Annotated in this window: 57 protein-coding genes and 1 pseudogene (1 of these 58 cut by a window edge); 18 read left to right on the top strand and 40 right to left on the bottom strand. The window is 69.2% G+C overall.

The window, feature by feature from the left end:
• Positions 1-652: primosomal protein N' family DNA-binding protein (locus ADBZ9K_RS02255; RefSeq protein ID WP_526618217.1), on the bottom strand; the 652-nt coding region annotated here is incomplete at its 3' end.
• A gap of 34 nt (positions 653-686) precedes the next feature.
• Positions 687-1,388 (bottom strand): lysoplasmalogenase family protein, encoded by a 702-nt coding sequence (locus ADBZ9K_RS02250; protein WP_526618237.1) that lies wholly within the window; start codon positions 1,386-1,388, stop codon positions 687-689.
• On the opposite strand from ADBZ9K_RS02250, the gene ADBZ9K_RS02245 reads away from it, so the two are divergent.
• Both ADBZ9K_RS02245 and ADBZ9K_RS02240 read left to right on the top strand, forming a co-directional pair.
• Positions 1,387-2,361, top strand: a complete 975-nt coding sequence (locus ADBZ9K_RS02245) for an alpha/beta hydrolase (protein ID WP_526618216.1) — start codon at positions 1,387-1,389, stop codon at positions 2,359-2,361. The genes ADBZ9K_RS02250 and ADBZ9K_RS02245 overlap by 2 nt on opposite strands.
• 95 nt (positions 2,362-2,456) lie before the next feature.
• Positions 2,457-2,852: a hemophore-related protein gene (locus ADBZ9K_RS02240; protein ID WP_526618214.1), complete on the top strand. Its 396-nt coding sequence runs from the start codon at positions 2,457-2,459 to the stop codon at positions 2,850-2,852.
• Between the two features lie 7 nt (positions 2,853-2,859).
• On the opposite strand, the gene ADBZ9K_RS02235 is transcribed toward ADBZ9K_RS02240, so the two are convergent.
• The gene (locus tag ADBZ9K_RS02235) at positions 2,860-3,897 is read right to left on the bottom strand and encodes a helix-turn-helix transcriptional regulator (protein ID WP_526618212.1); all 1,038 of its coding nucleotides are present in this window, start codon (positions 3,895-3,897) and stop codon (positions 2,860-2,862) included.
• Positions 3,898-4,011: 114 nt separating this feature from the next.
• On the opposite strand from ADBZ9K_RS02235, the gene ADBZ9K_RS02230 reads away from it, so the two are divergent.
• Positions 4,012-5,397 (top strand): cytochrome P450, encoded by a 1,386-nt coding sequence (locus ADBZ9K_RS02230; RefSeq protein ID WP_526618210.1) that lies wholly within the window; start codon positions 4,012-4,014, stop codon positions 5,395-5,397.
• Positions 5,394-6,872, top strand: a complete 1,479-nt coding sequence (locus ADBZ9K_RS02225; RefSeq protein WP_526618209.1) for a flavin-containing monooxygenase — start codon at positions 5,394-5,396, stop codon at positions 6,870-6,872. Before ADBZ9K_RS02230 ends, ADBZ9K_RS02225 begins: the two co-directional genes overlap by 4 nt.
• Positions 6,873-6,955: 83 nt before the next feature.
• Here the strand turns inward: ADBZ9K_RS02225 and metK are convergent, their stop codons facing one another.
• The 5 genes from metK to mihF form a co-directional block, all read right to left on the bottom strand.
• A complete protein-coding gene (gene metK / locus ADBZ9K_RS02220) occupies positions 6,956-8,158 on the bottom strand; it encodes a methionine adenosyltransferase (RefSeq protein WP_526618208.1) in 1,203 nt (400 codons plus the stop codon).
• A gap of 120 nt (positions 8,159-8,278) precedes the next feature.
• Complete coding sequence (gene coaBC / locus ADBZ9K_RS02215; RefSeq protein WP_526618207.1) at positions 8,279-9,526, bottom strand: bifunctional phosphopantothenoylcysteine decarboxylase/phosphopantothenate--cysteine ligase CoaBC; 1,248 nt, start codon at positions 9,524-9,526, stop codon at positions 8,279-8,281.
• 18 nt (positions 9,527-9,544) lie between these two features.
• Entirely contained in the window at positions 9,545-9,847 is a 303-nt protein-coding gene (rpoZ, locus tag ADBZ9K_RS02210) for a DNA-directed RNA polymerase subunit omega (RefSeq protein WP_135421296.1), read from the bottom strand.
• A gap of 78 nt (positions 9,848-9,925) precedes the next feature.
• Positions 9,926-10,546, bottom strand: coding sequence for a guanylate kinase (gene gmk / locus ADBZ9K_RS02205; RefSeq protein ID WP_526618206.1), 621 nt, complete (start codon positions 10,544-10,546; stop codon positions 9,926-9,928).
• An 8-nt stretch (positions 10,547-10,554) separates the two neighbouring features.
• Positions 10,555-10,875, bottom strand: coding sequence for an integration host factor, actinobacterial type (gene mihF, locus ADBZ9K_RS02200; protein WP_005146193.1), 321 nt, complete (start codon positions 10,873-10,875; stop codon positions 10,555-10,557).
• A 461-nt stretch (positions 10,876-11,336) separates the two neighbouring features.
• Between mihF and ADBZ9K_RS02195 the strand changes: the two genes are divergently transcribed.
• Together ADBZ9K_RS02195 and ctaD are read left to right on the top strand one after the other, a co-directional pair.
• Positions 11,337-11,759 carry a hypothetical protein gene (locus tag ADBZ9K_RS02195; protein ID WP_526618205.1) on the top strand — a complete coding sequence of 141 codons (423 nt, stop codon included), beginning with the start codon at positions 11,337-11,339 and terminating at the stop codon, positions 11,757-11,759.
• Between the two features lie 137 nt (positions 11,760-11,896).
• Positions 11,897-13,618 carry an aa3-type cytochrome oxidase subunit I gene (ctaD, locus tag ADBZ9K_RS02190; RefSeq protein WP_526618203.1) on the top strand — a complete coding sequence of 574 codons (1,722 nt, stop codon included), beginning with the start codon at positions 11,897-11,899 and terminating at the stop codon, positions 13,616-13,618.
• Here the strand turns inward: ctaD and pyrF are convergent.
• From pyrF to pyrR, 7 genes are all read right to left on the bottom strand, one after another.
• Positions 13,615-14,469, bottom strand: coding sequence for an orotidine-5'-phosphate decarboxylase (gene pyrF / locus ADBZ9K_RS02185; RefSeq protein ID WP_526618202.1), 855 nt, complete (start codon positions 14,467-14,469; stop codon positions 13,615-13,617). The genes ctaD and pyrF overlap by 4 nt on opposite strands.
• Positions 14,462-17,803, bottom strand: coding sequence for a carbamoyl-phosphate synthase large subunit (carB, locus tag ADBZ9K_RS02180; RefSeq protein ID WP_526618201.1), 3,342 nt, complete (start codon positions 17,801-17,803; stop codon positions 14,462-14,464). Before carB ends, pyrF begins: the two co-directional genes overlap by 8 nt.
• A gap of 85 nt (positions 17,804-17,888) precedes the next feature.
• Positions 17,889-19,010, bottom strand: a complete 1,122-nt coding sequence (carA, locus tag ADBZ9K_RS02175) for a glutamine-hydrolyzing carbamoyl-phosphate synthase small subunit (RefSeq protein ID WP_526618199.1) — start codon at positions 19,008-19,010, stop codon at positions 17,889-17,891.
• A complete protein-coding gene (locus ADBZ9K_RS02170; protein ID WP_526618198.1) occupies positions 19,007-19,534 on the bottom strand; it encodes a PH-like domain-containing protein in 528 nt (175 codons plus the stop codon). Before ADBZ9K_RS02170 ends, carA begins: the two co-directional genes overlap by 4 nt.
• A complete protein-coding gene (locus ADBZ9K_RS02165; protein WP_526618196.1) occupies positions 19,531-20,835 on the bottom strand; it encodes a dihydroorotase in 1,305 nt (434 codons plus the stop codon). Before ADBZ9K_RS02165 ends, ADBZ9K_RS02170 begins: the two co-directional genes overlap by 4 nt.
• The gene (locus tag ADBZ9K_RS02160; protein WP_526618194.1) at positions 20,832-21,785 is read right to left on the bottom strand and encodes an aspartate carbamoyltransferase catalytic subunit; all 954 of its coding nucleotides are present in this window, start codon (positions 21,783-21,785) and stop codon (positions 20,832-20,834) included. The genes ADBZ9K_RS02165 and ADBZ9K_RS02160 overlap by 4 nt, the downstream gene beginning before the upstream one ends.
• The gene (gene pyrR, locus ADBZ9K_RS02155) at positions 21,782-22,348 is read right to left on the bottom strand and encodes a bifunctional pyr operon transcriptional regulator/uracil phosphoribosyltransferase PyrR (protein WP_526618193.1); all 567 of its coding nucleotides are present in this window, start codon (positions 22,346-22,348) and stop codon (positions 21,782-21,784) included. Before pyrR ends, ADBZ9K_RS02160 begins: the two co-directional genes overlap by 4 nt.
• Before the next feature lie 122 nt (positions 22,349-22,470).
• Between pyrR and ADBZ9K_RS02150 the strand changes: the two genes are divergently transcribed.
• Positions 22,471-23,673, top strand: a complete 1,203-nt coding sequence (locus ADBZ9K_RS02150) for a serine hydrolase domain-containing protein (protein ID WP_526618191.1) — start codon at positions 22,471-22,473, stop codon at positions 23,671-23,673.
• 1 nt (position 23,674) lies between these two features.
• Here the strand turns inward: ADBZ9K_RS02150 and ADBZ9K_RS02145 are convergent, their stop codons facing one another.
• From ADBZ9K_RS02145 to ADBZ9K_RS02110, 8 genes are read right to left on the bottom strand one after another with little or no spacing between them, the layout of a single operon-like run.
• The gene (locus ADBZ9K_RS02145) at positions 23,675-24,418 is read right to left on the bottom strand and encodes an inositol monophosphatase family protein (protein WP_526618189.1); all 744 of its coding nucleotides are present in this window, start codon (positions 24,416-24,418) and stop codon (positions 23,675-23,677) included.
• Positions 24,418-25,497, bottom strand: a complete 1,080-nt coding sequence (locus ADBZ9K_RS02140; protein ID WP_526618187.1) for an ABC transporter ATP-binding protein — start codon at positions 25,495-25,497, stop codon at positions 24,418-24,420. The genes ADBZ9K_RS02145 and ADBZ9K_RS02140 overlap by 1 nt, the downstream gene beginning before the upstream one ends.
• Before the next feature lie 27 nt (positions 25,498-25,524).
• On the bottom strand, positions 25,525-26,340 hold the full coding sequence (locus ADBZ9K_RS02135) for a carbohydrate ABC transporter permease (RefSeq protein ID WP_526618185.1): 816 nt from the start codon (positions 26,338-26,340) through the stop codon (positions 25,525-25,527).
• Positions 26,337-27,191, bottom strand: coding sequence for a carbohydrate ABC transporter permease (locus ADBZ9K_RS02130; protein ID WP_526618183.1), 855 nt, complete (start codon positions 27,189-27,191; stop codon positions 26,337-26,339). The genes ADBZ9K_RS02135 and ADBZ9K_RS02130 overlap by 4 nt, the downstream gene beginning before the upstream one ends.
• A 45-nt stretch (positions 27,192-27,236) precedes the next feature.
• Positions 27,237-28,553 (bottom strand): ABC transporter substrate-binding protein, encoded by a 1,317-nt coding sequence (locus tag ADBZ9K_RS02125; RefSeq protein WP_526618181.1) that lies wholly within the window; start codon positions 28,551-28,553, stop codon positions 27,237-27,239.
• A 27-nt stretch (positions 28,554-28,580) separates the two neighbouring features.
• Positions 28,581-29,354 carry an SDR family NAD(P)-dependent oxidoreductase gene (locus tag ADBZ9K_RS02120; protein ID WP_526618180.1) on the bottom strand — a complete coding sequence of 258 codons (774 nt, stop codon included), beginning with the start codon at positions 29,352-29,354 and terminating at the stop codon, positions 28,581-28,583.
• Positions 29,351-30,835, bottom strand: a complete 1,485-nt coding sequence (locus ADBZ9K_RS02115) for an FGGY-family carbohydrate kinase (protein WP_526618178.1) — start codon at positions 30,833-30,835, stop codon at positions 29,351-29,353. The genes ADBZ9K_RS02120 and ADBZ9K_RS02115 overlap by 4 nt, the downstream gene beginning before the upstream one ends.
• The gene (locus ADBZ9K_RS02110; RefSeq protein WP_526618176.1) at positions 30,832-31,641 is read right to left on the bottom strand and encodes a DeoR/GlpR family DNA-binding transcription regulator; all 810 of its coding nucleotides are present in this window, start codon (positions 31,639-31,641) and stop codon (positions 30,832-30,834) included. Before ADBZ9K_RS02110 ends, ADBZ9K_RS02115 begins: the two co-directional genes overlap by 4 nt.
• A 165-nt stretch (positions 31,642-31,806) precedes the next feature.
• Here ADBZ9K_RS02110 and ADBZ9K_RS02105 point away from each other — a divergent pair, with 165 nt between their 5' ends.
• Positions 31,807-32,613, top strand: a complete 807-nt coding sequence (locus ADBZ9K_RS02105; protein WP_526618175.1) for a BtpA/SgcQ family protein — start codon at positions 31,807-31,809, stop codon at positions 32,611-32,613.
• 27 nt (positions 32,614-32,640) lie between these two features.
• Here the strand turns inward: ADBZ9K_RS02105 and nusB are convergent, their stop codons facing one another.
• The 3 genes from nusB to ADBZ9K_RS02090 are packed head-to-tail and all read right to left on the bottom strand — an operon-like array spanning position 32,641 to position 34,827.
• Positions 32,641-33,120 carry a transcription antitermination factor NusB gene (gene nusB / locus ADBZ9K_RS02100; protein WP_526618173.1) on the bottom strand — a complete coding sequence of 160 codons (480 nt, stop codon included), beginning with the start codon at positions 33,118-33,120 and terminating at the stop codon, positions 32,641-32,643.
• A gap of 1 nt (position 33,121) precedes the next feature.
• Complete coding sequence (gene efp, locus ADBZ9K_RS02095) at positions 33,122-33,685, bottom strand: elongation factor P (protein ID WP_526618171.1); 564 nt, start codon at positions 33,683-33,685, stop codon at positions 33,122-33,124.
• A gap of 14 nt (positions 33,686-33,699) precedes the next feature.
• Positions 33,700-34,827 carry a M24 family metallopeptidase gene (locus ADBZ9K_RS02090; protein ID WP_526618169.1) on the bottom strand — a complete coding sequence of 376 codons (1,128 nt, stop codon included), beginning with the start codon at positions 34,825-34,827 and terminating at the stop codon, positions 33,700-33,702.
• A 33-nt stretch (positions 34,828-34,860) separates the two neighbouring features.
• Between ADBZ9K_RS02090 and ADBZ9K_RS02085 the strand changes: the two genes are divergently transcribed.
• Entirely contained in the window at positions 34,861-35,490 is a 630-nt protein-coding gene (locus ADBZ9K_RS02085; protein WP_526618167.1) for a B-4DMT family transporter, read from the top strand.
• Between the two features lie 4 nt (positions 35,491-35,494).
• On the opposite strand, the gene ADBZ9K_RS02080 is transcribed toward ADBZ9K_RS02085, so the two are convergent.
• Genes ADBZ9K_RS02080 through aroC form a run of 5 tightly spaced genes read right to left on the bottom strand, consistent with a single transcriptional unit; the run spans position 35,495 to position 39,808 of the window.
• Complete coding sequence (locus tag ADBZ9K_RS02080; protein ID WP_526618165.1) at positions 35,495-36,373, bottom strand: MBL fold metallo-hydrolase; 879 nt, start codon at positions 36,371-36,373, stop codon at positions 35,495-35,497.
• Between the two features lie 7 nt (positions 36,374-36,380).
• Complete coding sequence (aroQ, locus tag ADBZ9K_RS02075) at positions 36,381-36,827, bottom strand: type II 3-dehydroquinate dehydratase (RefSeq protein ID WP_526618163.1); 447 nt, start codon at positions 36,825-36,827, stop codon at positions 36,381-36,383.
• The gene (gene aroB / locus ADBZ9K_RS02070; RefSeq protein WP_526618161.1) at positions 36,824-37,921 is read right to left on the bottom strand and encodes a 3-dehydroquinate synthase; all 1,098 of its coding nucleotides are present in this window, start codon (positions 37,919-37,921) and stop codon (positions 36,824-36,826) included. Before aroB ends, aroQ begins: the two co-directional genes overlap by 4 nt.
• Positions 37,918-38,589: a shikimate kinase gene (locus ADBZ9K_RS02065; protein ID WP_526618159.1), complete on the bottom strand. Its 672-nt coding sequence runs from the start codon at positions 38,587-38,589 to the stop codon at positions 37,918-37,920. Before ADBZ9K_RS02065 ends, aroB begins: the two co-directional genes overlap by 4 nt.
• A gap of 4 nt (positions 38,590-38,593) precedes the next feature.
• Positions 38,594-39,808: a chorismate synthase gene (gene aroC / locus ADBZ9K_RS02060; protein WP_526618157.1), complete on the bottom strand. Its 1,215-nt coding sequence runs from the start codon at positions 39,806-39,808 to the stop codon at positions 38,594-38,596.
• A gap of 127 nt (positions 39,809-39,935) precedes the next feature.
• Between aroC and ADBZ9K_RS02055 the strand changes: the two are divergent.
• From ADBZ9K_RS02055 to ADBZ9K_RS02030, 6 genes and pseudogenes are all read left to right on the top strand, one after another.
• Positions 39,936-40,938: pseudogene (locus tag ADBZ9K_RS02055) on the top strand (AAA family ATPase).
• A complete protein-coding gene (locus ADBZ9K_RS02050) occupies positions 40,938-41,801 on the top strand; it encodes a DUF58 domain-containing protein (RefSeq protein WP_526618156.1) in 864 nt (287 codons plus the stop codon). Before ADBZ9K_RS02055 ends, ADBZ9K_RS02050 begins: the two are co-directional and overlap by 1 nt.
• Complete coding sequence (locus ADBZ9K_RS02045; protein ID WP_526618155.1) at positions 41,791-42,264, top strand: hypothetical protein; 474 nt, start codon at positions 41,791-41,793, stop codon at positions 42,262-42,264. The genes ADBZ9K_RS02050 and ADBZ9K_RS02045 overlap by 11 nt, the downstream gene beginning before the upstream one ends.
• Positions 42,255-43,259, top strand: coding sequence for a hypothetical protein (locus tag ADBZ9K_RS02040; RefSeq protein ID WP_526618153.1), 1,005 nt, complete (start codon positions 42,255-42,257; stop codon positions 43,257-43,259). Before ADBZ9K_RS02045 ends, ADBZ9K_RS02040 begins: the two co-directional genes overlap by 10 nt.
• Positions 43,256-44,317 (top strand): VWA domain-containing protein, encoded by a 1,062-nt coding sequence (locus ADBZ9K_RS02035; RefSeq protein ID WP_526618152.1) that lies wholly within the window; start codon positions 43,256-43,258, stop codon positions 44,315-44,317. The genes ADBZ9K_RS02040 and ADBZ9K_RS02035 overlap by 4 nt, the downstream gene beginning before the upstream one ends.
• Positions 44,314-45,150 (top strand): hypothetical protein, encoded by an 837-nt coding sequence (locus tag ADBZ9K_RS02030; protein ID WP_526618151.1) that lies wholly within the window; start codon positions 44,314-44,316, stop codon positions 45,148-45,150. The genes ADBZ9K_RS02035 and ADBZ9K_RS02030 overlap by 4 nt, the downstream gene beginning before the upstream one ends.
• Before the next feature lie 12 nt (positions 45,151-45,162).
• Here ADBZ9K_RS02030 and ADBZ9K_RS02025 read toward each other — a convergent pair whose 3' ends face one another.
• From ADBZ9K_RS02025 to ADBZ9K_RS01995, 7 genes are all read right to left on the bottom strand, one after another.
• Positions 45,163-45,582 (bottom strand): prepilin peptidase, encoded by a 420-nt coding sequence (locus ADBZ9K_RS02025; RefSeq protein WP_526618236.1) that lies wholly within the window; start codon positions 45,580-45,582, stop codon positions 45,163-45,165.
• A gap of 18 nt (positions 45,583-45,600) precedes the next feature.
• Positions 45,601-46,404: a shikimate dehydrogenase gene (locus tag ADBZ9K_RS02020; RefSeq protein ID WP_526618150.1), complete on the bottom strand. Its 804-nt coding sequence runs from the start codon at positions 46,402-46,404 to the stop codon at positions 45,601-45,603.
• The gene (locus tag ADBZ9K_RS02015; RefSeq protein ID WP_526618149.1) at positions 46,401-47,639 is read right to left on the bottom strand and encodes an endolytic transglycosylase MltG; all 1,239 of its coding nucleotides are present in this window, start codon (positions 47,637-47,639) and stop codon (positions 46,401-46,403) included. The genes ADBZ9K_RS02020 and ADBZ9K_RS02015 overlap by 4 nt, the downstream gene beginning before the upstream one ends.
• Positions 47,632-48,138, bottom strand: coding sequence for a Holliday junction resolvase RuvX (gene ruvX / locus ADBZ9K_RS02010; RefSeq protein ID WP_526618148.1), 507 nt, complete (start codon positions 48,136-48,138; stop codon positions 47,632-47,634). Before ruvX ends, ADBZ9K_RS02015 begins: the two co-directional genes overlap by 8 nt.
• A gap of 5 nt (positions 48,139-48,143) precedes the next feature.
• Positions 48,144-50,852 (bottom strand): alanine--tRNA ligase, encoded by a 2,709-nt coding sequence (alaS, locus tag ADBZ9K_RS02005; RefSeq protein WP_526618147.1) that lies wholly within the window; start codon positions 50,850-50,852, stop codon positions 48,144-48,146.
• Positions 50,853-50,949: 97 nt separating this feature from the next.
• A complete protein-coding gene (locus tag ADBZ9K_RS02000; protein WP_526618235.1) occupies positions 50,950-51,339 on the bottom strand; it encodes a secondary thiamine-phosphate synthase enzyme YjbQ in 390 nt (129 codons plus the stop codon).
• Positions 51,340-51,361: 22 nt separating this feature from the next.
• On the bottom strand, positions 51,362-51,781 hold the full coding sequence (locus ADBZ9K_RS01995) for a hypothetical protein (RefSeq protein WP_526618146.1): 420 nt from the start codon (positions 51,779-51,781) through the stop codon (positions 51,362-51,364).
• 107 nt (positions 51,782-51,888) lie between these two features.
• Between ADBZ9K_RS01995 and ADBZ9K_RS01990 the strand changes: the two genes are divergently transcribed.
• Positions 51,889-52,521: a hypothetical protein gene (locus ADBZ9K_RS01990; RefSeq protein ID WP_526618144.1), complete on the top strand. Its 633-nt coding sequence runs from the start codon at positions 51,889-51,891 to the stop codon at positions 52,519-52,521.
• Positions 52,522-52,608: 87 nt separating this feature from the next.
• Positions 52,609-52,899 (top strand): GlsB/YeaQ/YmgE family stress response membrane protein, encoded by a 291-nt coding sequence (locus ADBZ9K_RS01985; RefSeq protein ID WP_526618142.1) that lies wholly within the window; start codon positions 52,609-52,611, stop codon positions 52,897-52,899.
• Position 52,900: 1 nt separating this feature from the next.
• On the opposite strand, the gene ADBZ9K_RS01980 is transcribed toward ADBZ9K_RS01985, so the two are convergent.
• Entirely contained in the window at positions 52,901-54,238 is a 1,338-nt protein-coding gene (locus tag ADBZ9K_RS01980) for a replication-associated recombination protein A (RefSeq protein WP_526618141.1), read from the bottom strand.
• A gap of 34 nt (positions 54,239-54,272) precedes the next feature.
• On the opposite strand from ADBZ9K_RS01980, the gene ADBZ9K_RS01975 reads away from it, so the two are divergent.
• Entirely contained in the window at positions 54,273-55,142 is an 870-nt protein-coding gene (locus ADBZ9K_RS01975; protein ID WP_526618140.1) for an EamA family transporter, read from the top strand.
• Here ADBZ9K_RS01975 and ADBZ9K_RS01970 read toward each other — a convergent pair.
• Positions 55,119-55,281, bottom strand: the final stretch of a protein-coding gene (locus ADBZ9K_RS01970; protein ID WP_526618139.1) for a TetR/AcrR family transcriptional regulator. Its footprint extends 419 nt past the window's final position; 163 of the gene's 582 nt are visible here — the last part of the coding sequence; the start codon falls outside the window, past its right edge; its stop codon occupies positions 55,119-55,121. The genes ADBZ9K_RS01975 and ADBZ9K_RS01970 overlap by 24 nt on opposite strands.

Below are 55,281 nucleotides of genomic sequence, written 5' to 3'. Positions count from 1 at the left end.
GGGCGACGACAGCGGCCTGGTCGACCCGCGCGGTCGTCGCCTGCCAGAGCGCGTCGATGTCGCGCTGGTCGGGAACGACAGCCAGCACCCCGTATCCGCCGCTGACGGCGGCTGCAGCGGCCTCGGCGACCCGGTCGCACCACTGTTCACCGGGCAGCGCCTGCCACACCGCCCGGGCGGCCCGGCCGTCGCGCAGTGCACAGAGGAACTGTTCGCCGCCGCCGTAGCGCGCCCAGCCGGCCGGGTCGACCGGATCGACGACGGGCAGCAGCGGCGGGTCGGCCTGAGCCTTTTCGGCCCGGGCGTGCCGTGGTGGGATGGCCAGCCGCAGCACGTCGGGGCGGGTGCCGGCGTAGCGGGCGGCCACCGCGTCGACCAGCCGGCGCACCTCCGGGGTCAACACCGGCTCTGCCGAGATCACCCGGTCCAGCCAGCCCAGCTGGCCGACGTGGTCGGTGTCGGAGCGTCGTTCGAGCACGAACGCGTCGACCAGCCGGCCGTGGAAACGTACCCGCACCCGCACGCCGGGTTGCGCGTCGTCGGATTGCTCCGCGGACACCAGATAGTCGAATTCACGGTCCAGGTGCGGCACCGACAGCATCGGCAGCACCCGCGCGACGGGTTCGTGCTCGGCGGCGCGCCGGATCGGCATCGTCGAAGACTATCGGCGGCGCCGACAGAAACTCTCAGTCGCCAGCTCGGCGGCCGAAGAAGAAGCCGGCCGTGATCAACACCTGCGCGGTGGCATACACCCACCAGATCGGCACTTCCAACGCCGCGGAATCCAGGATGAAACGCCCGATCCCGATCATGCCGTCGGATATCGCGAACACCACGGCACCCAGCGCTGTCCACGGGGTGGGCAGCTCCGCCAGCAGCGCTGCGCAGACCATCGCGGCCAACACCGCCATATAAACCGCTACGGGCACGGTGAGCCCGTCGGCGACCAACCGCGGCCAGAACCAGACCAGCAAGGAGATGCACGCGGCGATCATGGCCGCCGCGGCCAGCAGGCGCGGGCCGCCCCGACCCCGAAGCGGCAGCAGGGCGCCCAGATAACAGAGGTGGGCCAGCAGAAACGACCCCAGGCCCAGCACGAAGGACGGCGGCCACCACGGCATCGCCAGGAAGAAGTCGCCACCGCCCGAGAGCAGCAGCGCCGCCACCAGCCAGCGCCGCTCCCGAACGACCGGGTGCCACAGCGCCGCCACCGCCAATAGCACCGCCATCAGCGCTTTGACGGCGGGCTGCCCCGGGAACCGGCCGGTCAGTTCGGCGCCGTCGGGTAGCTGCAGCGCGGTAACGACCAGGAAGATGCCGTAGCCGACGGCGGCGGCCACGCCGGCCAGCCACCAGCTTGTCGGGGTGCGGAAGTACGGTGAGCTGATGCCCAGTTTGGACAGACCGTCAGTGGACGCCACCCTGCAGAAGGTACTGGACGCGGTGCCGTTCCAGTTGTCGGTGGATGGCGGAATCGACGAGGCGCGCCGCCGGCTGCGGGAGCTGCCGCGCCGGCCGGTCCATCCCGATCTACGGGTGGAGGACCACCACATCGACGGACCGGCCGGCCCGATCCCGGTCCGGGTCTACTGGCCTGACGCCGCGGAAAACCCCCCTGAGTCAATTCCCGGGTCGCTACGCTCCGGCCCTCCGGTCACCATGTATTTCCACGGCGGCGGCTTCGCCGTCGGCGACCTGGACACCCACGACGGGACGGCGCGGGAGCACGCCGTGGCCGCCTCCAGCGTGGTCGTCTCGGTGGCCTACCGGCTGGCTCCCGAGCACCCTTACCCCGCCGCCGTCGACGACGTGTGGACGGCCACTCGGTGGGTGGCCGACAACGCCGACCGGTTCGGGGCGGACGCCTCGCGGCTGGCGGTGGCCGGTGACTCGGCGGGCGGCACGCTCGCCGCGGTGGTCACCCAGCTGGCCCGGGAGGCCGGCGGCCCGCGGATCGCGTTCCAGCTGCTGTGGTACCCGTCGACGATGTGGGACACCTCGTTGCCGTCGTTCGCCGAGAACGCCGACGCCCCGGTGCTCGACAACGCCGCCATCGCGGCCTTCACCCGCTGGTATGCCGGCCATCTCGATCTCAGCGACCCGCCGCCGGGGCTGGCGCCGGGCCGCGCCGCCGACCTGACCGGGCTGCCGCCGGCCTACATCGCCGTCGCCGGTCATGACCCGCTACGCGACGACGGCGCCCGCTACGCCGAGCTGCTGGCCGCCGCCGGTGTAACGGTGGACCTACACAACGCCGACACACTGGTGCATGGCTACCTCGGTTACGCCGGGGTGGTTCCGGCCGCCACCGAAGCGGCCGCGCGCGGGCTGGCCGCCCTGCGCACCGCCCTGCACGACTGAACGGCGGGAATGACGCGGCTAGCAGCAACCTTGTCGGGACCGTCCGGACAGGCGACAATGGCAACAGACGTCACAATCGGGAGGGATTTTACCCCATGAACACTGCTGAAAGTGCCGGACGCCGGCGAAAGCTCGGCATCGGCCTCGGCACTCTGGTCGGCGGGATGGCGCTGGCCGTCATCGCCGCCCCGTCGGCTATCGCGGCGCCGGACTGCAGCCAGCCCACGGTCGACAGCGCCGTCGCGACGGCACAGGGCCAGATTCAGGGCTACCTGAACACGCACCCGGACGGTCAGAAGGTGCTCATGACCGCCGCGTTGCAGCCGCGCGCGCAGGCCGCTGCCACCCTCCAGGCCTACGCCCAGACCAACCCGCAGGAGTACCAGGAGTTCACCGCGATCCTGGCCCCCCTCGGCACACTGCAGAAGCAGTGCGGCGTTCAGGTCATCCCGCCGCAATACCAGTGGGCGTTCGACCAGTTCGTCGGCTGATCCGCGATCACGGCCCCGCCCAGCGCGCCGCATAAGCGCTGGGCGTGGTGCCGTACCAGCGTCGGAACGCGTGGCAGAACGTCGAGGTGTCGCTATAGCCCAGGCGTCTCGACACCTGCTCCACGGTTAGGCCGACGGTGGTCAGCAGGTCGACCGCCAACGTCGACCGGGTTTCGTTGAGCAGATCCCGAAACGACGTGCCCTCCTCGGCAAGCTGGCGGCGCAGCGTGCGCGGGTGCATGTCCAGTTCGGCCGCGACGGCGGGCAGTGACGGGAAGGCTCCGCTGTCGCGGAACAGCTTCGAGCGCACCACCGCGGTGATACCCCTGCGCTGCTCGTTGCGTTGCATCAGCGCCTCGCACTGGGCCAGGCACAACGCCAGAGTGTGCGGGTCGGCCTGCGGCAACGGCTCGTCGAGCATGGCGCGCGGGAAGTGCAACCGGGTGTGGGCGCGGCCGAACGCGACGTTGGGAATCGGCACCAGCGCAAGCAGCGGCGCCAGCGCCTGCTCATCGGTGGCCAGCTCGGCCTCGACATCTCCGCCGTAGCGGGCCACCACCGGATAGGCGAACCCGCTAATGGTCGCGATAATCCCGGCGACGTCACGCTCGATGAAGAACCGGCGGACGTCCGGCGGCAGGTGGTCGGCGTTGAGTTCGAGCATGCTCTCCGCGGCGCCCTCGAACAGCCGGACCTCGATGTTGAGCATGGTCAGCGCGAAGTAGCGCATCGCCACCGACACCAGTTCGCGCAGCGTCGCGCAGGACATCGCCGCAAACCCCATCAGGCCCAGGTGGGTCAGGGTGAACCGGCTTCCGACGTGCATGCCGAGTCCGGCGTCGTCCGGGACCCGGGCCAGCACCCGGCGCACCGCCACAATCTCATCCCTGGCCGTCACCACCGCCTGACCATCGAGCAGATCGTCGACCCCGATTGCCGTGCCGGCCAACACATCACGGGTGGCGATTCCCCGCTCGACGGCCACCTCACACAGCATCCGGGTGGCGAACACGGGGTGCCGCAGGTCGGCCGACCACGTGACCATGCCTGCCACTGTGCCACGAAACAGGGACCCGCTCGCGCGGCTTGTCCTAAAAACACAACTCGTTGTCCCAAAGTCCCATTCACCCTGGCCCCGGGCGACCCTAGGCTCGACCAAATGGCCACCGCAACGGCAGCGCGACCATCCAAACGGCTCAACACCTGGACAATGACCACCGAGGCCATCACCGTCGGATTCGACGCCGGCGACGGCTTCCTTGGCCGGTGCAGAGGGCACGACATCACCCGTTTTCGTTGCGCCGGAAGGCGTTTCGCTGTCCTCGGACATCCCGACTACGTCGACCACGTGCTGCACCAGAACCGGTTGAACTACATCAAGTCCACCGAGTACGAACCGATCAAGGCCGCCGCCGGGGTCAACCTCCTCACCGATGAGGGCGAGTCCTGGGCGGCGCACCGAAGCGCACTGAACCCCACCTTCGCCCGGCGCCACCTCAACGAGATCGTCGACCTCATGCTCGAACCCATCGCCGAGATGACCGGCGCGCTCACCGCACGCGAATTCGACGTCCACGAGACGATGGTCGCGATGACCCTGCGGGTGGTCGCCAACGCGCTGTTCAGCCAGGATTTCGGCCCGTTGGTAACCAGCATGAGCGACCTGGCCACCCGGGGTCTGCGCCGCGCCGAGAAACTCGAGCGCCTTGGCCTGTGGGGCCTGCTGCCCCGCCCGGTGTGCCGCGGTCTGACCTGGTCGCTGTACTCCGGACTGCCACTCCCCCCACCCCTGGGCGAGCTGCAGGATATCGCGCAGGCACTCGACGCCGCGGTCAACGCGGTGCTCGACGAACGGATCGCCCACCCCACCGACTCCGCCGACCTGCTCAACGTGTTGTTCGCCGCCGACAACGGCAGCTGGCCCCGCAAGCGGATTCGCGACGAGGCGCTGACCTTCATGTTGGCCGGCCATGAGACCACCGCGAACGCCATGTCCTGGTTCTGGTACCTGATGGCACTCAATCCCGACGCGCGCGCCCGGATGCTCGCCGAGATCGACGAGGTGCTCGCCGGACGATCACCGACCGCCGCCGACCTGGGCCGGCTGCCCTGGACGACCGCATGCGTGCAGGAGTCGCAGCGCTACTTCTCGTCGGTGTGGGTGCTGGCCCGTGACGCCCTGACCGACGACCTCGTCGGTGGCCACCACATCCGCGCCGGGACCACGGTGATCATCCCGGTCCACCACATCCACCACGACCCGCGCTGGTGGCCGCAACCCGACCAATTCGACCCGGGCCGGTTCTGCGCGGGCGCCGGCAAGGACCGGCCCCGCTCGGCGTATCTGCCGTTCGGCGGCGGACGGCGGATCTGTATCGGCCAGAGCTTCGCGCTGATGGAGATGGTGCTGATCGCGGCGGTCATGAGTCAGCGCTTCGTTTTCGACCTCAAGCCTTGCCATCCGGTGGAGCCGGAGGCCACGCTGACGCTGCGCCCCAAACACGGGGTGCACGTCATCGCCCGGACCCGGGAGGACGCACCATGAAACCCGATCACGAGACGTTGATCGTCGGCGCCGGATTCTCCGGGATCGGCTCGGCGATCCTGCTCGATAAGGCCGGCCTGGATGACTACCTGGTCATCGAGGCCGGCGACGGGCCGGGCGGCACCTGGTACTGGAACACCTACCCGGGCATCGCCGTGGACATCCCGTCGTTCTCCTACCAGTTCTCCTTCGAGCAGAGCACCGAGTGGTCGCGCACCTACGCTCCCGGGCGCGAACTGCGCGCCTATGCCGAACACTGCGTCGACAAGTATCGGTTGCGGTCGCGGATCCGGTTCGCTACCAAGGTGATTGGCGCGAACTTCGACGAGCACAACGACGTCTGGCGGGTGGAACTCGACTCCGGCGAGGTGCTGACGGCGCGGTTCCTCATCAATGCCAGCGGGGTGCTGACCATTCCCAAGCTGCCCGATATCGACGGGGTGGGCTCGTTTGCCGGGCTGACGATGCACACCGCGCGCTGGGATCACAGCCAGGACCTCACCGGCAAGCGGGTCGCGATCATCGGGACCGGCGCCTCGGCGGTGCAGGTGATCCCGGAGATCGCGCCGATCGTGGCCCAGCTCACCGTCTTTCAGCGCACCCCGATCTGGTGTTTCCCGAAGGCCGACCTGCCGATCTCCCGCGCGGCACGCTGGGCGATGCGGGTGCCCGGGGGCAAGTCCGTCCAGCGGCTGCTCAGTCAGGCCTACGTCGAGCTGACCTTCCCGCTAGCGGCGCACTACTTCACCGTCAACCCGCTGGCCAAGAAGATGGCTGACGTCGGAAAGTCCTACCTGCGCACGCAGGTTCACGACCCGGCGGTGCGTGCGAAGCTGACCCCGCGCTACGCGGTGGGCTGCAAACGGCCGGGCTTCCACAACGGCTACCTGTCGACGTTCAACCGCGACAACGTCAACCTGGTCACCGACCCGATCGACCACATCACCGGCGGCGCCGTGCTCACCGCCGCCGGCCAGACCCATGACGTGGATGTCCTGATCCTGGCGACCGGCTTCAAGGTGATGGACACCGACAGCGTGCCGACCTACCCGGTGACCGGGGCCGGCGGTCAGTCGCTGGCCCAGTTCTGGGACGAGAACCGGCTGCAGGCCTACGAGGGGGTCAGCGTCCCCGGCTTCCCCAACATGTTCACCGTCTTCGGTCCGTACGGTTACGTCGGGTCGTCGTACTTCGCGTTGATCGAAGCCCAGGGCCATCACATCGTGCGCTGCCTCACCCACGCCCGGCGCCGCAAGGCGGCCCGCGTCGAGATCAGCCCGGAGGCCAACGACCGGTTCTTCGCGTCGATGCTGCGCAAGCGCCACCGGCAGATCTTCTGGCAGGACAGCTGCAAGCTGGCCAACAGCTACTACTTCGACAAGAACGGCGACGTGCCGTTGCGGCCGGCCAGCACCATCGAGGCGTACTGGCACAGCCGGCGCTTCCCGCTCGACGACTACCGCTTCACGGCGTAGAACTCCTCCGCTTTCCGCCCAAACCGACGTTTGGGCGGAAAAGGCCGAGTACAGGCCGCCAAAACGTCGATTTCGACGTGCGATTACACCGAGTTCTTGAGGTCGTCGACCTTGTCCAGTCGCTCCCAGGGCAGGTCGATATCGGTGCGGCCGAAGTGGCCGTAGGCGGCGGTCTGCGCATAGATCGGGCGCTTGAGGTCCAGGTCGCGGACGATCGCGCCGGGCCGCAGGTCGAACACCGCGGTGATGGCTTTCTCGATACGCGCCGGGTCGACGGTCTCGGTGCCGAAGGTCTCGACGAACAAGCCGACCGGGGCCGCCTTGCCGATCGCGTAGGCCACCTGGACCTCCACCCGCTCGGCCAGGCCGGCTGCGACGACGTTCTTGGCCACCCAGCGCATCGCGTAGGCCGCCGACCGGTCCACCTTGGACGGATCCTTGCCCGAGAAGGCACCGCCACCGTGGCGGGCCCAGCCGCCGTAGGTGTCGACGATAATCTTGCGTCCGGTCAGGCCGGCGTCACCCATCGGTCCGCCGAGGACGAACTTGCCGGTCGGGTTGACCAGCAGCCGGTAGTCGGAGGTGTCCAGCGTCTCGTGCCCGAGATCGGCGAGCACGGTGTTGACGACCTTCTCCCGGATGTCGGGGGTCAGCAGGCCGTCCAGGTCGATGTCGGCGGCGTGCTGGGTGGACAGCACCACGGTGTCCAGCCGCACCGGGGTGGTGCCCTGGTACTGGATGGTGACCTGGGTCTTGCCGTCGGGACGCAGGTAGGGCAGGACGCCGTTCTTGCGAACCTCGGTCAGCCGCCGGGCCAGCCGGTGGGCCAGGGCGATCGGCAGGGGCATGAGCTCGGGCGTGTCACCGATGGCGTAGCCGAACATCAGGCCCTGGTCGCCAGCACCCTGCGAGTCCAGCGGGTCGGCCGCCCCCTCGACGCGGGCCTCGATGGCGGTGTCCACGCCCTGGGCGATGTCGGGTGACTGCGCGCCGATCGCGACGTTGACGCCGCACGACGCGCCGTCGAATCCCTTGGTCGACGAGTCGTAGCCGATCTCGAGGATGCGGTCACGGACGATCTTGGGGATGTCGGCGTAGGCGGCGGTTGTCACCTCGCCGGCCACGTGCACCTGGCCGGTGGTGACCAGCGTCTCGACCGCGACGCGCGAATTCGGGTCCTGCTCGAGCAGCGCGTCCAGGACCGAGTCGCTGATAGCGTCACAGATCTTGTCGGGATGCCCCTCGGTCACCGACTCGCTGGTGAACAGCCGACCGTTATCGCTCACAGCCTCATCCCTTTCCAATGCTTAGTTCGGCGAATCTTATCGTGGCCCCCGTCAGACCCAACCGGGACGTCGCACCCTGCGCAAGTCTTCTGCGCAACCTGTCTTATTTGTCCCGACCCGTTAGGTCTCGTGTCCGCGCAGGAACGCGGCAATCGCGTCAACGATACGGCTTGCCATCAGGGTCTTCGACCCGTGTTCCAGCGCGGCCTCGGTGCCGTCTGCTCCCAGCAGCCACCCGTCGTTGCTGTCCACCTCGAACGCACGGCCCTCGCCGACGGCGTTGACGACCAGCAGATCACAGCCCTTGCGGGCCAGCTTGGACCGAGCGTGGAACAGCACGTCGCCCTGGGCGTCACCGGTTTCGGCGGCAAAGCCGACGATGGCACGCATGTTCGGCAGCTGCCCGTCGGCACGCTGACGCACCGTCCCGGCCAACACGTCGTCGGTGCGCACCAACTCGATCGCCGGCCCGTCGAGCACGTCGTGGCGCTTCTTGATCTTGCTGGTGGCGACGTGGGCAGGCCGGAAGTCGGCCACCGCCGCGGCCATCACCAGAACGTGCGCATCCGGGGCGTGTTTGGTGACCGCCTCGTGCAGTTGGGCCGCGGACGTGATGTGCAGGACCTCGACGCCGGCGGGATCGGCCAGCCCGACGGTGTTACCGGCGATCAGCGTGACGTCGGCGCCGCGTTGGGCGGCCACCCGAGCGACCGCATACCCCTGCTTCCCGGAGCTGCGGTTACCGATGAAGCGGACCGGATCGATCGCCTCACGGGTCCCGCCGGCACTCACCAGCACCCTGACGCCGCTCATGTCGTGGGTCAGAGCGTCGGGGCGGGCCAGCAGCAGCTCGGCGAAGGTGGTGATCTCCTCCGGCTCGGGTAGCCGGCCGGGGCCGGTGTCGGCACCGGTGAGGCGCCCGGATGCGGGTTCGAGGACGACGGCGCCACGCTGGCGCAGTGTCGCGACGTTGTCGCGGGTCGCCGGGTGCAGCCACATTTCGGTGTGCATGGCCGGCGCGAAGAGCACCGGGCAGCGGGCGGTGAGCAGCGTCGCGGTCAGCAGGTCGTCGGCGCGACCGGCGACGGCCCGGGCGAGCAGGTCGGCGGTGGCAGGAGCGACGACGACGAGGTCGGCCTCCTGCCCCAACCGGACGTGTGGGACCTGATCGACGTCATCGAAGACACCGGTGCGGACTGGATGGCCGGACAACGCCTCGAATGTGGCGGCGCCGACGAAGCGCAGCGCCGCCTCGGTGGGGACGACGCGCACGTCGTGGCCGGCCTCGCTGAGTTGGCGGACCACCGAACACGCCTTGTAAGCGGCGATGCCACCGGCGACGCCGACGATGATCCGCTTGCGGTTCATCAACAAGCCCGAGGTGGGCTACTCGCCTTCGGTGTGTTCGAGCAGGTCGCCGTGGATCTCGCGCATCGCGATCGACAGCGGCTTCTCCTGCAGGCCGGGCTCGACCAGCGGGCCGACGTATTCGAGGATGCCGTCGCCGAGCTGGTTGTAATAGTCGTTGATCTGACGGGCTCGCTTGGCGGCATAGATGACCAGCGCGTACTTGCTCGACACCCGGTCCAGCAACTCGTCGATGGGCGGGTTGGTGATGCCCAGCGGTGTGTCATAGGCGGTAGCGGCACCCGGGGCCGGATCGTAGTGATCCGTGCTGGCTTGCGTCACGTAGAACTTCTTCCTGGCGGGTTTTCAAACGGGTTTGAAAGCGGAGTCTGGTGGGCCGTTATGCGTCGCGGTCGACCTCTACGCCGGCTTCGGCGTGTTGCCCACCAGCAAGGATACCAATTCGGTGCAGGCCGACTCCAATTGGCTGTTCACGACCACGACGTCGAAGTCGCCCTGCGCGGCCAGCTCAGCGCGGGCCGTCGCCAGTCGGCGTGCCATCACCTCCGGGGTTTCGGTACCCCGACCGGCCAACCGCTGTTCGAGGGCCTCCCAGCTGGGCGGCGCCAGGAACACCGTCAGCGCCTCTGGCATCGCCTTCTTGACGGCCTTGGCACCCGCCAGGTCGACCTCGATCAGGACCGGAACACCCGCAGCGGCGGCAGCTGCCACCGGTGCGGCCAAGGTGCCCGACCGGTGCAGACCGCCATGGATCTCTGCCCATTCCAGCAGGTCGCCCCCGTCGACGAGGCGCTGGAATTCCGCGGGTGTGACGAAGTGGTAGTCGACCCCGTCCACCTCACCCGGGCGTGGCGCCCTAGTGGTCGCCGACACGCTGAAGTGCAGGTCGGGTAGCTGCTCACGCAGCCGGTGGACGACGGTCGACTTTCCCACCGCAGAGGGTCCGGACAGCACCACCACGCGACCGCGGCCGCCGTGGGGGGCACCGCCCCCGCTGTCCGGCCCCCCGCCGGCGTCCATCGACCTCCCTAAGCGGTGAAGTCGAACTTTTCCAGCAGAGCCTTGCGCTGCCGATCGCCGAGACCGCGCAGGCGACGCGTCGGGGCGATCTCCAGCTCGGTCATGATTTCCTGCGCCTTGACCTTGCCCACCTTGGGCAGGGCCTCCAGCAGAGCGGAAACCTTCATCTTGCCGAGGACCTCGTCGGTCTCAGCGTCCTTGAGCACCTGCTTGAGATTGGTGCCGCCGCGCTTGAGCCGATCCTTGAGCTCAGCTCGTGCTCGACGTGCGGCGGCAGCCTTCTCCAAAGCGGCTGCGCGCTGCTCGTCGGTCAACTGGGGAAGGGCCACGGGTTCCTCCGTCTCATCACCATCATTGTTTTGCCTGGGCCGGGTACTTCAGCCAGCGACGACGACCGTACCCACGCTCTCTGACGAAATCTAACCCCACCCCCCGCTTACCGATGCAAAGCCGCAGGATATGGCCCAAGATCAGGTCACTCAGACCCGCCCGGAGGTGGGCTGCCAGCGAGCCACCCAGGCGTCCCGGCGGCCCGAGATCACGCCCAGAAATACCCCTCGACCAGCGGTTTCGCGATCCGGCACCGGGGCCGCAGCAGCGTGCCCGCGAATTCTCGCCGGTCAGTGGGCCAAATTTTCACCTCACAGGCAGGTCGCGGCGTGTCGCGCGTGTCGGTGCGGGCACCTAACGCGCACACAGGTGGGCACCAGTCCTTGCATAGCTGGCCTACCTAACGTCGGGGGTGGTCGGGGATGTCCAGTGACAGATCCAACCCTCGAAGGGGTGCGCCATGCCCAGCACACATCGGACCCGGATAGCAGCGCTCGCGCTCGGCATCACCATCGCCGGCCTGACACTGGGGACCGCTCCAGCGCTTGCCGACCCCAACCCCGGCCCGTGCGGCTTTCCGGGCTGCCAGGGGCCGGGCCAGCGGGGCCCTGGCGGCCCGCCAGGAGACCACCGCGACCCGGGCCCGGCCGCCTGGCAGGGCGGGCCTGATCGCGGTCCGGGCGGGCCGCAATGGCGCGGCGACGGCGACGATCGCGGCTGGCGACCCGGGCCGCCGCCGGCCGATCTGGCCTGGCGCGGAATCGATCAGGCCCGCTTCGACCACCAGCCGTTCAACTACCTCGGCCACTGGGTGAACCCGGTGTTCGAGCCGGGTTACAACAACTGGGGATTCTGGCTGTTCGGAGCCTGGATCCCGCTGTGACGGTCTAGGTTCCGGCGTGTGTCCGGCCGACGCCCGCCGGCCGGACACACGCCGGGGAGGGGGTATCGGCGGCGGTAACCCGGCCGACGGTCTACAGTGCTCTCAGGGTGCTGCAGGACTAGATGTTGGGAGACATCGTGGTTTCTGAGGCGCCCCAGGCTGCCCTCTTGCAGGCAAGGCGACCCTTCCCCGAGCGGGTGGGTCCTAAAGGCAACCTGATCTACAAGCTGATCACGACGACCGACCACAAGCTGATCGGGATCATGTACGTGATCACGTGCTTCGCATTCTTCGCGATTGCCGGGCTGATGGCGCTGTTCATCCGCGCCGAGCTGACCCTGCCGGGTCTGCAGTTCCTGTCCAATGAGCAGTACAACCAGCTGTTCACCATGCACGGCACGGCGATGCTGCTGTTCTATGCGACGCCGATCGTGTTCGGGTTCGCCAACCTGGTGCTGCCGCTGCAGATCGGCGCCCCCGATGTGGCCTTCCCGCGGCTGAACGCACTGTCGTTCTGGCTGTTCCTGTTCGGCGCGCTGATCGCACTGGGCGGGTTCATCACCCCCGGCGGCGCCGCCGACTTCGGCTGGACCGTCTACGTGCCGCTCAGCGACGCGGTACACAGCCCGGGCGCCGGAGCCGACCTGTGGATCCTGGGTGTCGCGGTCGGTGGTCTGGGCACCATCCTGGGCGCGGTCAACATGATCACCACGATCGTGTGCATGCGGGCGCCGGGTATGACCATGTTCCGGATGCCGATCTTCACCTGGAACATCTTCGTCACCTCGATCCTGGTGCTGTTGATCTTCCCGCTGCTGACCGCGGCCGCCTTCGGTCTGGCCGCCGACCGTCGCCTCGGAGCCCACATCTATGACCCGGCCAACGGTGGCGTCACACTGTTCCAGCACCTGTTCTGGTACTTCGGGCACCCCGAGGTCTACGTCCTAGCGCTGCCGTTCTTCGGCATCGTCTCGGAGATCTTCCCGGTGTTCTCCCGCAAGCCGATCTTCGGCTACACCACCCTGATCTACGCCACGATCAGCATCGCGGCGCTGTCGGTGGCGGTATGGGCCCACCACATGTACGTCACGGGTGCGGTTCTGCTGCCGTTCTTCTCGTTCATGACGTTCCTGATCGCGGTGCCCACCGGCATCAAGTTCTTCAACTGGATCGGCACCATGTGGCGCGGCCAGCTGACGTTCGAGACACCGATGCTGTTCTCACTGGGCTTCCTGGTGATCTTCCTACTCGGTGGTCTCTCCGGTGTGCTGCTGGCCAGCCCGCCGCTGGACTTCCACGTCAGCGACACCTATTTCGTGATCGCGCACTTCCACTACGTGCTGTTCGGCGTGATCGTGTTCGCCACCTACGCCGGCATCTACTTCTGGTTCCCGAAGATGACCGGACGCCTGCTCGACGAGCGGCTGGGCAAACTGCACTTCTGGCTGACCGTGATCGGGTTCAACACGACCTTCCTGGTGCAGCACTGGCTGGGCAATGCCGGCATGCCGCGCCGCTACGCCGACTACCTGCCCACCGACGGGTTCACCACGCTCAACATCATCTCCTCGGTGGGTGCGTTCATCCTCGGCATCTCGATGCTGCCGTTCCTGTGGAACGTGTTCCGCAGCTGGCGCTACGGCGAAGTCGTCACCGTCGACGACCCGTGGGGCCACGGCAACTCCCTGGAGTGGGCCACCAGCTGCCCGCCGCCGCGGCACAACTTCACCGAGTTGCCGACCATCCGCTCCGAGCGGCCGGCATTCGAGCTGCACTACCCGCACATGGTGGACCGGATGCGGGCCGAGGCCCACGTCGGTCGCTCGCACCACCCCGAGATCGAAAAGGCGAAGGCCTAGGCCAGGTAGGCCACCGCGTCGCGCAGCTTCTCCCCTGCCGCCCGGACCGCGACGACATCCGGTCCGGCGCGCAGGATTTCGCGGGATACCGCGGGCAGCAGCTGACCGGGTCGGGCACCGCCCAGGCCGCCGAGGGACTCCGGGCGGCCGCCCTGGGCGCCGACCCCGGGTACCAGCACCGGACCGTGCAGCTCGCTGACGTCGGGCACCTCGGCCAGCGTGGCACCAATCACCACGCCGACCGAACCCAGCTCCGTATGCCGGTTGACGGCGGCCGCAGCATCGACGATCGACTGCGCGACCGTGCGGTCACCGGCGATGGCGCGCTGCACCGAGGCGCCTTCGGGGTTGGACGTCGCAGCCAGCACGAACACTCCGCGGCCGTTGGCGGCGGCCAGGTCCAAAAGCGGCTGCAGCGAACCGAATCCGAGATAGGGCGAGGCGGTCACGGCGTCGGCGCCCAGTGGACCGTCGCCGGCCCAGGCCTGCGCGTAGGCGGCCATCGTGGACCCGATGTCGCCCCGCTTGGCGTCGGCGAGCACCAGCACCCCGGCCTCGCGCAGCGCAGACGTGGTGCGTTCCAGCACCCCGAAACCCGCCGATCCGTAAGCCTCGAAGAACGCCACCTGCGGTTTGACGACGGCGAAGCCCGCGTAGGCCTGCACACAGATCTCGCAGAACCGTGCCAGCCCGTCGACGGTGGTGGGCAGGTCCCAGGCCCGCAGCAGTTCCGGGTGCGGGTCGATCCCTACACACAGCGGCCCGCGGGCGGCAATCGCGACCGCGAGCCTGCTGCCGAAACTCGGCGGACAGGAGCGAGGCGACTCGGGGGTCGCCACAGGCTCAGTCATGACCCAGCGTGGCGTGCAGTTCCTGCAGTGAGCGCACGCCGATATCCCCGCGGATGCCGGCTTCGATGCCCTGCACCGCCGCCGATGCCCCCTGCACCGTGGTGATGCACGGGATGTTCATCGAGACCGCCGCCGAGCGGATCTCGTAGCCGTCGATGCGCGGCCCCGAGTTCCCGTACGGGGTGTTGATCACCATGTTGACGTCACCGGCGTTGATCGCGTCGATGGCCGACATCGCCGGACGCCCGTCACCCGGGGCTTCGAAATGCTTGCGCACGACATCGCACGGAATCCCATTGCGCCGCAGCATCTCTGCGGTCCCTTCGGTGGCCAGCACCCGGAAGCCCAGGTCGGCCAGTCGCTTGACCGGGAACACCAGGGAGCGCTTGTCGCGGTTGGCCACCGAGACGAACACCGTGCCCTCGCTGGGCAGCGAGCCGTAGGCCGCGGTCTGGCTCTTGGCGAACGCGCTGCCGAAGTCATGGTCGATGCCCATCACCTCGCCGGTGGACTTCATCTCCGGGCCGAGTAGCGAGTCGATGCCCGACCCGTCCGCGCGGCGGAACCGGTGGAACGGCAGCACCGCCTCCTTCACCGCGATCGGCGCGTTCGGCGACGGGGTCGCACCATCACCGGTGCGGGCCAGCACCCCTTCCTCACGGAGCTGGGAGATGCTGGCGCCCAGCATGACTCGCGCGCAGGCCTTGGCCAACGGGATGGCGGTGGCCTTCGACACGAACGGCACCGTCCGGCTGGCGCGCGGGTTGGCCTCCAGCACGTAGAGCACGTCGTCCTTGAGCGCGTACTGCACGTTCAGCAGCCCGACCACCCCGACCCCGTGCGCGATGGCCTCGGTGGCCCGGCGCACCGCCTCGATGTCACTGCGCCCCAAGGTGACCGGCGGCAGCGCGCACGCCGAATCGCCGGAGTGGATGCCGGCCTCCTCAATGTGCTCCATCACCCCGCCGATGTAGACCTCGGTGCCGTCGCACAGCGCGTCCACGTCGATCTCGATGGCATCCTCGAGAAACCGGTCGACCAGCACCGGATGCTCGGGCGAGAGCTGGGTAGCGCGGGTGATGTAACCGTGCAGGGTCGTGTCGTCGTAGACGATCTCCATGCCGCGCCCGCCCAGCACATAGGACGGCCGCACCAGCACCGGATAGCCGATCCTGGCGGCGATCTCACGCGCCTCCTCGAAGCTGGTGGCCATACCGAACTTCGGGGCAGGCAGGCCGGCGTTGGCCAGCACCTGCCCGAACCGGCCGCGGTCCTCGGCCAGGTCAATGGCCTCGGGCCGGGTTCCGACGATCGGGACCCCGGCGTCGGCCAGGCGCTGGGCCAGCCCGAGCGGGGTCTGGCCGCCGAGTTGCACGATCACCCCGACCACACCGGGACCGCCCCGGCCGGACTCGGATTCCGCGTGAAAGACCTCGAGTACGTCCTCGAAGGTCAGCGGCTCGAAGTACAGCCGGTCGGCGGTGTCGTAGTCGGTGGACACGGTCTCGGGATTGCAGTTGACCATCACCGTCTCGAACCCCGCCTCGCTCAGCGTGGTTGCCGCATGTACGCAGCTGTAGTCGAATTCGATGCCCTGCCCGATCCGGTTGGGTCCCGAGCCCAGGATCAGCACCTTGGGGCGCTGCGCCTGCGGGGCGACCTCGGTCTCGGCGGCCGGGTCGAGCTCGTAGCTGGAGTAGTGGTAGGGCGTCTTGGCCTCGAACTCCGCGGCGCAGGTATCGACAGTCTTGAACACCGGGTGGATGCCGAGGCGCTGGCGCAGGGTTCGCACCCCGGCCTCGCCGGCCAATTCCGTTCGCAGCGACGAGATCTGGCGATCCGAGAGGCCGTTGTGCTTGGCCCGGCGCAGCAGCTGCTCATCGAGCACCGGCGCGTCGATCAGTTCGCGGCGCAGGGCCACCAGTCCGTTGATCTGCTCGACGAACCACGGGTCGACGCCGGAGGCCTGCGCGACCTCCTCGACGCCGGCGCCCAGCCGCAGGGCGAGTTCGATGTCGTAGAGCCGGCCCTCGGTGGGTGTGCGCAGTCGCTCCAGCACCTCATCAGCCCAGCCGTCGTCGTCGGGTGCGGTCCAGAACCCGGCGCGGGTCGTCTCCAGCGAGCGCATCACCTTGCCGAGCGCCTCGACGAAGTTGCGGCCCAACGACATCGCCTCGCCGACCGACTTCATCGTGGTGGTCAGCGTCGGATCGGCGCCCGGGAACTTCTCGAACGCGAACCGGGGCGCCTTGACCACCACATAGTCCAGCGTCGGCTCGAAGCAGGCCGGCGTTTCCTTGGTGATGTCGTTGACGATCTCGTCGAGGGTGTAGCCGATCGCCAGCTTGGCGGCGATCTTGGCGATCGGGAAGCCGGTGGCCTTGGAGGCCAGCGCACTCGACCGCGACACCCGCGGGTTCATCTCGATGACGATCAGCCGGCCGTCCTTCGGGTCGACCGCGAACTGGATGTTGCAGCCGCCGGTGTCCACGCCGACCTCGCGCAGGATCGCGATGCCCAGATCGCGCATCGTCTGATACTCACGGTCGGTCAGGGTCATCGCTGGGGCAACGGTCACCGAATCGCCGGTGTGCACCCCCATCGGGTCGACGTTCTCGATCGAGCAGACCACCACGACGTTGTCGTGGCCGTCGCGCATCAGCTCGAGCTCGTATTCCTTCCACCCGTAGATGGATTCCTCGATGAGCACATTCGCCGAGGGCGAGGCGGCCAGGCCGTCGCCGGCCATCCGTTCGACGTCCTCGAGTGAGTGCGCCATCCCCGAGCCGAGCCCGCCCATCGTGAACGAGGGGCGAACGACGACCGGAAGTCCCAGCTCGGCGACGGTGTCGCGAACCTCGGCCATGGTGTAGCAGACCCGCGACTTCGCCGACTCCCCACCCACTTTGGCGACGATGTCCTTGAACTTCTGGCGATCCTCACCGCGCTGGATGGCCTCGAAGTCGGCGCCGATCAGCTCCACCCCGTAGCGCTCCAGTGCCCCATTTTCATACAGCGCCACCGCGGTGTTCAGCGCGGTCTGCCCACCCAGGGTGGCCAGCAGCGCGTCGATCCGGTTGCCGCGCGCGGCCTGCTGGGCGATGACCTTCTCGACGAAGGCCGGGGTGATCGGCTCGACGTAGGTGTAGTCGGCGTATTCGGGGTCGGTCATGATCGTGGCCGGGTTGGAGTTGACCAGGCTGACGGTCAGTCCCTCGGCGCGCAGCACCCGGCACGCCTGGGTGCCGGAGTAGTCGAACTCGCAGGCCTGCCCGATCACGATGGGCCCGGAGCCGATGACCAGGACGTGATTGAGGTCGGTACGGCGTGGCATTATTTCTCCTCGCGAGCGTGCGCAAACTGTGCGGAAGTGGCGGCGTGTCGTGTACTGACACGCACGCTCGCGGTAGAAGGCGCGGTCATCTGCGGCCGTCCATCAAGTCCACGAATTGGTCGAACAGGTAGTTGGCGTCGTGTGGGCCGGCCGCGGCCTCGGGGTGGTACTGCACCGAGAAGGCCCGTCCGCTCACCAGTTTGATGCCCTCGACGACCCCGTCGTTGGCGCAGGTATGGCTGACCACCGCCTGGCCGAAGTCGGTGTCGAAGTGCTCCCCGGCCTCACCTTCGAGCGCGAAACCGTGGTTCTGCGCGGTGATCGCCACCGCCCCGGTGGCGTGGTCGATGACCGGCACGTTGATACCGCGGTGGCCGAACACCATCTTGTAGGTGGACCGCCCGAGCGCCCGGCCCAGGATCTGGTTGCCGAAACAGATGCCGAACAACGGAATGTCGGCTCCGAGCACCGCGCGGGTGACCCCGACGACGTGGTCGGCGGTGGCCGGGTCACCGGGCCCGTTGGACAGGAAGACCCCGTCGGGCTTGAGGTCGGCGATCTGCTCGAAGGTCGCACTCGACGGCAGCACGTGGGTTGTGATGCCGCGCAGGGCGAAGTTGCGCGGTGTGTTGGTCTTGATCCCCAGGTCCAACGCGACCACGGTGAACCGTTGCGCCCCTTCGGGTTCGACGACGTAGGCCTGTTGTGTGCTGACCTGCCCGGCTAGGTCGGCGCCGAGCATGGCCGGCTGGCTGCGCACCCGGCGCAGCATCTCCGGCTCGTCGGCCAACGCGGGCCCGGAGAACACACCGGCCTTCATCGACCCGCGGCTGCGCAGATGACGCACCACCGCGCGGGTGTCGATGCCGGCGATCCCGACGATGTTCTGCCGTTTCAGCTCGTCGTCCAGCGTTCCGCTGGCACGCCAGTTCGACGCGCGCGGCGAAGGATCGCGCACGGCGTACCCGGCCACCCATATCTTGTCGCCGCGGCTCTCGGCGTCCTCGTGGTTCCACCCGGTGTTGCCGATCTGCGGGGCGGTGGCCACCACGATCTGGCGGTGGTAGCTGGGGTCGGTCAACGTCTCCTGGTAGCCGGACATGCCGGTGGAGAACACCGCCTCACCCAGCGTCTCGCCGACCGCACCGAACTCGACGCCGGTATAGACCCGGCCGTCCTCCAGCACAAGGTATGCACTGCCCGTCACGCTGCTTCTCCTGTTGTCCAGCGGGCGTAGTCGCGGCGGTCGTCGCCGCGAAAGCCCGTATCGATCTCGGCGCCCGACGGCAGCCGCCACCGAATCGCCAGAATTCCCGTCGGCGATTCGGACTTGCCCCGCCCGCCCGGGATGACTTTGCCCGCCAGTGCGCGCTCGGTGCGGATGGCGGTGATCGCGTCCTGCGGGATCCAGATCGGCGTCGCACCGGAGCGCTCGAGCAGGATGCCCTCGGGGTAGCGGGTCAGCACCGCCTTGGCCCGAAAGCCCAAGTCCCCGGCGGCGATGCGTTCCAGCCACTGACTCGCCAGCGTACTGCCCACGTAGAGGCCCCGGGTGGGGGCGATCGTCGCCGAGCTGAGCAGGTCGGGCATCGGCGGCAGTTCGCCGATCAGTTCGACCTGCCGCTGAGCTCGACGCTTCCAGCCACCCAGCATCCGCCGGATCAGCACTCCGATGATCACAACGATCACGAAGGCGAACACGAACGACCCGACCGCGGTGCCCGTGTTCACGCCGGGCTCTTCCCATCCCGCGCTGTCACGGTGCCGCGCAGCAGGGTCGCGGTGACCGTCGCGGGCAAGGTCATCGAGGCAAACGGCGTGTTGGCCGAGCGGCTGGCCAGTTCGGTGCCCTCGACGGTCCAGGTGGCGTCGGGGTCGACCACCACCAGGTTGGCCGGCTCCCCCACCTCCAGCGGGCGACCCTGGTCGTCAAGCCCGACAATGCGGGCCGGGTTCTCGCTCATCACCCGGGCCACCCCGCGCCAGTCCAGCAGGCCGGGCGTCACCATGGTCTCGACCACCACCGACAGGGCGGTCTGCAGGCCGAGCATGCCGGGGCGGGCGCGGGAGAACTCGCAGCACTTCTCGTGCTCGGCGTGCGGCGCGTGGTCGGTGGCCACGCAGTCGAGCACGCCGTCGGCCAGCGCCTGTCTCAGCGCCTGGGCGTCGGCGGCCTCCCGCAGTGGCGGGTTGACCCGGTTTACCCCGTCGTAGGTCGCCAGCCTGCTGTCGTCGAGCATCAGGTGGTGCGGCGTCACCTCGGCGGTGATCGAAATTCCTTGTTGTTTAGCCCATTTGATGAGCTCGACAGTCCCGGCGGTGGAGGCGTGGCAGATGTGCACCCGCGCCCCGGCGTCGCGGGCCAGGATAGCGTCGCGGGCCACGATCGACTCCTCGGCGGACCGCGGCCAGCCGGCCAGCCCGAGCTTGGCGGCGTTGGGTCCCTCGTGGGCGACGGCGCCGACGGTCAGCCGCGGCTCCTCGGCGTGCTGGGCGATCAGCACACCCAGGCCGCTGGCGTATTCCAGCGCGCGGCGCATCACCAGCGGGTCGTGCACGCAGATGCCGTCGTCGGAGAACATCTTCACCTGGGCCAGGCCGCCGGCCATCAGCCCCATCTCGGTGAGCTGCTTGCCCTCCAGCCCGACCGTGACCGCGCCCACCGGGTGCACGTCGACCAGGCCGACCTGCTGGCCGCGCCGCCAGACGTGGTCGGTGACCACCGGGCTGTCGGCCACCGGGTCGGTGTTGGCCATCGCGAACACCGCGGTGTAGCCACCCAATGCGGCTGCGGCCGAACCAGTTTCGATGTCTTCGGCGTACTCGCGGCCGGGCTCGCGCAGATGGGTGTGCAGGTCGACGAAACCGGGCAGCAGCACCTGGCCGGTGGCCTCGATCACGTCGGCTCCGTCGGGAGCTGTGAGCGACGGGGCGATCTCGGCAATCTGGCCGTCGGCAACCAGCACGTCGACCTGGTCGCCCTCGCCGTAGAGCCGCACGCCCCGGATCAGCACGGGAAGGGTCTGCGTCATACCGTCACCGCCTCATCCGTGCCCACCAGCAGATGGAACAGCACCGCCATCCGTACGTGCACACCATTGGAAACCTGTTGCAGCACCGCCGATTGCGACGAGTCAGCGGCGGCGAAGGAAATCTCCATACCGCGCAGCATCGGGCCCGGGTGCAGCACCACGGCGTGCCCGGGCAGCAGCGCCTGCCTGCGGTCGGAGAGCCCGTAGCGGATCGAGTACTCCCGCTCGGAGGGAAAGAACCCGCCGTTCATCCGCTCGGCCTGCACCCGCAGCATCATCACCGCGTCGGCGGCGGGCAGTTCGGCATCGAGATCGTGCGACACGGTGACCGGCCAGTCGGCGACCCCGACCGGCAGCAGGGTCGGCGGGGAGACCAGCACCACCTCGGCGCCCAGCGTGGACAGCAGGCCGACGTTGGAGCGGGCGACCCGGCTGTGCAGGATGTCGCCGACGATCACGACGCGGCGGCCCTCGATGTCGCCGAGGCGCTGGCGCAGGGTGAGCGCGTCCAGCAGCGCCTGGGTGGGGTGCTCGTGGGTGCCGTCACCGGCGTTGATCACCGACGGTCCGGTGCCGTCGGCCTCCAGCGTCCACTCGGCCAGCTGCTGGGGCGCACCGGAGGCGGGGTGGCGGATGATCAGGGCGTCGGCCCCGGCGGCCCGCAGGGTCAGCGCGGTGTCGCGCAGCGATTCGCCCTTGGCCACCGAGGATCCCGATGCACTGACGTTGATCACGTCGGCGCTCATCCACTTGCCGGCCACCTCGAAGGACACCCGGGTACGGGTGGAGTTCTCGTAGAACATCGTGATGATGGTGCGTCCGCGCAGGGTAGGCAGCTTCTTGACCTCGCGGCCCAGCAGCGCCTGCCGGAACCGGTCGGCGTCATCCAGGATCGCGGTGGCCTGGTCGCGGGACAGGTCGGCCGCTGACAGCAGGTGCCTGATCGTCATCTCGCCGGCCCTCCCTGGGGTGCGATCCAGATTCCCTCGACGTCGTCATCCTCCAGCAGCCGCACCTTGACGTTCTCGCTGCGCGACGTGGGCACGTTCTTGCCGACGTAGTCCGCCCGCAGCGGCAACTCGCGGTGGCCGCGGTCGACGAGCACCGCCAACTGCACCGCCGTCGGCCGGCCGATATCGCGTAGGGCGTCGAGCGCCGAGCGCACCGACCGACCGGTGTAGAGCACGTCGTCGACCAGGATCACCAGGGCGCCGTCGATGCCGCCCGCGGGTATGGAGGTCTCCTCCAGGGCGCGCGGGGGCTTGAAGTCGAGGTCATCGCGGTAGAGCGTGATGTCCAGGCCGCCGCGCTCGACGGCGACACCGGAGAACTCGGCAATCTTGGCGGCCAACCGCTTCGCCAGGGTGACGCCCCTGGTCGGAATGCCGAGCAGGACGACGCGGGGTGCGTCGGCAGCGTCAAGAGCGGTCTTCTCGATGATCTGATGCGCGATGCGGGAAACGGTTCTACCGACGTCCGCAGCGGACATCAATTCGCGGTCGGTGGAGCCCACGAGCTAACCGGACCTCCTTCTCCGCCTCTCGGGACGGATCGTTAAAGGATGTCGAACTGTCGGGCAGCTTAGCACTGCTCGGGCTCGGTAACCGCGCCGGCCCGCTGAGTAGACTCGACCCGGTGAATCTCGGGGACAACCGCACCTCTGTCGTTGAGGCGGTCGACGCCGGACTGCTGGCCGGCGCCGTCACGCTGGCCTGGCAGAACGGAAAAGTGCTGCAGGTCAACGAGATCGGCTGCCGCGACGTCGAGGCGGGGCTGCCGATGCAACGGGACACCATCTTCCGGATCGCCTCGATGACCAAGCCGGTGACCGTTGCCGCGGCACTGTCGCTGATCGACGAGGGCACACTCGCGCTGTCGGATCCGGTCAGCCGGTGGCTGCCCGAGCTGGCCGACCTGCAGGTGCTGGCCGACCCGGCCGGGCCGCTGGATCGCACCGAGCCGGCGCGACGGCCGATCACGATCGACGACCTGATGACCCACCGCAGTGGCCTGGCCTACCCGTTCTCGGTGGCCGGCCCGCTGAGCCGGGCCTACGCGCAGGTCTCCTTCCGCCAGGACCAGGACCACTGGCTTGCCGAGGTCGCCCAGCTGCCGCTGGTCCACCAGCCCGGGGACCGGCTCACCTACAGCCACGCCACCGACGTCCTGGGCATCGTGGTATCGCGGATCGAAGACAAGTCGCTGCACACCGTGCTCACCGAGCGGGTCTTCGAGCCGCTGGGCATGACCGACACCGGGTTCTTCATCTCCCCCGACAAACGCGCCCGCGCGGCCACGATGTACCGCCTCGACCAGGAGACCGGGCTGCACCACGACGCGATGGGTCCCATCCCGGTCACCGAGCCGCGGTTCTGCCAGGGCGGCGCGAGCCTGGTGACCACCGTCGACGACTATCTGCGGTTCGCCCGGATGCTGCTGGGCGGCGGCGAGGTCGACGGGGTGCGGGTGCTCTCCGCGGAGTCGGTGCAGACGATGCGCACCGACCGGCTGACCGAGGAGCAGAAGCGTCACCCGTTCCTGGGGATGCCGTTCTGGGTCGGCCGCGGATTCGGCCTGAACCTGTCGGTGGTCACCGATCCGGCCAAGTCGGCTCAGCTCTACGGACCCGGCGGGTTGGGCACCTTCAGCTGGCCCGGCGCGTACGGCACCTGGTGGCAGGCCGACCCGGCCAACGACCTGATCCTGATCTACCTGATCCAGAATTTCCCGAACCTGAGCGCGCCCGCCGCGGCGGTGGCCGGCAACACCTCGATGGCCAAACTGCAGTCGGTGCAGCCCAAGTTCGTCCGCCGCACCTACGCCGCGCTGGGCCTGTAGATCAGCGCTGCACGGTCAGTGCCGCCGACCCCGGCCCCGGCCGGGTGACCCGCAGGCCGGCCTCCTCAGCGATGATGGCCGCCGCGGCCCAATCATGTTCGCCCAGATCGGTTTCGACGAATCCGTCGATGGCTCCCTCGGCGACGGCGCAGATCGCCAGCGCCGCGGACCCGAAGATCCGGGCGTCGGTGTAGTCGCGCATCTGTTCGGCGGTGGCCCTGAATTGCTCGCTGCGCACCTCGGCCGAATAGGAGTAGCCCATCCCGAGCAGCCGCGCGCCCCGGCCACCGGCGGGCCCGGTGAGTCGCCGCACCCCGCGGGAGTCGGCCAGCCAGGCGCCGCCGCCGCGGTGGGCGAAATAGGTCTTGGCCAGAACCGGTGCGACGACGGCGCCGGCAAGCCAGCGCCCGTCGGCATCGGCGGCCCCCACACACGTGGCGTAGTACGGGATTCCCCTGGTGAAGTTGGTGGTTCCGTCGAGCGGATCGATCGACCACCGCACCGCCGCGCTGCGCTGCGCTCCGGCCGGCGGCAGTTCCTCGCCGGTGATCTCGTCGGCCGGCCGGCGGGCCTCGATCACCCCGCGCACCGCCTGTTCGGCGGCAATGTCGACATTGGTGACCAGGTTGCCCTCCTCCCCCTTGGTGCTGACCTCGATGTCGCCTCGAGAGCCTGCCAACAGCACGTCGGCACCGCGGCGCGCGGCCTGCAGGGCGACGTCGAGCAACTCCGCCGGTGTGGTCATCACGACTCGATGCGGGTGCCGGTGACCGGGTCGAAGACGTGCACGCCGCCGTGCCGAATCGACATCGCCACCCGGTCGCCTTCGGCGAGGTCGCCCAGCTGGGCGATGTCGACCACGCTGACCAGCGTGCAGCCGGGCGCCTCGATGGCGAAGATTGCGCGCGGCCCCAGGTGTTCGATGAGGGCGACCCGCCCGGTGGACCCCTGCGGGGCCTGGCTGTCGGCCCGGGTCAGCATCAGATGCTCCGGCCGGAACCCGATGGTGACGGGATCGGATTGCCGTGCGACGGCCCCGGTGACCGGAAGCACCAATCCGTCGGCGGAGCGGAACACCCCGTCTTCGATCACCCCGGGCACCAGGTTCATCTTCGGGCTGCCCACGAACCCGGCCACGAAGGTGCTGGCCGGCTTGTTGTAGACCTCCAGCGGGGCACCCTGCTGGGCGACACGCCCCTCGTTCATGACGACCATCCGGTCCGAGAGGGTCATCGCCTCTTCCTGGTCGTGGGTCACATACAGCGACGTGATGCCGAGCCGGCGCTGGATGCGCAGCAGCTCGGTGCGGGTCTCGACCCGCAGCTTGGCGTCCAGGTTGCTCAGCGGCTCGTCGAACAGGAACACCTCCGGCTCCCGGATGATCGCCCGTCCGATCGCGACGCGCTGCTGCTGACCGCCGCTGAGATCCTTGGGTTTTCGCGACAGCGCACCGGTCAGGCCCAGTGTCTCGGCGACCGCCGCGGCACGCTGCCGCGCTTCCGACTTGGCGACCTTCTTGGCGCGCAGCGGGAAGGCGATGTTCTGCTCCACCGTCAGGTGCGGATACAGCGCGTAGTTCTGGAACACCATGGCGATATCGCGGTCCTTGGGTTCCAGCGCGGTGACGTCCTTGTCGCCGATCCGGATGGTGCCGGAAGTGACGGGTTCCAGACCGGCCAGCATGCGCAGCGAGGTGGACTTGCCGCACCCGGACGGACCCACCAGCACGGTGAACGTGCCGTCGGGCATCTCCAGGTTGAGGTCGTGGACGATGCGAACGTCCCCGAAGGACTTGTTCACACCGCTGAATGTGACTGTCGTCATGGTGGTTACGTGTTCTCCTGCCGTGCTCTAGGTCTTGACCGCGCCGCCGCTGATGCCCTGGACGAGGCGGCGCTGAACGAAGAAACTCGCGATGACGACCGGGACCACGGCGATGAGGATCGCCGCGCACATCGACCCGATCTGCACGCCGCGGAACGTGTTGAACCCCGCGATGGCAACCGGAAGGATCTTGGCGTTGCCGGGAGCCAGGATCAGCCCGTAGAACATGTCGTTCCACGACAGGGTGAATCCGAAGATCGCCGAGGCCCCGATCCCCGGCAGCACCTGCGGCAGCACCACCAGCAGGAACGCCCGGAACCGGCCGAACCCGTCGACGCGGGCCTGCTCTTCGATGGATTTCGGTACTGCCTCGAAGAAACCGATCAGGAACCAGGTGACCACCGGCGCAACGAAGCTCAGGTGCGCGAAGATCACCGGCACCAGGCTGTCCTGCAGGCGCAGGGCGTAGGCCATGGTGAGAAACGGGAAGACCAGCACGGCGGGCGGAATCATCTGCGCGGCAAGCAATCCGAACCGGGTGGCGGTGCCGCCGGCACGGTACCGGGTGATCGCGTAGGCCCCCATACACCCCACGACGAGGCTGATGGCGACGCTGATGAACGCGACCAGGAAGCTGCGGGCCGCCGCGTCGAGGATGCCCGAGGACAGCACCGAACGCCAGCTGTCGAGGTTGGGGGTGAACAAGACCAGGGCCGGATCGTTGAGCTGGACCGGGGACTTGAAGCTGGCCAGCACGATCCAGGCGATCGGCACCACCACGACGACGACGCCGATCCACAGCACCAGGATGCGGGCCAGCGTGTACCCCTTGATGCCGCTCATGCTTCCCGGTTCCTCTCCAGCATCCGGAAGGTGATCACCACGGCGGTGAGCACCACGGCCAGCACCACGAACGCCATCGAGGCCGCGCTGCCGAGGCGGAAGAACTGGATGCCGGTCTGGTAGGTGTAGTACTGCAGCGTCTGGGTTTCGGTGCCGGGCCCGCCCTTGGTGGTGGCGTAGACGTATTCGAAGACCTTCATCGCATCCAGTGCGCGCAGCAGCACCGCAACGGCCAGTACCGGGCGCAGCAGCGGCAGGATCACCCGCCAGAACACATACCAGGGCGATGCGCCATCGACGCGGGCCGCCTCCAGCGGCTGCTTGGGGATCGACTCAAGGCCGGCCAGCAATAGCAGCACCATGAACGGTGTCCACTGCCATACGTCGATCAATGCCAGGGTGTACAGCGCGTGGCCCGAACCCAGGAAGTCGAAGTCGACGCCGAATTTCTTGAGCACGAACGGGATTGCACCGAGCTGGTCGTTGAGCAGGAACCGGAACGTCAAACCGACGGCCACCGGTGTGATGAACATCGGGGCAAGCAGCATCGCCCGGGTGAGGTCGCGCGCCCACTTCTGGCGCTGTAGCGCCATCGCCAGCACCAGGCCGATGACCAGTTCGAGCAGCACCGCGACCAGGACGTAGGTGGCGGTGGTGCCGAACGCCTGCCAGAAGTCGGCGTTGGTAAGGGTGTTGACGTAGTTGGTGACGCCGACGAAGTGCGGGGCGCGCCGGTCGGTCAGCTTGTAGTCGGTGGCGCTGAGGTACAGCGCGTAGAGCAGCGGGAATCCGACGACCGCGACGAACAGCGCCAGCAGCGGACTCAACATCCCGTACTTGAACCTGGTCATGTCGCGTCCCCTCTCGTCGTCGCGGCCGTCGGATGTGTCACCGGGTCAGCCTCGGGTCTTCTCCGCGGCGGCCTGGGCGTCCCGCAGGGCATCGTCGATGCTCTTGGTGCCGGCCACGGCCTCGTTGAGTTCGGTGCCGACGGCCTGAATCATCTCCTCGGCATTGGTCTGATTACTCAGCGGCTTGGCCTTGGACAGAATGTCTTTGACCACCGCGTAGTAGTCGGACCCGAATCCGTCACCGAGCACCTTGGGGTCCTGCGTGCTGCTGGTGCGGATGACTGCGCCGCCCTTGACCACCCGCTCGACGTCGATCGGCTTGGACGTCAGCCACGAGGCGAACGCCCATGCGGCGTCGGCGTTTCCGGAGTTGGACGGGATCGCCCAACTCCACGACCCCAGCACGTCGACGCCGCCGGGCATCGCCGTGAGCTTGAACGGACCGACACCGGACTTGGCCGCCGTGCCGTCGGGTGCGTTCAGCGACGGCAGGTTCCAGTTGTAGCTGACCAAGGAGGCCGCCTGTCCGCTGGACACCGACCGGCCCGCCTCGTCGAAGCCCCAGTTCAGGCTGTTCTTCGGGGCGGCGGTGTTGTACAGGTCGACGTAGGCCTCGAGTGCCTTCTTGGCCTCGGGGGTGTCGAGGGTGTACTTGCCGGAATCGTCGTAGATCGAGCCGCCGGCCGCAAACAGGAAATTGGCCCACTCCTCGAAGACCTTGTAGCCGCGCTGGGGTTGCATCGCGATCCCGGCCCGGTCACCCTGCACCAGCTTCTTGGAGTTGGCGACCAGCTCGTCGAGCGTCTTGGGCTCGGCCAAGCCCGCCTTCTGGTAGTCGGGCACGTTGTAGATGTAGCCCAGTGCATAGTTGTAGAACGGCACGGCGTAGCGCTTGCCGTCGATGGTGTCGATGTCGGTGAGCGGTTTGAAGAAGTCGGCGTAGTCGTAGTCCGGCGTCGAGTCGATCCGAGAATCCAACGGCTGCAACCAGTTGGCGGCCACGAAGTCCTTCATCCACACGTTGTCGACGACGACGAGGTCGTAGGTCGCCTTCGGGGCCTGGAACGACGCGACCAGCTTGTCGCGGATCTGATCGTAGGTCTGCGGTTCGATGGTGACCTTGATGTTGGGATAGGTCTTGTTGAACTCAGGGATCAGCGATTTGACGATGTCGGTGTCGGGCACGTTCTCCATCAGGATGTTGACGGTGCCCGACGTGTCGGTCGGGACCTTGCCCGACCCGGTGGCAGTCGCAGTATCCGGCCCGCCGCTGCCCGCGCACCCCGACAGGAGGAGCACTGAGGCGCCGATGGCGCCCAGACAGGTTGCGGCGCGCCGCAACCCTGGATTTTTCAGGTTCATTGCTTCCCCATTTCGTGATCGATCGGGCTAATCCATGTAGGCGCCGCCGTTGACGGCAAGCGCTTCGCCGGTGATGAACCGGGCGTCCTCGGACAGCAGGAACGCGACGCTGTAGGCGACGTCCTCCGGCTGTTGCAACCGGCCGAGCGGGGTGTCGTCGATCCACCCCTGCTTGACCTCCTCGGGAGTCGAGCCGCGAAGCCGCGCCTCCCATTCCAGTTCCCGCGACTGCATCGGTGTCGCGACGAAGCCGGGACATACGCAGTTGACCGTGATGCCGTGCTCGGCGAGCTCGTAGGCCATCGCCTGGGTCAGACCCACCACCCCGAACTTGGAGGCGACGTAGTCGGACAGATACGGCACACGGCCCTGCTTGCCGGCCATCGACGCGGTGTTGACGATGGTGCCGCGCCGCCCGGTGCGGACCATCGCGCGGGCCGCGGCCTGGCCGCAGATGAACACACCCTTGAGGTTGATGTCCATGGTCAGGTCGTAGTTGTCGAGGGACACATCGAGAAACGGCGCCATGAAGGAGATGCCGGCATTGCTCATCCAGGCATCCAGCCCGAGGCGGTCGGCGACATCGTCGGCCACAGCGGCGGCCTCGGCCGGGTCGGTGACATCGAGCCGGGTCGCCTCGTGCCCGAGCCCGGCCGGGTCATCGAGTTGGGCGGCAACACTTCTGGCCGCCTCGGGGTCCAGGTCGGTGACCACAACACGCCAGCCCCGTTGGGCCAGCACGGTGGCAATAGCCTTGCCAATGCCCGAACCGGCTCCGGTGACGACCACGTTCTTGCTCATTGACGAGTCCTTTCAGCTAGGGAATGGGAGATGCCGGCGGTGGCGCTGGCCAGGGCCCGCCATTCCCGGTAGGCCGCGTCGTAGGCGGCGACGTTGTCGGGATCGGGCAGCACCGGATCCCCGAGCATGATGAAGCGCCGGCACTGATCCCATCCCGCCAGCGCACCCACCCCGACGGCGGCGATGAGCGCGGCGCCCAGCGACGCGCCGGGATGGTCGACGACGGGATAGAGCGGCACCCCCAACACCTCGGCGTGGATCTGCTTCCACAACGTGGATTTGCTGCCGCCGTTGGTCACCGCCGCGCGGCCGAGCTCGATACCCAGTTCGCCGAATACCTCGACGTGGTGGCGAAATCCGAAGGCGATGGCCTCCAACGTCGCGCGGTACAGGTCGGCGCGGGTGGTACCCAGATGCAGACCGGCGTACACACCGCGGAGGTCGGGATCGTGCAGCGGGCTCTTCTCCCCCAGGAAGTAGGGCAGGCAGAGCACCTGGGCGGGCCGGCATTGTTGCGCATCGTCGTCCAGGCTGAGCAGGTCCACACCGCCGACGATGCCCTGGAACCAGCGAATGAGGCTGCCGCTGGTCGCCATGCAGCCGTTGGGCAGCCACCGGCCGGGCACCGGGTGGGCGTCGAGGTAGAGCCGCCCGTCGACGACGGGCTCGTCGCTGGCCACCAGAATGTCGCCGGCTCCACCCAGTTTGACCAACCAGTCGCCGTGCTCTTCAACCCCGGCGGCGAACGCCGAGAGCACGTGGTCGGCGCCGCCGACCACCAGCGGGGTGCCCGCCACCAGTCCGGTGCGCTCGGCCATCTGCGCGCTCAGCTCGCCGGCCAGCTGTCCGGGTTGAAGCACCGGCGGCAGGGTCGCGGGGGCGATCCCGGCGGCGGCCATGACCGCATCGACCGGTTCTCCATCGATGGTGAACAGGCCAGACTCCAGTGCCCAGTTCTTCTCGACATGCGGCCCGGCGCCCAGGGCGATCAGCAGCCAGTCGTAGGAGCCCACGAAATACGCTGTCCGCGAGGCGATGTCGGGTTCGTTGTGCTGCAACCACAGCGCGGTGGGTGCCACCGACTGCTGGGTGAGGGCGGCACCTGTCAGGGCCACCAGGTCGATATCGGCCAGTGCCGTTGCCAGCGTGCGGATCTCGCCGGTCGCCCGGGCGTCGTTCTGCAGGATCGCGCGGCGCAGCGGCCGGCCGTCGGCATCGATGGCAATCACCGCGGGCACCATCCCGGTGGTGGCGACCGCTTTGACGTCCGCAGGCGAGATGCCGGCACCGGCGATCACCTCGGTGATCGAGCTGATGACATTGGCCAGCCACTGGTCCGGGTCGGCCTCGGCCCAGCCCGGGTGGTCGCTGAAAAGTGTTGACGTGCGGCTGGTTTGCCCCACGATGCCGCGGTCGACATCGAAGAGCACGGTCTTGGTGCCGGTCGTGCCGATGTCCACGCCCACGGTGTAGGCGCTCATGGCGCCTCATCCGGGAGGCCGGCGCCGTTCCGGTCGTCGCGATCCACGCAGATGACGTCGACCCCCAGGTTGCGCGCGGCGACCAGGGTGGGATGGTCGGGGTGGCTGTCGGTAACGATGTGGCCCGCTGCGCTCAGCGGAGCCACCGTCAGCAGCTGCACGCGGCCGAGCTTGGATTCGTCGGCGACCACGATGATGCGATCGGCGGCCCCGGCGGCAGCGCGCTTGGCGCTTCCTTCGACCCGGTGGTAGTCGGTCAGGCCCCGCACCGGATCGACCCCGGCGACACCCATGATGTAGGTGTCGCAGTTGTACATCTGGTAGGCCGACTCGGTCTCGAAACCGATCAGGCTCAGCTCACCGGGCCGCAGGTTGCCCCCGGTGACGATGATCGTGGTGTCCGGCTCGTCGGCGAGTTCGATGGCCGCCAGCAGGCTGGGCGTCACGATCGTGAGCCCGAGCCGGCGACCGCGGATGGCCCGGGCCACCGCCAGCACCGTGCTGCCGCTGTCGAGGATGACGGTCTCCCCCGGTTCGAGCAGTTCGACCGCGGCCTCGGCGATATGCCGCTTCTCGGTCGCCGATCGCAGGGCCCGGCTCTCGAAGGGCGGTTCTTCGGCCTTGCGGTAGGCCGCGATCGCGCCACCGGTGACCCGGCGCACCAGTCCCGAGGCCTCCAACGCGTCGACATCGCGGCGGATGGTCATCTCGGACACGCCATATTCCTGCGCCAGCGACGCGTACTCGATCTCGCCCTCGTCGAGGACACGCTGTTCTATCTGCGCACGCCGCGTCTTGGCTGACACCAGTTGGCCCCTTGTGATTGATTCACGAAAGTGTGTCGCCAATGTAAGGTCTTCACGGTCTGACTGCAACAGTTCACGAAGATTTCGCGTGCAACATGTGATTTTCTTGCAGTCCGTGACCGTGATGCGTTAGAAAAAGACAGAACAAAACTGAAAGGGACTCACATGGCCGATTGGGTGCGCGAGGTCTTCGCCGTACAGAAGCCCGTCATCGCGATGCTTCATCTCTCCGCGCTACCCGGCGATCCCGGATACGACACCCGCGGCGGCCTCACGGCCGTCCTGGACCGGGCCAAGGAAGAACTCGACGCGCTCCAGCAGGGCGGCGTGGACGGGGTCATGATCTCCAACGAGTTCAGCCTGCCCTACCTGACGAAGACCGAACCGATCACCGCGATCACCATGGCGCGCATCATCGGAGAACTACTCGGCGACATCTCGATTCCCTACGGCGTCAACGTCTTGTGGGACGGCCGCGCCTCGATCGACCTCGCCGTGGCCACCGGCGCACAGTTCGTCCGCGAAATCTTCACCGGTGTCTACGCCAGCGATTTCGGCCTGTGGGACACCAACATCGGCGAAGTCGCTCGACACCGGGCCCGCGTCGGCGGCGCCGGGGTGCGGCTGTTCTTCAACATCGTTCCCGAATCGGCGACCTACCTGGCCCAACGGGACCTGGCCTCGATCACCCGCACGACGGTGTTCGCCACCCTGCCCGACGCCATCTGTGTGTCGGGGCTGACCGCGGGCGCGCCAACCGATCTCGCCGCCCTCTCGGTGGTCAAGCAGTCCGCTGGACCCGTCCCGGTGTTCGTCAACACCGGCGTCAAGGCCGACAACGTCGCCGATCAGCTCGCGCTGGCCGACGGCGCGATCGTAGGAACGTACTTCAAGAAAGACGGCGTCTTCGAGAACCGAGCCCAGCGCGAGCGCGTCGAAGAACTGATGGCCAACGCCAAGGCCGCCCGCTAGGTCCCCACCGGAGAGCCCCCGGGCGAATCACGCCTCGGGGGCGCTCCCCCGGACCGCTGCGGCGGCCGCCCGGATCTGCGGGGTGACCAGCATGACCTGGCCCAGCACCCCGTTGACGAAGCCGGGCGAGTCGTCGGTGGACAGTTCCTTGGCCAGTTCGACGGCCTCGTCGACAGCCACCGGTTCGGGGACGTCGTCGGCGTGCAGAAGTTCCCACACCGCCACCCGCAGGATCGCGCGGTCCACGGCCGGCAGCCGCTCCAGCGTCCAGCCCTGCAGGTGCGCGGTGATCAGTTCGTCGATGTGGGGGGCGTGTTCGGTGACGCCGCGCGCCACCGTCACCGTGTACGGGTTCAGCAGCGACACATCCATGTTGGTCTCGGCCAGTGCGATGCGGCCCTCGGCCACCTCGCCGGGGGTCAATCCGCGAGCCTCGGCCTCGAACAGCAGGTCAACCGCACGCTTGCGCGCCTGGTGCCGACCCTTGTCAGCCTTGCGGTCTGCCATATCAGGCGTTCACGCGCCCCAGATAGCTGCCGTCGCGGGAATCCACCTTGAGCTTGTCGCCGGTGTTGATGAACAGCGGCACCTGGATCTCGGCCCCGGTCTCGAGCGTCGCCGGCTTGGTGCCGGCGCTGGACCGGTCGCCCTGCAGGCCGGGCTCGGTGCTGGCCACCAGAAGTTCGACGGTGACCGGGAGCTCCAGGTACAGCGGCGCACCCTCGTTGAACGCGATCTGCACCGGCATACCCTCCAGCAGGAAGTCGGCCAGGCGGCCGACCAGCGCCTCGGACAGCGGGTGCTGCTCGTAGTCCTCGGAGTCCATGAACACGAAGTCGCTACCGTCGCGGTAGAGGTAGGTGGCATCGCGCCGGTCGACGGTGGCGGTCTCCACCTTCACCCCGGCGTTGTAGGTCTTGTCGACCACCTTGCCCGACAACACGTTCTTGAGCTTGGTGCGCACGAAGGCCGGACCCTTGCCCGGTTTGACGTGCTGGAACTCGATGATCTGCCAGAGCTGGCCCTCGATGTTGAGCACAAGGCCGTTCTTGAAATCGGCAGTGGATGCCACGTTCGGTCGTTCTCCTAGGTCAGGATCGCCAGTTCCTTGGGGAACCGGGTCAACAGTTCTGCTGTCTCATGTCGCCGCCGAAGCGGCTCCGGCGCCCGCGCACCGAGCACGACCAGGGTGTCCTCGATGCGGACACCGCCACGGTCAGGCAGGTAGACACCGGGTTCTACGGTCACCACGGAGCCAGCAAGCAGTGTACCGGCGGCGGCGGAGTTGATTCCCGGCGCTTCGTGGATCTGCAGTCCGACGCCGTGGCCCAACCCGTGGCCGAAGTACTCGCCGTAACCGGCGTCGACAATAACCTGGCGGGCGGCGCCGTCCACGGCACTGAGCGTGGCACCCACCTCGAGGGCTTCGCGGCCGGCCCGCTGCGCGGCCGCCACCAGCTCGTAGATCTCCCGCTGCCAGGCCGCCGGCTCGCCGAGCACGAAGGTTCGGGTCATGTCCGAGTGGTAGCCGCCGACCAGGGCGCCGAAGTCGATCTTGACGAAATCACCGGCCGCCAGCACCGCGTCGGTAGGGCGATGATGCGGGATCGCCGAGTTGGGCCCGGCGGCCACGATCGTCTCGAACGAGGGCCCGTCGGCGCCGTGCTCGAGCATCAGCGCCTCCAGTTCGCGACCGACGGAACGCTCGGTGCGGCCCGGACGCAACCCGCCGCCGGCTACCAGCTCAGCCAGGGCGGCGTCGGCGGCCTCACAGGCCAGCCGCAGCAGTGCGACCTCGCCGGCGTCCTTGATCTCCCGCAGCGCCTCGACGACCCCCGATGCCCGTACCAGCTCGGTACCCGGCTGCTCGTCAAGCGCGCGGGCCAGGGCGTCGAATCCGTCGACGGTCACGACATGGCTCTCGAAGCCGATCCGCCGGGCTCCGTCGACGGCGGCGCGGGCCACCAGGTGCCGCCCGCATGCGCGCTCGATGACGGTCTCCAGATCGGGTGCCTGGCGGGCGGCCTGCGTGCGATAGCGGGAGTCGGTGGCCAGCACTGCCGGCGTGTCGCCGGAGAACACCAGCAGCGCCGCGTTCGACCCGGTGAATCCGGACAGATACCGCACGTTGACCAGGTCACTGACCAGCATCGCGTCCACACCGTCGGCGGCGAGCCGGGCGGCCAGCCGGTCCCGGCGTTGGGAATGTGTCACGGTGGCTGACGGTACTCGCTACGCTGATGCCCCATGAGTACATGGTTGTTGCGCGGACTGGTGTTTGCCGCCGGGATGGTCGTCGTCCGGCTGGTGCAGGGCACGCTGATCAACCTGTACGAAACCAAGGCCGGATTGATCAGCGTCATCCTGGTGGTGCTGTTCGGGATCGCCTCGTTCCTCTGGGGTCTGCTTGACGGCCGCGCCGACGCCAACGACAACCCGGACCCCGACCGCCGCCGCGACCTGGCCATGACCTGGTTGCTGGCCGGCCTGGTCGCCGGCGTGCTCAGCGGCTTCGTCGCGTGGGTGATCTCGCTGTTCTACAGCGGCGTCTACGTCGAGGGCCTCATCGGCGAGGTCACCACGTTCGCGGCGTTCACCGCGCTGATGGTGTTCATCCCGGCGATCGCGGCGGTCTCGCTGGGCCGCTTCCTGGTCGACCGCAAGCGGCCCGTCGAGCCGCGCCGGCGGTTCGGTGAGGCCGCCGACGTGTTCGACGCCGTCCACGACGACGACAAGACCGGTCCCATCCCGGGCCTGGCCGGCAACGAGTCCGCTGCGGCCGCCGAGGAGCAGACCTCGGCGATCGCCACCGCCGAGCGCGACGAGCCCACCGAGCAGATCGACTTCACCGAGGGCAAGCACCCCGACAAGGCCTGACCGGCTAGATCGCCTCGATCGTCAGCCACTCCTCGACCTCGAAGCCGGCTGCGTCGGCGGTGATCGTCGCCCCGCCGTGCCCGGGGTAATGCGCGGGGATGACCACGGCCTTGGCGTGGGCAGCCTCGTCGAACACCCGCCGGCGGGTGCGGCACGCGGCGGCGGGGTCGACATCGAACGCGCACGCATCGTCGGGCCGTCGGATCTGAAGCGGGCAATGCGTCAGGTCGCCGACGAACACCGCGGGCCGGCCAGCGTCGAGCCAGAGCACCGAGGTTCCCGGCGTGTGCCCGGGCGCCGGGCGCAGCCGCAGCGATTCGCTGAGCACGAGCTCGTCGGTCCACAGCTGGATCTGGTCGGTCACCGGGATCACGCTGTCGGCCAACACCGTTCGCATCCCGTCGTTCTCACCGCCGCCACCGGGGCCGAAGAAGCGGTAGTCGAGTTCGGGCATCACGTAGCGGGCGTTGGGGAACGTCGGCACCCACCGGCCGTCCACCAGGCGGGTGTTCCAGCCGACATGGTCGGTGTGCAGGTGGGTGTTGACCACGACGTCGACGGCGGCCGGGTCGACGCCGGCCGCGGTGAGGTTGGCCAGGAAATCCGTGGACAGGTGATCCAGCGGCGGCATGTGCGGCCGGTCCCGGTCGTTGCCGACACCGGTGTCGACGACCACCACCAGCCCGTCGACCTCGATCACCCAGGACTGCATGGCGATGCGCCACTGGTCGGCATCGCGGTCCCAGAAGTCCGGCACCAGCAGGTCGGCGTTGTCGGCCCAGTCCTGCGGCGCGGTGTCGGCGAACAGCGAGGTCCGCATCTGCACCTGGGTCTCGACCACCCGGGTGACGGTCGCCCCGCCCAACGTGATCCGGTCCGGCATGACCGGGTCAGTCCAGTACCGGCTGCTCGAGGGTGGCCAGGTAGCGCAGCGCCAGCAGGTAGCCCTGCACACCGAGCCCGACGATCACCCCGGTGGCCACCGCACTCAGATATGAGTGGTGCCGAAACTCTTCTCGCGCATGCACATTCGAGATGTGCACCTCGATCAACGGTGCTCGCAGTTCGGCACAGGCGTCGCGCAGCGCGATGGAGGTATGGGTCAGCGCGCCCGCGTTGAGGATCACCGGGTCACCGGCGTCGGCCGCGGCGTGCAGCCAGTCCAGGAGCTGGCCTTCGCTGTTGCTCTGCCGCACCACCGCGGTCAACCCCAGTTCGGTGGCCTGCGTCTCGATCAGGGTGACCAGGTCGTCGTAGCTGACGCTGCCATAGATCTCCGGCTCGCGCCGCCCCAGCCGGTCTAGGTTGGGACCGTTGAGCACCAGCACCGTAGTCATCGGGCCACCTCCGCGTAGGCCGCCGCCAACAGGGCCGGGTCGGGGCCTTCCAGCCGCCCTGGTTTGGCCAGTCCGTCGAGCACCACGAAACGCAGCACCCCCGAGCGGGTCTTCTTGTCGCCGGCCATGCTCTCCAGCAGCTCGGGCAGCGCGTCGGCGTCGTAGCTGACCGGCAGCCCCAGCGACGTCAGGACGGCGCGGTGCCGCTCGGCGGTCGCGTCGTCGAGGCGCCCGGCCAGCCGGCCCAGCTCGGCGGCGAACACCAATCCCACCGACACCGCCGCGCCGTGGCGCCACCGGTAGCGCTCCCGGCGCTCGATGGCATGGGCCAGGGTGTGGCCGTAGTTGAGGATCTCGCGCAGCGCCGACTCTTTCTCGTCGGCGGCCACGACCTCGGCCTTGACCGCAATCGCCCGGCGGACCAGTTCGGGCAGCACCGCACCGGAGGGGTCGAGGGCGGCCTGCGGGTCGGCCTCGATGAGCTCGAGGATCCGCGGATCGGCGATGAATCCGGCCTTGACGATCTCGGCCATCCCGGCGACCAGTTCGTTGCGCGGCAACGTCTCCAGCGTCGCCAGGTCGACCAACACCGCCGTCGGCTGGTGGAAGGCACCCACCAGGTTCTTGCCTGCGTCGGTGTTGATGCCGGTCTTGCCGCCGACGGCGGCGTCGACCATGGCCAGCAGTGTGGTCGGAATGTGGACGATGTCGACGCCGCGCAGCCAAGTGGCCGCCGCGAACCCGGCCACGTCGGTAGCGGCCCCGCCACCGAGGCTGATCAACGCGTCTTTGCGGCCGATTCCGATGCGGCCCAGCACTTCCCAGATGTAGCCGACCACCGGCAGATCTTTACCGGCTTCGGCATCGGGGATCTCGATGCGGTGCGCGTCGACACCCCGGTCGGCCAGATGCGCCCGCACCGCCTCGGCGGTCTGGGCCAGCACCGGTTGATGCAGGATCGCGACCTTGTGCCGCGACCCGAGCAGCCGGCCGACTTCGTCGAGCAGGCCGGTGCCGACAATCACCGGGTAGGGCGGGTCGACGGCGACCTCGATGGTCACCGGTTCGTCGAGGGAAGGGGCAAGCTCGGTCATTTGCGGGCTCCGGCGCGGCGGGCGGCCAGCGCCGCCGGAGTGGCGGGCGTGACCGGCTCTGATGGGATGGACGGGCTGGTTTCTCTTGGGCCGGAACGGTTTTCGGGCTCCGCCGGCGGCGACGAGCGCCGCCAGGGTGGCCGGCGCCGGCGCGGCGGGTGCGGGTTCTCCAGCCGGGCGACGATGTGCCGCACGACCGCGCCCGGGTTGCGCCGGTTGGTGTTGATCCGGATCGTGGCGACCCGGCGGTACAGCGGCACCCGCTCGTTCATCAGCGTGCGGTACTTCTCGGCGTGGTCGGGTCCGGCCAGCAGCGGGCGCACCGTGCTGCCGCTGGTGCGGCGCACCCCTTCGGCCGCGCTGATTTCCAGGAATACCACAGTCTGCCCGGTCAGGGCATCGCGTACGCCGGGAGTGGTGACCGCCCCGCCGCCCAGCGACAGGATGCCGTCGTGGGTCTGCAGGGCTTCGCGGATGACCTCTTCTTCGATGCGCCGGAACTCCTGCTCGCCGTCGCGTGTGAAGATGTCGGCGATCGTGCGGCCGGTCTTCTCCTCGATAGCGGCGTCGGTGTCCAGCAGGGTCAGCCCCATCGCCTTGGCCAGCCGCCGGCCGATGGTGGATTTCCCCGAGCCGGGCAATCCGATCAGCACGGCCTTCGGCGCCATCGGGCTACCCCGACGCCCGGACGGGTGAGTCCGACGGCATCCGCGCGGCGAGGGCCTGCAGGTAGCCGTCGACGTTGCGCCGGGTTTCGGTCAGCGAATCGCCGCCGAACTTCTCCAGCACCGCGCGGGCCAGCACCAGCGCGACCATGGTCTCCACGACCACCGCGGCGGCGGGCACCGCGCACACATCGGAGCGCTGGTGGATGGCGACAGCCTCGTCGCCGGTGGCCATGTCGACGGTGGCCAGCGCACGCGGCACGGTCGAAATGGGCTTCATCGCCGCGCGTACCCGCAGGGGCAGGCCGTTGGTCATGCCGCCCTCCAGGCCACCGGCCCGGTTGGTGGACCGCACCACCCCGTCCGGGCCGGGATACATCTCGTCGTGGGCCTGGCTGCCGCGGCGGCGCGCCGTCTCGAACCCGTCACCGATTTCGACGCCCTTGATGGCCTGGATGCCCATCACCGCGCCGGCGAGCTGACTGTCGAGCCGGTTCTCGCCGCTGGTGAAGGAGCCCAGCCCGATGGGCAGGCCGTGCACGACCACCTCGACGACGCCGCCCAGGGTGTCGCCGTCGCGCTTGGCGGCTTCGATCTGGGCGATCATGTCGGCTTCGGCCGTGCTGTCGAAGGCGCGGACCGGGCTGTCGTCGATGGCGGAAAGATCCGCGGGCGCCGGCGACGGCCCGTCGTAGGGGGTCGACGCGCCGATGGAAATGACGTGGGACAGCACCTCGACGCCCAGCGCCTGGCGCAGGAAGGCCCGGGCGATGGTGCCGGCCGCGACCCGCGCGGCGGTCTCGCGGGCGCTGGCCCGCTCCAGCACCGGACGGGCGTCGTCGAACCCGTACTTGAGCATGCCGGCGAAGTCGGCGTGGCCGGGGCGGGGCCGGGTCAGGGGTGCATTGCGCGCGGCGTCCTTGTCGAGCTGGCCCTGCTCGACGGGGTCGGCGGCCATCACCGTCTCCCACTTGGGCCATTCGGTGTTGCCGATCTCGACGGCGATCGGACCGCCCAGCGTGCTGCCGTGGCGTACCCCGGCCAGCACGCTGACCTGGTCCTGCTCGAACTTCATCCGGGCACCGCGGCCGTAGCCCAGCCGGCGCCGGGCCAACTGTTCGCCGATGTCCGAGGAGCTGACCTGCACGCCGGCGACCATGCCCTCGACCACGGCTACCAGCGCGCGGCCGTGGGATTCACCGGCGGTAGTCCATCGCAACACGCGTCCCATCCTCCCACGCCGGTCATGCCGGGCCCAACCTGCTTTGCCGCGCCCGGGTGTTCGCCACCCGGACATCGGGTAACCGGGCGGGTGATGACCGCTGCGCCCGAGGCGCCGAAAGGATTCGATGACCACCGCACGCGCGCACACCGACCAACGCGATCTCGACCAGGCACGCCGCACCGTGGAGGCGGTGTCGAGCGCTTTCTCCGCGACGGTGGTCGGCCAGGACAATCTGCGCCAGTCCCTGCTGATCGGCCTGGCCGCCGGCGGACACGTGCTGGTGGAGAGCGTTCCCGGGCTGGCCAAGACCACCGCGGCACGGGTGATCGCCCGGGCCATCGCCGGCGGATTCGGGCGTATCCAGTGCACACCCGACCTGTTGCCCAGCGACATCATCGGCACCCAGGTGTACGAGGCGGCGACCAAACACCTTCGTCACCCAGCTGGGCCCGGTGCACACCAACATCGTGTTGCTCGACGAGATCAACCGGTCCAGCGCCAAGACGCAGAGCGCGATGCTCGAGGCGATGGAGGAACGCCAGACCACCATCGCCGGCACCAACTACCCCATGCCGGAGCCGTTCCTGGTGGTGGCCACCCAGAACCCGGTGGATCAGGAGGGCACCTATCCCCTCTCGGAGGCGCAGACCGACCGGTTCATGCTCAAGGACGTCGTGGCGTACCCCTCGGTGTCCGAGGAGGTGGAGATGATCCACCGGATGGACGCCGGCCTGTTCGACCGCGGCCGCCGCGGCGGGGCGGTCGTTAGCCTCGACGACATCCGCGTCCTGCAGCGAGTCACCCGCGACGTGCACATGGATCCGGTGCTGATCCGCTACGCCAGCCAGCTGGTGGCCGTCAGCCGCGACCCCCAGCAGTACCTGCAGCCGCGCCTGGCCCGGCTCGTCGAATACGGCGCCAGCCCGCGCGCCACGATCGCGTTCTGCCGGGCGGCTCGCGCCCTGGCGGTGCTGTCCGGCCGCGGCCACGTCCTTCCCGACGACATCGCCACGCTGGCCCACCGGGTGCTGCGGCACCGACTGATCCTGGGTTTCGAGGCGGCCGCCGCCGGGATCACCGCCGAAACCGTCATCGACGCCATCCTGCACGCGGTGCGGGTGCCCTGATGGGCCAGCATCTCAACCGGGCGAAGCGCTCGTTCGGCACCGACACCCGCGGCCTCCTCGAAGGCGGCCGCTACGCACTGCTGCACAGCCGCAGCCTCGAGTTCGACGATCTGCGGCCCTACGTGCCCGGCGACGACGTGCGCGACATCGACTGGAAGGCCACTGCACGCTCGGGCACCGTCCTGATCAAGCGGTTCGTTTCCGAGAAGCACCACAAGATCCTCTTGGTGGCCGACGCCGGCCGTAACATGACGGCGCTGGCCGCCGGCGGGGAGACCAAACGTGATGTGGCAGCGGCGATCCTGGGTTCGTTCGGATTGATCACCCTGGGCCGCGCCGACGAGATCGGCATGGTCTACGGCGACGCCCGCGGCTGTGTGAGCATGCGCAACCGCCGCGGTGAAACCCACATCGAAGCCATGCTGGACCGGTTCTACCGGCACACCGTCACCCAGCCGGCGCCCAGCGACATTGCGGGCCAGTTGCGTTATGTGACAAAGCATTACCGTCACCCGATGCTCGTGGTGGTGGTCTCCGACGAGCCCGACACCGATACCCGCCTGGCCAATGCCGTCGGACCGCTGACCGCCCGCCACGACGTGCTGTGGGCGATGGTGTCCGATATGCCGGCCCTGGGCGGTGACGTCGACGGGTACGACGTGGCCACCGGCCGCGTGGTGCCCGCGGCAAGCCGGCTGGGCCGGCGGCTGGAAGCGGCGTACCGCAATGCCGAACATCAGCGTCGTACCCGGCTGGAGGCGTTCCTGACCGAGCACGCCATCCCCTTCGCCACCATCGGCCGCAGTGACGAGATCCGGGCCGGGCTGGTCGCGATGACGGAGGTGTTCGCTCGTGCCGGGTGACCTGCTGCGCTTCGTCGGTGGGCCGCAGCCCTATTCGTCGTGGTGGCTGTGGCTGGCGGCGATCCTGGTGATCGCGGTAATCATTTGGTATACAGCGGTTTTCGTCGTGACCATGCCGACCGCGCGACTGCGCGAAATCCCGGCGGTCCGGAACGCGCACGCCCGGCTGATGCGCCGCCGGTTCGCGGGCAGCATCCGCCGGATCGGCGAGCGGCGACGCCGCGGGGACCTGTCCGATGCACAGGCCTACGCGGCGATCAGCCAGACCCTGCGCAGCTTCCTGCACCAGGCGACCGGGCTGCGGGCCCAGTACCTCCACGTCGGAGAGATCGCGGCCGGTGAACTCGCACCGGCTGCGCCACTGATCGCCGAGCTGCGCGACGCGCGATTCGCCGAGACCGCCGATGCCGACCCGGAGCGGCTGGGCGCGCGGGCCGAGGAGTTGATCCGCTCGTGGGCCTGACGTGGTGGCCGGTCGCGCTGATCGGCCTGGGCTGCCTGCTGGCCTGTGTGGCGATCGCGGCGGCCATACCCGCTGCGCGGATACGGCGCCGGTTGCGGCCGCTGGCGCACGTCGACCGGCTCACCGGCCTGCCCGAGTACGCCCGCATGCAACGACGCGAGACGCTGGCGGCGCTCACCACGATCGTCCTGCTGGTGGTGGTGTTCTGCGCGGCCGTACTCACCGGCGCACGGCCGTCGGGCTCCGGGCGCGAGTTCGCGGCCGCGCACCCCGAGGACGTGATGCTGTGCGTGGGCGCGGGCATCGACGAGGGCACCACCGCGCAGTTCTTGGACCATTTCGCCCGGCAGGCCGCCACCTATGACACCCAGCGCATCGGGCTGACCTCGCCGTCGGTGCGGGTGCTGCCGCTGACCCGGGACTACCAGTACGCCGCCGAGCGGCTGGCCTCCTACGCCGGCCCGGCGAGCCGGCGGGCCGGCGGATTCGCGCGGCCGGTGAACTACACCGATTATGCGGTCAACCTGCGCGACACCCTCGCGCTGTGCATGACCGGATTCGGCACCCCACCGGCGCCCAGCAGCCACCGCCGCTCATTGATCTATCTGGGCCCCAGCACCTTTGGTGGGGACGACCGGCGGGGGCTGTTCACCGACCGGCAGGTCGACGACCTGGCGCAGCAGGCCGGGATCCAAGTCAACGCGATTGCGGCGGTGGACGTCACCGACGCCGCCCGGCGCGGCGATGCCGAGCTGTCGGCGCTGACCCAGCGATCCGGTGGCCGGTTCTTCCGCTACCACCCCGCCGGTCCGGGCGGTTCGGATCCCACGCTGACCTCCGACCTCGGCGCGATCCGCGCCAACCCCGCGCCGGTGGTGTTACCCGGCGGGGCGCGGATCGCCGGACAGCGGCCCGACCATCCCGATCGCCTGCTCGTCGCGGCGCTGGCGGCGGCCACGCTGCTCAGCCTTGCTCTGGTGGTGGCTCGGCGATGACCCTGCACCCCGCGCTGCCGCCGGCACTGCTGCTGGTCGTGGCCGCCGTCCTGGTCGCCGCCCGCGCCCACAGCCTGTCGACGCTGCTGGGACGCACCGGCGCCGGGCAGCGCAAGCCGGCTTTTCGATGGAGTGCCCTCACCGTCGCGATGCTGCTGCTGGTGGGCGCCGCCGCCCGTCCGGGCCTGGCGATGTCCGCCGGGCAGCGGCCCGACGGTCAGGAGTCCGTCGCGGTGGCAGCGGCCCGCAACGTCAACGTGTTCTTCCTCGTCGACCGGTCGGTGGACTCCCGGGTCCGCGACTATGGCGACGGGGTGTCGCGGATGTCGGGCATCCGCGCGGACATGGCGGCGGTCATCGACGCCTACCCCGGAGCTCGATTCGCGGTGATCGGCTTCGCGTCGGCGCCGGGCATCGACTGGCCGCTGTCGGAGGACACCTGGAGCCTCACATCGCTGGTGGCCGGACTGTCGCCGTATGTCAGCGCTCCGCCCGACGCCGCGTCCAGGGTGGATGCCGGCGCTGCCGCCAATCTGCTTCGCTACCAACTGATCCAGGCCGATCAGCGCTACCCCGACGCGCAGAACCTGGTGTTCTATCTCGGCGAGGGCGCCGGCGGGGCCACGACACCCCAGGGCAGCTTCGCGGTCGGGGACCGGGTGGACGGCGGCGCGGTGCTCGGCTACGGCACCACGGCGGGCGGACCGATTCCCGGCGCCTACGTCGAGGGCGCCTTGACCTATCTGGCCGACACCCGATCCGGCGCGCCTGTGGTGTCCGCGCTCAACGAGCCCGAATTGCGCCGTATTGCAGACGAACTCGGTGTCGGGTATGTCCACCGCGACCCCGGCCAGCCGGTCAGCGTCGTCCTCCCGGACGTGCGCGCAGGCCCCGGATCCGACGCCGCGGTGCTGACCGGAACCCCGGTGCCGCAGCGCACCGAGCTGTACTGGGTGCTCGCGTTGCTGGCCGCGGCGCTGCTGCTGCCCGAGATCTACCTCCTGGTCGGTGAATTCCACCGCGACCGGACATCGGCACGTCGGGTGGCGCAGCCATGACGGGCGACCCGAAGCGCACCACCCGGCCGGCCCGGCTGCGGCTGCGGCTGCGGTTGCTGGTGATCTCGGCACCGGTCGTGGTGTTGGTGGTTCTGGCCGCCGCGAAGATGTTCTCGGTGGCGGTGGCCGGTGATTCGGCCGTGTCGCACTTCGCCCGCGGGGACGCGGCGGGGGTGCGTGCGGATGCGTCGACGCTGAGCGTGCTCAACGTGATCGAGCCCGAGAAGGCCCCGTTCGCCGCCGGCGCCGCCGATGTGCTCGACGGTCGGCTCGCCGACGCCGACGCCGATTTCAGCCGGGCGCTGTCGAACACGGCGGCCGGGCGGTCGTGTCCGGTGCGGGTGAATCTGGAACTGGTCCGGGAGACTCAAGGCGACGTCGCCGCATCGGCGGCCCGCGCTGAGGTGGCGCAGGAGCGCTACGACAGTGCGCTCGGGGTCGTCGATGAGGCCCCGGCGGGCTGCTTCGAGGGCAATGCCGACCCCCAACCCGACCGGCGCCTGATCCGTCAGGACGCCGCCACCCGGCTGCGCGCCAAGATCGCCGGGTTGCAGGCTGCCCCGGTGCCACCGCCGCCGGCGCCGAACGCTCCGCCCCCGACACCCCCACCGCCGCCGGCCGGGTCGGCACCGAGCGAATCCGACACCCCGACACCGGTCCTGGGCCCGACGGGCAACGGACTCAGCGATATCGCACCCGACCGGCTGCCCAGTCCGGGGGCACCACCACCGGACCCGCACCGGCTCGACCCGGGCAGCGGGGACCCGCTGGACCGGCTGCGTCAGCTGCTCACCGATGCCGCGTCGTCGGGCGACAACAGCGAGACCCGCTGACCGGAGCCGCAGTCAGAACACCGCCAGCGCGGCCGCGGCCAGACTCGCCACGCACATCGACGGACCGTGCGGCACCGTCGCACCCCGGTCACGCACCACCATGCCGGCGGCCACCATTGCGGTCAGCAGGGGCGCGCCGAGTGCCGCCAGCAGCCACACATCCGGCCCGAATGCACCCGTCAGGCCGCCCACCGCCAGCGCCAGCTTGACGTCACCGGCGCCCAGCCCGGCCGGCAGCGCCAGGTGTACCGCCAGATACAGGGCCGCCAGACCGAGCGAACCGGCCAGCGCCGGCACCCCGCGACCGCACCCTGCGGCGACACCCAGGACAACGGCGGCTCCGGGCAGGGTGAGCGCGTTGGGCAGGCGCCGATCCCGCACGTCGGCCACGCTCAGCGCCGCAGCCCACACCACGACGATTCCGGACATCACCAGCCGCATCAGCGGACGCTAGCCCAGCGCGGCCGCCATCTGCTCGCGCGGCGCCGGTCGGCCTGTGAATTGTTCGACCTGACTGAAAGCCTGGTGTAGCAGCATCTGCAGGCCGCTGATCACCTCGCCGCCGGCGTCGAGTACCGCGGCGGCCAACGGGGTAGGCCACGGATCGTAGATGGCGTCGAGCAGCACCGGCACCCCGGCGAAGATCCCGGCATAGGCCTGGGCGGCCTCGGCCGGGATCGTGCTGACCAGCACGTCGGCGGTGGCCACCGCCTCGGCGAGCCGCTCGTCGCCGAGCGCGCAGAACTCGGTGGTGACCCCGAGCCTCGCCCCCAGATCCAGCAGCCGGGCCGCCTTGTCGCGGTTGCGGGCCGCCACGGTGATCTCGGTGACGCCGAGTTCGGCCAGCCCGACCACCGCGGCGGGGGCGGTGCCGCCGGACCCCAACACGATCGCGCGGCGCAGATGACGGATGTGCCCGAGGGCGCCGGCCACCCCGTCGACGTCGGTGTTGTCGGCGCGCCAGCCGTGGTCGGTGCGCACCAGCGTGTTGGCCGAGCCGACCAGTTCGGCCCGCTCGGTGCGTTCGTCGGCGAAGGCCAGGGCGGCGAACTTGCCCGGCATCGTCACCGACACACCGACCCACTCCGGGCCGGAACTTTGCAACAGGGAAGGCAATTCGTCGGCCGTGCACTCGATGCGGTCGTAGGTCCAGTCCGTCAGGCCCAGCGCCCGGTAGGCCGCCAGATGCAGTAGCGGCGACTTGGAATGCGCCACCGGCGACCCGAGCACCGCCGCCTTACGTGCTTCGGTCATCGCGCGGAATCGAGCACGCCGTTGTGTCGGGCCAGCTCGATGTTGGCCAGGTGCTGCTGGTAGTCCTTGGTGAACAGGGTGGTGCCCTCCATGTCCACGGTCACGAAGTACAACCAGTCCCCCGGCTCGGGACGCTCGGCCGCGGCCAGCGCATCGGTACCCGGGGAGCAGATCGGGGTGGCCGGCAGCCCTTCGGAGGCATAGGTGTTCCAGGGCGTCACCTGCGCGCGGTCGGCGTCGGTGGTGGCGACTTCCTGCCGATCCAGCGGATAGTTCACCGTCGAATCGAACTCCAGCCGCTGCGGCGCGGCGAGCCGGTTGTAAATCACCCGGGCGACCTTGGCGAAGTCGTGCGGTTTGGCCTCACGCTGCACCAGCGAGCCGACGATCAGGATCTGATAGGGCGACAGGTTCATCGCCGCGGCGGTGTCGAGCAACCCGCCGCCGACGTAGTGCTCGGCGCTCTCGGCGATCAGTGTGGCCAGGATGTCCTGGGCCGAGGCCGACGGGTTGACGTTCCAGGTGCCCGGCGCGATCAGCCCTTCGAGTCGGCGGTGGTTGGTGCCCAGCGCGGTCACGGGCTGGGTGGCCCACTGGGGTACCTGCAGCGCCGCCGCCGGCGCCTGTTCGGCCGCCCTGCGCAGGTCCTCGGCGGAGACACAGGTGCGCTGCCCGTTCAGGTCGACGCAGCTGGCCTCTGAAATGAGCGTGAAGATCCCCTCGGTGACCTTGCCGGAGCCGACCTCGCCGACGTCATCGAGCTGACGCCCCTCCGGGATCACCAGCTTGCCCACCCGGCTCTTCGGATCGGCCAGGCGCTGCACGGCCGCCGACGCCGACATCTCGGTGCGCACCTCGTAGTAGCCGGGCTGGATCGCGGCGATCGCCTTGTTGTCCTTGGCCGCGTCCACGAATCCCTTGACGTTGGAGACCACGTTCGTGTCGCGCAGGGTCTGACCGATCTGGGTGGTGGAGTCGCCGTCGTGGACCTGAATGACGACGTCGTCCTTGCCCTCGCCGGCATAATCGCCGGAGCCGCCGCCGAACAGCTTGGTACCCAGGAAGACCACCGCGAGCACCACCACGATCAGCACGCTCGCCGCGGCGGCGCCGATCATCCTGCGGCGGTTGCGGTTGCGCTGGGCGCGGACCCGGTCCAGGCGACTCATCCGCCCGCGCGGTGCGCCGACCGCCACCGGTTGGGACCGGTCGTAGTCGTCGTATTCGTCAGACATCGTCGCTCTCCGCCGGGGTCGGTGCCGCATTGCGGCGTTGCTCGAGCCAGCCCTGCAATATCCCCACCGCGGCGGCTTGGTCGATCACGCCGCGCTGGGCTTTGGCCCGCATGCCGGCCTCGCGCAGTGATCGCTCCGCAGCCACGGTAGTCAACCGTTCGTCGGCCAGCCGCACCGGCACCGGGGCGATCCGCACGGCCAGGGCGTCGGCCACCTCGACCGCGTCCTGGGCTGAGGTGCCGGACCGGTCGGCCAGCGTGCGGGGCAGACCGACGACGACCTCGACGACCTCGTATTCCGTCGCCAACGCGATCAGCCGGCGCAGGTGCTTGCCCGTTCGTTCCCGCCGAACCGTCTCGACCGGGGTGGCCAGGATGCCGTCGGGATCGCTGACCGCCACCCCGATGCGCACCGTGCCGACATCGATGCCAAGCCGGCGGCCGCGCCCCGGATCGTCGGCGCCGGGCCGGTCGGGCACACGGTTCTGTGCTGGCAGCACGGAGGCTAGCTCCGGGCGATCTCTGCGCGAACCGCTGCCAGTGCCGCGTCGATTCCGGCCGGGTTCTTGCCCGACCCCTGGGCCAGATCCGCCTTGCCACCGCCCCGGCCGTCAACGGCCGAGGAGATCTGCTGGAGCAACTCGTTGGCGCGCACACCGAGGTCCTGCGCGGCCGGGTTGGTTGCCACGACGAATGGCACGGTTTGGTCGTCGCCCTCGGCGATCAGGACCACCACCGCCGGGTCGGCGCCCATCTTGCCGCGGATGTCACCCACCAGGGACCGCAGGTCACCGGCGTTCATGCCGGCCGCCATCCGCTGCGCCACCAGACGGACCTTACCGATGAGTTCGGCCCCCGACGCCGCATTCGCCGCGGACGCCCTGGCGTTGGCCAGCCGCACCCGGTCGAGTTCCTTTTCGGCGGCCTTGAGCCGGTCGACCAGGGTCGCCACCCGCGCCGGTACCTCGTCGGAGGGCACCTTGAGCGACGACGCCAGGCCCGCCATCAGCGCGCGTTCCTTGGCGAGGTGCCGGAACGAATCCAGCCCGACATAGGCCTCGACACGTCGGACCCCGGAACCCACCGAGGACTCGCCCAAGATGGTGATCGGGCCGATCTGGGCCGAGTTGTGCACGTGAGTTCCGCCGCACAGCTCCAGTGAGAACGGGCCGCCGATCTCGACCACCCGTACCTCGTCGGGATACTGTTCGCCGAACATCGCCATGGCGCCCATCGCCTTGGCCTTGTCGAGTTCGGTGAGGAAGGTGTTCACCGGGAAGTCGGCCTGAACCGCCTCGTTGGCGACCTCCTCGACCTGATTGCGCTGCTCCTCGCTCAGTGCGCTCTGCGAGTTGAAGTCGAAGCGCAGGTAGCCAGGCCGGTTGAGCGAACCCGCCTGAACGGCGTTGGGCCCCAACACCTGTCGCAACGCGGCGTGCACCATGTGGGTGCCCGAATGCCCCTGGGTGGCCCCGCGGCGCCAGGTGGGGTCGACGGCAGCGACGATGGTGTCGCCCTCGACGAACTCACCCGACTCGACGTTGACGCGGTGCACCCACAGGGTCTTGGCGATCTTCTGCACGTCGGTGACGGCAGCCTTGGCCGACTCGCTGCCGCCGGTGCCGGTGATCCAGCCGGCGTCGGCGATCTGCCCGCCGGACTCGGCGTAGAGCGGGGTGCGGTCCAAGACGATCTCGACCCGCTCCGGGGCGGGCGATTCCGAGTGCACCCGGGGTTGATGGCCGACCACCGGCACCCGCTTGCCGTCGACGAAAATGCCGAGAATCCGGGCTTGCGAGGACAATTCGTCGAACCCGGTGAACTCCGTCGGCCCGGCGTCGACCAGCTCGCGGAACGCCGACAGGTCGGCGTGGGCGTGCTTGCGAGCGGCGGCGTCGGCCTTGGCCCGGCGCCGCTGCTCGGCCATCAGCTCACGGAAACCGAGCTCGTCGACGGACAGGCCGGCCTCGGCGGCCATCTCCAGGGTCAGTTCGATCGGGAAGCCGTAGGTGTCGTGCAGGGCGAATGCCTCTGAGCCACCCAGCACGGACTTGCCGGCGGCCTTGGTGGCGGTGGCGGCATCCTCGAACAGCTTGGAGCCGGAGGCCAGCGTCCGGTTGAAGGCCGTCTCCTCGGCCACCGCGATGCGCTGGATGCGGTCGAAGTCGGTGACCAGGTCCGGATATGACGGCCCCATCGCATCGCGCACGGTGACCATCAGTTCCGCCATGATGGGCTGCTCGACGCCGAGCAGCTTGGCGGCGCGGATGATGCGTCGCAGCAGCCGGCGCAGCACGTAGCCGCGGCCCTCGTTGCCCGGGGTGACACCGTCGCCGATGATGATCGCCGCGGTGCGGCTGTGGTCGGCGATGACTCGATACCGGACGTCGTCATCGTGGTTGCCCCGGCCGTACCCGCGCGGGGCATATTGCGCCACCTTGTCAATGACCGGCCGCAGCAGGTCGGTCTCGTACACGTTGTCGACGTTCTGCAACAGGCAGGCGATGCGCTCCACACCCATGCCGGTGTCGATGTTCTTGCGCGGCAACGGCCCCAGGATCTCGAAGTCGTCCTTGGAGGTGCCCTCGCCCCGCTCGTTCTGCATGAACACGAGATTCCAGATCTCGATGTAGCGGTTCTCGTCGGCCTCCGGGCCGCCTTCGATGCCGTACTCGGGCCCACGGTCGTAGTAGATCTCCGAACACGGCCCGCACGGTCCCGGAATACCCATCGACCAGTAGTTGTCGGCCATGCCGCGGCGCTGGATGCGCTCGGGCGGCAACCCGGCAATCTCCTCCCACAGCTGCACGGCCTCGTCGTCGTCGTAGAACACCGTGGCCCACAGCCGCTCCGGGTCGAACCCGTAGCCACCCTCGTCGACCGGCGTGGTCAGCAGGCTCCAGGCCAGCTCGATCGCGCCGCGCTTGAAGTAGTCGCCGAAGGAGAAGTTGCCGGCCATCTGGAAGAAAGTGTTGTGCCGGGTGGTGATGCCGACCTCGTCGATGTCCGGGGTCCGGATGCACTTCTGGATGCTGGTCGCCGTCGCGTACGGCGGGGTGCGCTGCCCGAGGAAGAAGGGCACGAACTGCACCATGCCGGCGTTGACGAACAGCAGATTCGGATCGTCGAGGATCACCGAGGCGCTGGGCACCTCGGTGTGGCCTGCCTTCACGAAGTGATCCAGGAACCGCTTCCTGATCTCGTGTGTCTGCACTGAAGGTTCCTTGCGTTCGGGGTGCGGCGCGCCTGAGGCTTCGACCGCACTACATTACCGGTCCGCCGACCAGCACCGGCCCGGCTTGTGGTCGGGCTCAGCCGGCCAGGAAGCTCAGCCGCACCGATCGGTGCGGGTTGTCCCGGTTGAGGTCGACCAGTACGACGCTCTGCCAGGTGCCCAGCAGCGGCGCGCCGTCGACGACCGGAACCGTGACCGACGGAGCCACGATGCCCGGCAGCACGTGGTCGGCCCCGTGGCCCGGCGAGCCGTGTGCGTGCCGGTAGCGCTGGTCGCGGGGCAGCAACCGCTCCAGGGTGTCGACCAAGTCGTCGTCGGAGCCCGCGCCGGTTTCGATCAGTGCGAGGCCGGCGGTGGCGTGCGGGACGAAGACGTTGCACAGCCCGTCACCGCGGCCCCGGCAGAACGCACGCACCTCATCGGTGAGGTCGACGATCCGACGCCGTGAGGTATCGACGTCGAGCACATCGGAGTCCACGTCTGCCAGCCTAGGGCCCGCGATGCCTGGGAGCGGGGATCAGCCCCTCCGCGGCCAGTACGCGCTTCGCCTGCTCGGCGACCATCCGCGAATGGTGGTCGCAGAGGCTGCGCAGGGCGGCCTGGCGCTGAGCCGCTGCCGGCGGCATCGCGGCGATCGCGCGGACCACCTCCAGGCCTTGGACCACATCGGTCGGGTCGGCGTGCACACATGACGCCAGGGCCGCCGCGGTGTCTGGATCGGCCCGGCCTTTGAGGCAGATGATCGACATCATCCTGACCGACGGGAGCGGATGGCCCAGGGCGTGCACGAGCCGCTGGGTGAAGGTGCGTTCGGCCCGCCACTGGTCGGCGTCCACGCCGCACTGCGGACACGTCCGCGTGCCGGCGTCGACCTGGGCGAAGCAGGCCGGGCAGAAGTACTGCGCCATGCGTTCAGGTAAACACTTCCGGCGTCCAACCGCCCCATTCGACATGAGGACCCCGACGGGACTTAAGGCCCTCGCCTGCGCCGTCCGCCGGGGCTAACTTCGCGGCTATGGGCAGGCAGAGACCCGTGCTGGCGGCGGCCATGGCGACCGCAGGTGCCGCCGCGCTGTACCGGTGGATCGTGCGGCCCCGGATGTACACCTGGGGCGCCACCGCGGCCGAGGTCGCCGCGCCGTTGCCGGGCGATGAGCTGGTGGAACCGGGTGCGCCGCGGACCACCCGCGGGATCACCATCGACGCGCCGGTGGAGGCGGTGTGGCCGTGGCTGGCACAGATCGGCGAAAACCGGGGTGGCTTCTACAGTTACGACGTCCTGGAGCGGCTGGCGGGAGCACGGATCCACAACGCCGACGCGGTGCACCCGGAATGGCAGGGGATCCAGGTCGGCGACACGGTATGGCTGGCCCGCCGCTACGGCCAGCGAGCCAGGCAGCTGGTGGCCGCCGTGGAACCGAAGTCGCACCTGGTGTTGATGTCGGCACCTGATTATGAGCGAGTTCAGCGCGGCGAGAAGGCATTTGGATCGTGGGCGTTCTATCTGCGGCCACAGGACGGGCAGACCCGGCTGCTGGCCCGCGGCACCGGTGGGGCGGTCGGGGTCACCAGCTTCGACATCGCGCACTTCGTGATGGAACGCGGGATGCTGCGCGGGATCCGCCACCGCGCCGGGCGGGCCCGCTGACCCGGGATCGACGGGCTCGCGCCGTCGTTTACCGCATCGGCCTTCGGGGTATCTGAGCTGCAAATTTCAGCAACCCGTGGAGGACCAATGACTATTACCGGAATCATCAGCGCGATCCTGATCGGTGCAGTAGTGGGCGTGGTGGGCCGGCTGCTGGCTCCTGGAAAGCAGCCCATCGGCATGCTGTTGACGGTCCTGGTCGGCATCGTCGCGGCGTTCCTGGGCACCGCCCTGGCCCGGGCAATGGGGATCCCGACCACGACCAGCGGCGTGGACTGGCTCGAGCTGCTGGTCCAGGTCGTCGTCGCGGCGCTCGGCGTGGCCCTCGTCGCCGCACTGACTGGACGGCGCCGCCGCTCCGGCCTGCTGGGCCGCTGACTCAGCGCTTGCGGCGGATGATCGCCCGCAGCTTGTCCAGCCGGCTGGCGATCTCCCGCTCCGCACCGTGATTGGTGGGCTTGTAGTAGTCGGCACCCACCAGCTCATTGGGCGGATACTGTTGCGGTACAACACCATCCGGGTCGTCGTGCGGGTAGCGGTAGCCGACGGCATTGCCCAGCTTGGCCGCCCCGGCGTAGTGGCCGTCGCGCAGATGCGCCGGCACAAGCCCGGCCTTGCCCGCGCGGATACCGTCCATCGCCGCACCCAGTGCGGTGGTGACGGCATTCGACTTCGGCGCCGTGGCCAGGTGCACCGTCGCGTGGGCCAGGGTCAACTGCGCCTCGGGCATGCCGATCAGTGCGACAGTCTGCGCGGCGGCGACAGCGGTCTGCAGCGCCGACGGATCGGCCATCCCAATGTCCTCACTGGCCAGAATCATCAACCGACGGGCCACGAACCGCGGGTCCTCCCCCGCAACCAACATCCGGGCCAGGTAATGCAGGGCCGCGTCGACATCGGACCCGCGGATCGACTTGATGAACGCGCTGATCACGTCGTAGTGCTGGTCACCGTCGCGGTCGTAGCGCACCGCCGCCCGGTCCAGCGATTGTTCGACGGTCTCCACCGTGACCGGACGCCCGGCTGCCCCGGCCGTTTCCGCGGCCACCTCCAGCGCGGTCAGCGCCCGGCGGGCATCACCGGCTGACAGCTGCACCACCAGCTCGACGGCGTCGTCGTCGACGGCGATCTTGCCGCCCAGCCCGCGGGGATCCTCGATGGCTCGCCGCACCACGGCGCGGATGTTGTCGGTAGTCAGCGGCTGCAGCTGCAGGATCAGCGACCGCGACAGCAGCGGCGCCACGACGGAGAACGACGGGTTCTCGGTGGTGGCGGCCACCAGCAGCACCACCCGGTTCTCCACCGCGGCCAGCAGGGCGTCCTGCTGAGTCTTGGAGAACCGGTGCACCTCGTCGATGAACAGCACCGTCTGCTCGCCGTAGGCGGCCGCGCGCCGGGCGTTGTCGATGACGGCCCGGACCTCCTTGACCCCCGCGGTCAGCGCCGACAGGGCTTCGAAGCGGCGGCCGGTGGCCTGGGAGACCAGCGAGGCCAGGGTGGTCTTTCCGGTGCCCGGCGGCCCGTAGAGGATCACCGACGCCGCGCCGGAGCCTTCGACCAGCCGGCGCAGCGGAGAGCCCGGCCGCAGCAGGTTCTCCTGACCGACCACCTCGTCGAGCGCCGCCGGACGCATCCGGACGGCCAGCGGAGCCGACGTCGGCGCCACCGAATCCGATCGGCCATCAGCACCGGGGACGTCGAAGAGGCTGTCGGACACGCCATCAGGCTTACCACGTTCGTAGGGTGGTGGGGTGACTGCACGCGGCTGGGTCCTGTTCGCCGCGATGAGCGTCATCTGGGGCATCCCGTACCTGTTGATCAAGGTAGCGGTGGACGAGGTCTCGGTGCCGGTGCTGGTCTTCATCCGCTGCGCGGTGGGCGCCACCCTGCTGCTTCCGATGGCGTTGTCGCCGGACGCCCGCTGGCTGTTGCGCCGGCACTGGAAAGCGGTGGCCGGGTTCGCGTTCTTCGAGATGGTCGCGGCCTGGCTGTTGTTATCCGACGCCGAACGGCACCTGACGAGTTCACTGACCGGGCTGCTCATCGCGGCGGCGCCGATCATCGCCGCGGTGCTCGACCGGTTCAGCGGGGGTGAGCGCCTCGGGCCGGCCCGCGTGCTCGGGCTCGGTGTCGGGCTGGCGGGGGTCGCGGTGCTGGCCGGGCCTGGCCTGTCCGCCGGGGGCGTGTGGCCGGTGGCCGAGGTGCTCCTGACGGCGACGTGTTATGCCATCGCGCCGCTGATCGCCGCCCGCTACCTGGCCGAGGTCCCCGGGCCTGCGTTGACCTCGGCGTGCCTGGGACTGGCCGCACTGGTGTACCTGGTGCCCGCGGCGCTGACCTGGCCGCAGCATGTGTTGACCGGCCGGGCGTATGCCGCCATCGCCACGCTGGCCGGGGTCTGCACCGCGTTGGCGTTCGTGGTGTTCTTCGCCCTGATCCGGGAGGTCGGCGCCCCGCGGGCGCTGCTGTTCACCTACGTCAACCCGGCGGTGGCCCTGGCCGCCGGAGTGATCGTCTTGCACGAGCCGCTGACCTGGTTGCACATCGCCGGGTTGGCGATGATCCTGGCCGGCTCGGTCCTGGCGACCAGGATCAGCTCAAAACACGTCCCCCACGAGTAGCCGGCACGCGACATCGACGTCGGCCAGCGCATCCTCGGGGGCCAGCGCTCCCCCGACCGTCCAGATCAGGATGCCGAAGGTGACCTGCTGCACCAGCCGGGTCCTGCGCAGCTGTTCGGAGGTGGGGTCCTCGACATCG

The sequence above is a fragment of the Mycobacterium sp. genome (assembly GCF_965229265.1).
GTDB lineage: Bacteria > Actinomycetota > Actinomycetes > Mycobacteriales > Mycobacteriaceae > Mycobacterium.
Note: the sequence above shows the minus strand (reverse complement) of the source record. Positions and strands in the feature narration are given on the sequence as shown.

Bases quoted from the DNA above. Each gene is read 5' to 3' on its own strand.
- ADBZ9K_RS01995 (WP_526618146.1), bottom strand. From the start codon at position 51,781: ATGGCGCAGTACTTCTGCCCGGCCTGCTTCGCCCAGGTCGACGCCGGC.
- ADBZ9K_RS02020 (WP_526618150.1), bottom strand. From the start codon at position 46,404: ATGACCGAAGCACGTAAGGCGGCGGTGCTCGGGTCGCCGGTGGCGCAT.
- ADBZ9K_RS02120 (WP_526618180.1), bottom strand. From the start codon at position 29,354: ATGAGCAAGAACGTGGTCGTCACCGGAGCCGGTTCGGGCATTGGCAAG.
- aroQ (WP_526618163.1), bottom strand. From the start codon at position 36,827: ATGACTACGGTGCTGGTGCTCAACGGTCCCAACCTAGACCGGCTGGGG.
- ADBZ9K_RS02105 (WP_526618175.1), top strand. From the start codon at position 31,807: ATGGCCGATTGGGTGCGCGAGGTCTTCGCCGTACAGAAGCCCGTCATC.
- ADBZ9K_RS02240 (WP_526618214.1), top strand. From the start codon at position 2,457: ATGAACACTGCTGAAAGTGCCGGACGCCGGCGAAAGCTCGGCATCGGC.
- ADBZ9K_RS02080 (WP_526618165.1), bottom strand. From the start codon at position 36,373: ATGCCGGACCGGATCACGTTGGGCGGGGCGACCGTCACCCGGGTGGTC.
- ADBZ9K_RS02115 (WP_526618178.1), bottom strand. From the start codon at position 30,835: ATGAGCGCCTACACCGTGGGCGTGGACATCGGCACGACCGGCACCAAG.
- ADBZ9K_RS02035 (WP_526618152.1), top strand. From the start codon at position 43,256: ATGACCCTGCACCCCGCGCTGCCGCCGGCACTGCTGCTGGTCGTGGCC.
- nusB (WP_526618173.1), bottom strand. From the start codon at position 33,120: ATGGCAGACCGCAAGGCTGACAAGGGTCGGCACCAGGCGCGCAAGCGT.
- ADBZ9K_RS02130 (WP_526618183.1), bottom strand. From the start codon at position 27,191: ATGACCAGGTTCAAGTACGGGATGTTGAGTCCGCTGCTGGCGCTGTTC.
- ADBZ9K_RS02065 (WP_526618159.1), bottom strand. From the start codon at position 38,589: ATGGCGCCGAAGGCCGTGCTGATCGGATTGCCCGGCTCGGGGAAATCC.
- ADBZ9K_RS02030 (WP_526618151.1), top strand. From the start codon at position 44,314: ATGACGGGCGACCCGAAGCGCACCACCCGGCCGGCCCGGCTGCGGCTG.
- carB (WP_526618201.1), bottom strand. From the start codon at position 17,803: ATGCCACGCCGTACCGACCTCAATCACGTCCTGGTCATCGGCTCCGGG.
- gmk (WP_526618206.1), bottom strand. From the start codon at position 10,546: ATGGACGCCGGCGGGGGGCCGGACAGCGGGGGCGGTGCCCCCCACGGC.
- ADBZ9K_RS02125 (WP_526618181.1), bottom strand. From the start codon at position 28,553: ATGAACCTGAAAAATCCAGGGTTGCGGCGCGCCGCAACCTGTCTGGGC.
- ADBZ9K_RS02085 (WP_526618167.1), top strand. From the start codon at position 34,861: ATGAGTACATGGTTGTTGCGCGGACTGGTGTTTGCCGCCGGGATGGTC.
- pyrF (WP_526618202.1), bottom strand. From the start codon at position 14,469: ATGACTGAGCCTGTGGCGACCCCCGAGTCGCCTCGCTCCTGTCCGCCG.
- aroB (WP_526618161.1), bottom strand. From the start codon at position 37,921: ATGACCGAGCTTGCCCCTTCCCTCGACGAACCGGTGACCATCGAGGTC.
- ADBZ9K_RS02015 (WP_526618149.1), bottom strand. From the start codon at position 47,639: ATGTCTGACGAATACGACGACTACGACCGGTCCCAACCGGTGGCGGTC.
- ADBZ9K_RS02050 (WP_526618156.1), top strand. From the start codon at position 40,938: ATGGGCCAGCATCTCAACCGGGCGAAGCGCTCGTTCGGCACCGACACC.
- ADBZ9K_RS02225 (WP_526618209.1), top strand. From the start codon at position 5,394: ATGAAACCCGATCACGAGACGTTGATCGTCGGCGCCGGATTCTCCGGG.
- ADBZ9K_RS01985 (WP_526618142.1), top strand. From the start codon at position 52,609: ATGACTATTACCGGAATCATCAGCGCGATCCTGATCGGTGCAGTAGTG.
- ADBZ9K_RS02135 (WP_526618185.1), bottom strand. From the start codon at position 26,340: ATGAGCGGCATCAAGGGGTACACGCTGGCCCGCATCCTGGTGCTGTGG.
- ADBZ9K_RS02145 (WP_526618189.1), bottom strand. From the start codon at position 24,418: ATGACCACACCGGCGGAGTTGCTCGACGTCGCCCTGCAGGCCGCGCGC.
- ADBZ9K_RS02195 (WP_526618205.1), top strand. From the start codon at position 11,337: ATGCCCAGCACACATCGGACCCGGATAGCAGCGCTCGCGCTCGGCATC.
- coaBC (WP_526618207.1), bottom strand. From the start codon at position 9,526: ATGAACCGCAAGCGGATCATCGTCGGCGTCGCCGGTGGCATCGCCGCT.
- ADBZ9K_RS02230 (WP_526618210.1), top strand. From the start codon at position 4,012: ATGGCCACCGCAACGGCAGCGCGACCATCCAAACGGCTCAACACCTGG.
- ADBZ9K_RS02235 (WP_526618212.1), bottom strand. From the start codon at position 3,897: ATGGTCACGTGGTCGGCCGACCTGCGGCACCCCGTGTTCGCCACCCGG.
- ADBZ9K_RS02165 (WP_526618196.1), bottom strand. From the start codon at position 20,835: ATGACGCAGACCCTTCCCGTGCTGATCCGGGGCGTGCGGCTCTACGGC.
- ADBZ9K_RS02140 (WP_526618187.1), bottom strand. From the start codon at position 25,497: ATGACGACAGTCACATTCAGCGGTGTGAACAAGTCCTTCGGGGACGTT.
- ADBZ9K_RS02245 (WP_526618216.1), top strand. From the start codon at position 1,387: ATGCCCAGTTTGGACAGACCGTCAGTGGACGCCACCCTGCAGAAGGTA.
- ADBZ9K_RS01990 (WP_526618144.1), top strand. From the start codon at position 51,889: ATGGGCAGGCAGAGACCCGTGCTGGCGGCGGCCATGGCGACCGCAGGT.
- ADBZ9K_RS02160 (WP_526618194.1), bottom strand. From the start codon at position 21,785: ATGACGATCAGGCACCTGCTGTCAGCGGCCGACCTGTCCCGCGACCAG.